The sequence below is a fragment of the Microbispora sp. H10885 genome, from assembly GCF_014161415.1.
GTDB lineage: Bacteria > Actinomycetota > Actinomycetes > Streptosporangiales > Streptosporangiaceae > Microbispora > Microbispora triticiradicis.
This window is the reverse complement of record NZ_JABBWY010000013.1, coordinates 143,899-201,569: the sequence shown is the minus strand read 5'-3', so window position 1 is coordinate 201,569 and position 57,671 is coordinate 143,899. Positions and strand designations below refer to the sequence as shown.

47 protein-coding genes and 1 pseudogene (1 of these 48 running past the window's edge) are annotated in these 57,671 nt (G+C 72.5%); 27 read left to right on the top strand and 21 right to left on the bottom strand.

From position 1 onward, the window contains the following. Positions 1–919, top strand: the end of a protein-coding gene (locus HHX37_RS38000) for a CHAT domain-containing protein (protein WP_182887697.1). The gene continues 1,934 nt to the left of window position 1, outside the view; only the last 919 of its 2,853 coding nucleotides appear in the window; its start codon lies off the left edge, out of view; the stop codon is at positions 917–919. 2 nt (positions 920–921) lie between these two features. Here the strand turns inward: HHX37_RS38000 and HHX37_RS30940 are convergent, their stop codons facing one another. Then, positions 922–1,785: a sulfurtransferase gene (locus HHX37_RS30940; RefSeq protein ID WP_138462556.1), complete on the bottom strand. Its 864-nt coding sequence runs from the start codon at positions 1,783–1,785 to the stop codon at positions 922–924. Positions 1,786–1,887: 102 nt separating this feature from the next. Here HHX37_RS30940 and HHX37_RS30935 point away from each other — a divergent pair, with 102 nt between their 5' ends. Next, positions 1,888–2,568, top strand: coding sequence for a polymer-forming cytoskeletal protein (locus HHX37_RS30935; protein WP_182887696.1), 681 nt, complete (start codon positions 1,888–1,890; stop codon positions 2,566–2,568). 31 nt (positions 2,569–2,599) lie between these two features. Here the strand turns inward: HHX37_RS30935 and HHX37_RS30930 are convergent, their stop codons facing one another. The 3 genes from HHX37_RS30930 to HHX37_RS30920 form a co-directional block, all read right to left on the bottom strand. Beyond that, positions 2,600–3,706: an alkaline phosphatase family protein gene (locus tag HHX37_RS30930; RefSeq protein WP_396777256.1), complete on the bottom strand. Its 1,107-nt coding sequence runs from the start codon at positions 3,704–3,706 to the stop codon at positions 2,600–2,602. A gap of 288 nt (positions 3,707–3,994) precedes the next feature. Next, positions 3,995–4,573: a DUF5998 family protein gene (locus HHX37_RS30925; protein ID WP_117410227.1), complete on the bottom strand. Its 579-nt coding sequence runs from the start codon at positions 4,571–4,573 to the stop codon at positions 3,995–3,997. 168 nt (positions 4,574–4,741) lie between these two features. Continuing rightward, a complete protein-coding gene (locus HHX37_RS30920; RefSeq protein ID WP_182887695.1) occupies positions 4,742–7,432 on the bottom strand; it encodes a bifunctional GNAT family N-acetyltransferase/acetate--CoA ligase family protein in 2,691 nt (896 codons plus the stop codon). A gap of 279 nt (positions 7,433–7,711) precedes the next feature. Between HHX37_RS30920 and HHX37_RS30915 the strand changes: the two genes are divergently transcribed. Next, a complete protein-coding gene (locus tag HHX37_RS30915) occupies positions 7,712–8,605 on the top strand; it encodes a carbohydrate kinase family protein (protein WP_117410100.1) in 894 nt (297 codons plus the stop codon). 195 nt (positions 8,606–8,800) lie between these two features. Here HHX37_RS30915 and HHX37_RS30910 read toward each other — a convergent pair whose 3' ends face one another. Beyond that, positions 8,801–10,912: a RecQ family ATP-dependent DNA helicase gene (locus tag HHX37_RS30910; protein ID WP_182887694.1), complete on the bottom strand. Its 2,112-nt coding sequence runs from the start codon at positions 10,910–10,912 to the stop codon at positions 8,801–8,803. A 64-nt stretch (positions 10,913–10,976) separates the two neighbouring features. Continuing rightward, positions 10,977–11,453 (bottom strand): ester cyclase, encoded by a 477-nt coding sequence (locus tag HHX37_RS30905; RefSeq protein WP_182887693.1) that lies wholly within the window; start codon positions 11,451–11,453, stop codon positions 10,977–10,979. 173 nt (positions 11,454–11,626) lie between these two features. On the opposite strand from HHX37_RS30905, the gene HHX37_RS30900 reads away from it, so the two are divergent. Both HHX37_RS30900 and HHX37_RS30895 read left to right on the top strand, forming a co-directional pair. Further along, positions 11,627–12,199, top strand: a complete 573-nt coding sequence (locus HHX37_RS30900) for a GNAT family N-acetyltransferase (RefSeq protein ID WP_182876514.1) — start codon at positions 11,627–11,629, stop codon at positions 12,197–12,199. A gap of 270 nt (positions 12,200–12,469) precedes the next feature. Then, the gene (locus HHX37_RS30895; RefSeq protein WP_138462562.1) at positions 12,470–14,998 is read left to right on the top strand and encodes a DNA gyrase/topoisomerase IV subunit A; all 2,529 of its coding nucleotides are present in this window, start codon (positions 12,470–12,472) and stop codon (positions 14,996–14,998) included. A gap of 36 nt (positions 14,999–15,034) precedes the next feature. Here the strand turns inward: HHX37_RS30895 and HHX37_RS30890 are convergent, their stop codons facing one another. After that, on the bottom strand, positions 15,035–15,991 hold the full coding sequence (locus tag HHX37_RS30890; RefSeq protein ID WP_310740611.1) for a GlxA family transcriptional regulator: 957 nt from the start codon (positions 15,989–15,991) through the stop codon (positions 15,035–15,037). A 253-nt stretch (positions 15,992–16,244) separates the two neighbouring features. Here HHX37_RS30890 and HHX37_RS30885 point away from each other — a divergent pair, with 253 nt between their 5' ends. Then, complete coding sequence (locus HHX37_RS30885) at positions 16,245–16,727, top strand: hypothetical protein (protein ID WP_182887691.1); 483 nt, start codon at positions 16,245–16,247, stop codon at positions 16,725–16,727. 2 nt (positions 16,728–16,729) lie between these two features. Next, positions 16,730–17,017 (top strand): DUF3817 domain-containing protein, encoded by a 288-nt coding sequence (locus tag HHX37_RS30880; protein WP_182882896.1) that lies wholly within the window; start codon positions 16,730–16,732, stop codon positions 17,015–17,017. A 4-nt stretch (positions 17,018–17,021) separates the two neighbouring features. Here the strand turns inward: HHX37_RS30880 and HHX37_RS30875 are convergent, their stop codons facing one another. Continuing rightward, the gene (locus HHX37_RS30875) at positions 17,022–17,399 is read right to left on the bottom strand and encodes a VOC family protein (RefSeq protein WP_182882897.1); all 378 of its coding nucleotides are present in this window, start codon (positions 17,397–17,399) and stop codon (positions 17,022–17,024) included. Between the two features lie 135 nt (positions 17,400–17,534). Here HHX37_RS30875 and HHX37_RS30870 point away from each other — a divergent pair, with 135 nt between their 5' ends. The 5 genes from HHX37_RS30870 to HHX37_RS30850 all read left to right on the top strand — a co-directional run bounded on the left by HHX37_RS30870 (position 17,535) and on the right by HHX37_RS30850 (position 20,578). Beyond that, positions 17,535–18,035, top strand: a complete 501-nt coding sequence (locus HHX37_RS30870) for a beta-class carbonic anhydrase (protein ID WP_182876520.1) — start codon at positions 17,535–17,537, stop codon at positions 18,033–18,035. Between the two features lie 120 nt (positions 18,036–18,155). Further along, a complete protein-coding gene (locus HHX37_RS30865) occupies positions 18,156–19,166 on the top strand; it encodes an SPFH domain-containing protein (RefSeq protein WP_182876521.1) in 1,011 nt (336 codons plus the stop codon). A gap of 31 nt (positions 19,167–19,197) precedes the next feature. Further along, positions 19,198–19,521: a hypothetical protein gene (locus HHX37_RS30860; protein WP_117410089.1), complete on the top strand. Its 324-nt coding sequence runs from the start codon at positions 19,198–19,200 to the stop codon at positions 19,519–19,521. A 149-nt stretch (positions 19,522–19,670) separates the two neighbouring features. Then, the gene (locus tag HHX37_RS30855) at positions 19,671–20,165 is read left to right on the top strand and encodes a beta-class carbonic anhydrase (protein ID WP_117410088.1); all 495 of its coding nucleotides are present in this window, start codon (positions 19,671–19,673) and stop codon (positions 20,163–20,165) included. Between the two features lie 131 nt (positions 20,166–20,296). Then, on the top strand, positions 20,297–20,578 hold the full coding sequence (locus HHX37_RS30850; protein ID WP_182887690.1) for a hypothetical protein: 282 nt from the start codon (positions 20,297–20,299) through the stop codon (positions 20,576–20,578). Between the two features lie 38 nt (positions 20,579–20,616). Here HHX37_RS30850 and HHX37_RS30845 read toward each other — a convergent pair whose 3' ends face one another. Then, complete coding sequence (locus HHX37_RS30845) at positions 20,617–22,689, bottom strand: DNA gyrase/topoisomerase IV subunit B (RefSeq protein WP_182876525.1); 2,073 nt, start codon at positions 22,687–22,689, stop codon at positions 20,617–20,619. Between the two features lie 246 nt (positions 22,690–22,935). On the opposite strand from HHX37_RS30845, the gene HHX37_RS30840 reads away from it, so the two are divergent. Beyond that, the gene (locus tag HHX37_RS30840) at positions 22,936–23,166 is read left to right on the top strand and encodes a hypothetical protein (RefSeq protein ID WP_117410085.1); all 231 of its coding nucleotides are present in this window, start codon (positions 22,936–22,938) and stop codon (positions 23,164–23,166) included. A gap of 119 nt (positions 23,167–23,285) precedes the next feature. Here the strand turns inward: HHX37_RS30840 and HHX37_RS30835 are convergent, their stop codons facing one another. Further along, complete coding sequence (locus HHX37_RS30835) at positions 23,286–24,056, bottom strand: GNAT family N-acetyltransferase (RefSeq protein WP_182887689.1); 771 nt, start codon at positions 24,054–24,056, stop codon at positions 23,286–23,288. A gap of 136 nt (positions 24,057–24,192) precedes the next feature. Here HHX37_RS30835 and HHX37_RS30830 point away from each other — a divergent pair, with 136 nt between their 5' ends. Genes HHX37_RS30830 through HHX37_RS30820 form a run of 3 tightly spaced genes read left to right on the top strand, consistent with a single transcriptional unit; the run spans position 24,193 to position 27,378 of the window. Further along, positions 24,193–25,524 (top strand): extracellular solute-binding protein, encoded by a 1,332-nt coding sequence (locus HHX37_RS30830; protein ID WP_182887688.1) that lies wholly within the window; start codon positions 24,193–24,195, stop codon positions 25,522–25,524. 4 nt (positions 25,525–25,528) lie between these two features. After that, positions 25,529–26,461, top strand: coding sequence for a carbohydrate ABC transporter permease (locus tag HHX37_RS30825; protein WP_182887687.1), 933 nt, complete (start codon positions 25,529–25,531; stop codon positions 26,459–26,461). Then, a complete protein-coding gene (locus tag HHX37_RS30820) occupies positions 26,458–27,378 on the top strand; it encodes a carbohydrate ABC transporter permease (RefSeq protein ID WP_182882901.1) in 921 nt (306 codons plus the stop codon). The genes HHX37_RS30825 and HHX37_RS30820 overlap by 4 nt, the downstream gene beginning before the upstream one ends. Here the strand turns inward: HHX37_RS30820 and HHX37_RS30815 are convergent. Continuing rightward, entirely contained in the window at positions 27,375–28,001 is a 627-nt protein-coding gene (locus HHX37_RS30815) for a GntR family transcriptional regulator (protein WP_310740610.1), read from the bottom strand. The two genes, HHX37_RS30820 and HHX37_RS30815, sit on opposite strands and share 4 nt — an antisense overlap. A gap of 64 nt (positions 28,002–28,065) precedes the next feature. On the opposite strand from HHX37_RS30815, the gene aceE reads away from it, so the two are divergent. Together aceE and HHX37_RS30805 are read left to right on the top strand one after the other, a co-directional pair. Further along, entirely contained in the window at positions 28,066–30,522 is a 2,457-nt protein-coding gene (gene aceE / locus HHX37_RS30810; protein ID WP_182887686.1) for a pyruvate dehydrogenase (acetyl-transferring), homodimeric type, read from the top strand. A gap of 72 nt (positions 30,523–30,594) precedes the next feature. Continuing rightward, positions 30,595–31,344: a YaaA family protein gene (locus HHX37_RS30805; RefSeq protein WP_182887685.1), complete on the top strand. Its 750-nt coding sequence runs from the start codon at positions 30,595–30,597 to the stop codon at positions 31,342–31,344. 1 nt (position 31,345) lies between these two features. Here the strand turns inward: HHX37_RS30805 and HHX37_RS30800 are convergent, their stop codons facing one another. The 3 genes and pseudogenes from HHX37_RS30800 to HHX37_RS30790 form a co-directional block, all read right to left on the bottom strand. Beyond that, positions 31,346–32,266 carry a hypothetical protein gene (locus tag HHX37_RS30800; RefSeq protein ID WP_259403979.1) on the bottom strand — a complete coding sequence of 307 codons (921 nt, stop codon included), beginning with the start codon at positions 32,264–32,266 and terminating at the stop codon, positions 31,346–31,348. A 156-nt stretch (positions 32,267–32,422) separates the two neighbouring features. Further along, on the bottom strand, positions 32,423–34,105 hold the full coding sequence (locus HHX37_RS30795; RefSeq protein WP_310740609.1) for an RNA polymerase sigma factor: 1,683 nt from the start codon (positions 34,103–34,105) through the stop codon (positions 32,423–32,425). A gap of 218 nt (positions 34,106–34,323) precedes the next feature. Next, positions 34,324–36,405, bottom strand: a pseudogene (locus tag HHX37_RS30790) (SpoIIE family protein phosphatase). A gap of 435 nt (positions 36,406–36,840) precedes the next feature. Between HHX37_RS30790 and HHX37_RS30785 the strand changes: the two are divergent. The 5 genes from HHX37_RS30785 (at position 36,841) to HHX37_RS30765 (ending at position 41,292) form a co-directional block, all read left to right on the top strand. Continuing rightward, positions 36,841–37,095, top strand: coding sequence for a hypothetical protein (locus HHX37_RS30785; protein ID WP_182876530.1), 255 nt, complete (start codon positions 36,841–36,843; stop codon positions 37,093–37,095). Positions 37,096–37,306: 211 nt separating this feature from the next. Next, positions 37,307–38,809 (top strand): hypothetical protein, encoded by a 1,503-nt coding sequence (locus HHX37_RS30780; protein ID WP_182882997.1) that lies wholly within the window; start codon positions 37,307–37,309, stop codon positions 38,807–38,809. Positions 38,810–38,978: 169 nt separating this feature from the next. Continuing rightward, positions 38,979–39,737 (top strand): LamB/YcsF family protein, encoded by a 759-nt coding sequence (locus tag HHX37_RS30775; RefSeq protein WP_182887683.1) that lies wholly within the window; start codon positions 38,979–38,981, stop codon positions 39,735–39,737. Continuing rightward, on the top strand, positions 39,734–40,357 hold the full coding sequence (locus tag HHX37_RS30770; RefSeq protein WP_182887682.1) for a 5-oxoprolinase subunit B family protein: 624 nt from the start codon (positions 39,734–39,736) through the stop codon (positions 40,355–40,357). Before HHX37_RS30775 ends, HHX37_RS30770 begins: the two co-directional genes overlap by 4 nt. Next, positions 40,354–41,292 carry a biotin-dependent carboxyltransferase family protein gene (locus HHX37_RS30765; RefSeq protein WP_182882908.1) on the top strand — a complete coding sequence of 313 codons (939 nt, stop codon included), beginning with the start codon at positions 40,354–40,356 and terminating at the stop codon, positions 41,290–41,292. The genes HHX37_RS30770 and HHX37_RS30765 overlap by 4 nt, the downstream gene beginning before the upstream one ends. Here the strand turns inward: HHX37_RS30765 and HHX37_RS30760 are convergent. Further along, the gene (locus HHX37_RS30760) at positions 41,280–42,980 is read right to left on the bottom strand and encodes an ABC transporter family substrate-binding protein (RefSeq protein ID WP_182887681.1); all 1,701 of its coding nucleotides are present in this window, start codon (positions 42,978–42,980) and stop codon (positions 41,280–41,282) included. The genes HHX37_RS30765 and HHX37_RS30760 overlap by 13 nt on opposite strands. A gap of 121 nt (positions 42,981–43,101) precedes the next feature. After that, positions 43,102–45,450 (bottom strand): AAA family ATPase, encoded by a 2,349-nt coding sequence (locus HHX37_RS30755; protein WP_182887680.1) that lies wholly within the window; start codon positions 45,448–45,450, stop codon positions 43,102–43,104. A 222-nt stretch (positions 45,451–45,672) separates the two neighbouring features. Between HHX37_RS30755 and HHX37_RS30750 the strand changes: the two genes are divergently transcribed. Next, positions 45,673–47,265, top strand: coding sequence for an MFS transporter (locus tag HHX37_RS30750; protein WP_220499647.1), 1,593 nt, complete (start codon positions 45,673–45,675; stop codon positions 47,263–47,265). 81 nt (positions 47,266–47,346) lie between these two features. Continuing rightward, positions 47,347–48,228 carry a DoxX family protein gene (locus HHX37_RS30745; RefSeq protein ID WP_182887679.1) on the top strand — a complete coding sequence of 294 codons (882 nt, stop codon included), beginning with the start codon at positions 47,347–47,349 and terminating at the stop codon, positions 48,226–48,228. Positions 48,229–48,248: 20 nt separating this feature from the next. Here HHX37_RS30745 and HHX37_RS30740 read toward each other — a convergent pair whose 3' ends face one another. Continuing rightward, the gene (locus HHX37_RS30740) at positions 48,249–49,637 is read right to left on the bottom strand and encodes a sensor histidine kinase (protein ID WP_182887678.1); all 1,389 of its coding nucleotides are present in this window, start codon (positions 49,635–49,637) and stop codon (positions 48,249–48,251) included. A 192-nt stretch (positions 49,638–49,829) separates the two neighbouring features. Between HHX37_RS30740 and HHX37_RS30735 the strand changes: the two genes are divergently transcribed. After that, positions 49,830–50,864, top strand: coding sequence for an isopenicillin N synthase family dioxygenase (locus HHX37_RS30735; RefSeq protein WP_220502131.1), 1,035 nt, complete (start codon positions 49,830–49,832; stop codon positions 50,862–50,864). Positions 50,865–50,957: 93 nt separating this feature from the next. On the opposite strand, the gene HHX37_RS30730 is transcribed toward HHX37_RS30735, so the two are convergent. Continuing rightward, positions 50,958–51,485: a MarR family winged helix-turn-helix transcriptional regulator gene (locus HHX37_RS30730; protein WP_279633916.1), complete on the bottom strand. Its 528-nt coding sequence runs from the start codon at positions 51,483–51,485 to the stop codon at positions 50,958–50,960. 86 nt (positions 51,486–51,571) lie between these two features. Between HHX37_RS30730 and HHX37_RS30725 the strand changes: the two genes are divergently transcribed. After that, positions 51,572–52,198, top strand: coding sequence for an FMN-dependent NADH-azoreductase (locus HHX37_RS30725; RefSeq protein ID WP_182887677.1), 627 nt, complete (start codon positions 51,572–51,574; stop codon positions 52,196–52,198). Positions 52,199–52,212: 14 nt separating this feature from the next. Here the strand turns inward: HHX37_RS30725 and HHX37_RS30720 are convergent, their stop codons facing one another. From HHX37_RS30720 to HHX37_RS30710, 3 genes are read right to left on the bottom strand one after another with little or no spacing between them, the layout of a single operon-like run. After that, positions 52,213–53,496, bottom strand: coding sequence for a GH1 family beta-glucosidase (locus HHX37_RS30720; protein WP_182887676.1), 1,284 nt, complete (start codon positions 53,494–53,496; stop codon positions 52,213–52,215). Next, the gene (locus HHX37_RS30715) at positions 53,493–54,494 is read right to left on the bottom strand and encodes a LacI family DNA-binding transcriptional regulator (RefSeq protein ID WP_117410064.1); all 1,002 of its coding nucleotides are present in this window, start codon (positions 54,492–54,494) and stop codon (positions 53,493–53,495) included. The genes HHX37_RS30720 and HHX37_RS30715 overlap by 4 nt, the downstream gene beginning before the upstream one ends. Further along, on the bottom strand, positions 54,491–57,337 hold the full coding sequence (locus HHX37_RS30710) for a glycoside hydrolase family 3 protein (RefSeq protein ID WP_182887675.1): 2,847 nt from the start codon (positions 57,335–57,337) through the stop codon (positions 54,491–54,493). Before HHX37_RS30710 ends, HHX37_RS30715 begins: the two co-directional genes overlap by 4 nt. Between the last annotated feature and the right edge of the window lie 334 nt (positions 57,338–57,671).

The following is a 57,671-nucleotide window of genomic DNA, read 5'->3' as shown; positions in this document are numbered from 1 at the left end:
CGCCGACGCCGGCGGGTGCGCCCTGCGCGCCCTGGGTTCCTATCAGGCCGCGGTGGAGGCGACCACGCGCGTCCGGTACGGCCTGCGCCGCCGCGTCCTGCGCGACGCCGGTCACCCGGCGGGCGCCGACGACGAGGCGGTGGCCCTCGAACTGTCCGCTCTCGACCGGCGGCTCCTGAGCGGTCCCGGCACGCTCGCCTCCCCCGGCTCTCCGGGACGCAGCTCTCCGGGACGGGGAGCGGCCGGGCCGGTGACGATCGTGCCCACCGGGGCGCTGGGCACGCTGCCCTGGCCGATGCTCCCCTCGTTGCGCGGACGGCCGGTGTCGGTCGCGGCGGACGCCGCCCGATGGTTCACCCCGGCTCCCGGTCCGCCCGGCGGCGATCCGCTGGTGCTGTCGGTGGCGGGCCCGGGGCTCGACCACGCCGCCGCCGAGGCCGCGATGGTCGTCGCCACGCACCCACGGGCGCGGCGGATCGGCGCCACCAGGGCCGAGGTGCTGCGTGCGCTGGAGCGGGCCGACGTGCTCCATGTCGCCGCCCACGGGCTCTTCAGCCCGCGCGGGCCCATGCTGTCGCACATCACGCTGGACGACGGACCGCTCATGGCGTACGACCTGCTGACCGCGCGCCGGATGCCCCGGCTCGTCGTCCTGTCGGCCTGCGACGCGGGGATGGCGCACGCGCCGGTGGACGGCGCGGCCCTGGGACTCGCCGGGACCTTCCTCGATCGGGGCGCGGCGTGCGTGGTCGCGGGCGTCGTGCCGGTCCGCGACGACGAGGCCCCGGCGGTCATGACGCTCTTCCACCGGCTGCTGGCCGAGGGCCGCTCCCCCGCCGAGGCGCTGGCCGCGGCGTCCGCGAAGTCGGCCGTGCCGGGGTTCGTCTGCTTCGGCGACGGCCGCCTCGCACCCGGATGAGGTCAGCCGGTCGCGACGGGCCTGCCGGGGTCGGCCACCCAGTTGGACCACGAGCCGGCGTACAGGGCGGCCGGCAGCCCGGCGATCTCCAGTGCCAGCACCTCGTGCGCGGCCGTCACCCCCGACCCGCAGTACGCCCCGACGGGCACGCCCTCGACGGCCCCCAGCGTGTTGAACCGCTCCCGGAGGAACGACCCGCTGTGGAAGCGCCCTCCGGGCTCGACGTTCTCGGAGGTGGGGGCGCTGACCGCGCCGGGAATGTGACCGGCGACCGGGTCGACGGGCTCCACCTCTCCCCGGTACCGCTCGGCCGCCCGCGCGTCCAGCAGCACGCCGTCGGCGGCGAGCGCGGCCGCCTGCCCGGCGTCGAGCACCGGCATCCCGCCGGGCCGGGCGGCGAAGTCTCCCGGCGGCACCGGCCCCTCCTCCTTGGACACCGGGAGCCCGGCCCGGGTCCAGGCCCGCAGGCCGCCGTCCAGCACGCGGACGTCGCCGTGGCCGAAGTACCGCAGGGTCCACCACGCCCGGGCGGCCGACGTCGAGTCGGCGTCGTCGTACACGACCACCGGGCGCGCGCCCGACACCCCGAGGCGGCGCATGGCGGCGCCGAAGTCCTCCGGAGCGGGCAGCGGATGCCGCCCGGCCGGGCCGGGCGGGGCGGCGAGATCGGCGTTCAGGTCGCAGAAGACCGCGCCGGGCACGTGACCCTCGCGGTACGACTCGATGCCGGGCGGCCCGCCGAGCCGCCAGCGGACGTCGAGGATCGTGACGCCGGCGAGCGCGGCGAGCTCCTCGGGAGTGATCAGCGGGCTGTGCTCCCCATCACGGTGCTTCCCATCACGATGCTCCCCGACTCGCTCGCTCATGAGACCCCTCCTGGCCGGTACGGTGCCACAGCCATTGTGCCAAGCCGTCGCCGCCGCCCGGCCGGGCCGGGCCGGGCGCCGTTCACTGCTATGGTCGCGCGAATGCGATCGAGTTACCTCGCCTGGGGCGACGCGGTGGACCTGTTCGAGCGGCGCGGGCTGCCGAAGGAAACGTACGAGAACCTGTACGAGGAGGAGTACATCCTGGTGCCGGGTCCCGCCACGGTGACCGGCGAACTCCCCCTCGACGAGCACGAGCGGACGCCGTGGCGGGAGCACACGCCCGAAGCGGCCACGGGGTACGTCGTGGACGGCGACCTGGTCGTCGACGGGAACATCACCGACGTGGACGACGGGGCCGCCGCGCTGATCGTCCTCGGGAACCTGCGGGCGAGGAACGTCTACCTGGCCGGTGACGCGAAGCTGGTCGTGCACGGCCACGTGACGGCCGAGACCTTCGTCGGCGACATGACCGAGAAGCTGGTGATGATCCACGGGGACCTGCGCGCCACCGTCTCGATCTTCTGGAACGAGTTCTGCCCCGACCTGGTCGCCGGCACCCTCCATGGCAGGACCCTCGCCCCCGCCTACCTCGACCTTTCCACCGCCCCCATCGGCGGTCTGGCCGACCCGGCGCCCGAGGCCCCGCTGAGCCGCCTCCTCGTGCCCGAACTGCTGGTCACCGGCGCCCCCGGCCCCGACGACCTCCCCGAGATCGGCATCCGCGGCGACGCCCTGCGTGACCGCCTGCTGGCCGGCCTCCCCCTCACCACGACCCGCTGACACCCGGCGCGGTTCACCGATCGGTGACCGGTCAGCGGCGGATCTCCAGGAGCGGGACGTTCTGCTCGGCCGGGGTCAGTGATCCGTGGTAGCCGGTCAGGGACGACTCCACCGGTTCGGCGGCCGACGCCACGATCACGCACTCGCCGTACGGCACGGCCAGCACGTCGCCGATGCGGCCGAGCCACTCGCGGCGGACGCGGCGGCCGAACCAGCCGGTGTCGGCGGCCTCCTCGCGGGTCACCACCCAGGCCCGCCCGCGCAGCGCCTCGCGCCAGGTCTCCAGGACCCCTTCCGCCGCGCCCGGCCTCGTGTAGACGTGGCGGGCACGGGCCTCGCCGCCGAGCATGAGCACGCCCTCCCGCAGGTCGGGGCGGTGGTCCACGTCGACCTTGTCAGTGGCGTTGATCATGCCGTGGTCGGCCGTGACGTACAGGACGGCGCCCGGCGGCAGGGACTCCGCGATGCGCTCGGCCATGCGGTCGACGACGGCGAGCTGTTCGAGCCACGTGCCGCTGCCCCAGCCGCCGAAGTGGCCCGCCCGGTCGACGTCGCCGTAGTACACGGTGACGTAGGACGTCTCCCGCAGCGCGTGCCGCACCGCGTCCACGCGCTCGTCGGCGGTCTCCGCCGCCCGGTGACGCATGCCCCGGTAGACGGCGCGGGTGAGCCCGGTGCCGTCGAAGGAGGCGGGCGCGACGTAGACGGGCTCCACCCCCGCCGCGGCCATGCGCTGGTAGACCGTCTCGGCGGGCTGCCAGACGTCGGGGTCGACGGGCAGGCCGGGCGCGGTCCAGCGCAGGCAGTTGAACAGCCTGCCCTCCCCCGGCACCGCCATCTGCACCCCCACCATGCCGTGCTCCCCGGGGGGCGCGCCGGTGCCGAGCGTGGCCAGGCTCGTCGGGGTGGAGGACGGGAAGCCCGCCGTGAGCGTGCCGCGCAGGTGGGCCGACAGGAACGGCGCCGTGCCGGGGTGGGCGGCCAGCATCTCGGCCCCGAGCCCGTCCACGAGGAACAGGCACACCCGCGCGGCCGGCTCCAGCGCCAGCGTGTTGTCCGCCGACAGGCCGAGGGAGGCGAGCATCGACCCCGGCAGGTCGGCGAGCGAGGCCGTGCCGTACGCGGGCACGTACGGCACGGCCGGCGGCCCCCCGGCCGCGGCCCCGAGGGCCTCGGGAGCGGCAGGGGCGGCCGGAGACGCGGGAGACGCGGGGGCCGTCCGAGCCGCCGGGGACGCTGACGCCCCGCCGGACGCCGCCGCGGACGTCCCGCGAGACGCCGCTGGGAGCTGGGGGTCGATCACGTTGCCTCCCGGCGGGACGAAGAGGGGACGGTGTCAGGGAACGCCCGCCGCCTCCCTGACGGGACGCTCCTCAGTCGGTGCTCTCCAGACGGTGCTCTCAGTCGGTGCTCTCACACGGTGGCCTCAGACGGTGGCCTCGGACAGCGCCTTGGCGAAGGCCAGCACATGGGTGACGGCCTCCGGCCCGTCGGCGGCCTCGCTGACCCGCAGCGACAGGTCGTCGGCGGTGATCGCGCCGGTGTAGCCGTGGTCGGCCTCGCAGTTCTCGTCGCCGCAGGTCGCCGGTTCGAGGTCGACGTGGGAGATCGCCCCCCATCCGATCGTCAGCGTGACCTCCGTGGGGGAGGTGCCCGGCGCGTACGACGCGGGGTCGGGCACGACTCTGGTCACGGCGACCGACTGGATGCGGCTGAGCCGCACCGCCTCCGTGGTCGTGGAGGCGTGCGAGGCGGGCATGCCCTCGGCGGGCGGGTGCTCGTCGGTGTGGCAGACCAGCAGCCGGGTGGGCGACAGGACCAGCACCGTGACGTGCCTGCGCACCTCCATCGCCGGGTCGAACGTCGCCTCGTGATGCACGACGTACGCCGTCACCTGCTCGCTGCCGAGTGCGGAGTCGACGGCGTCGGCCACCAGATCCGGGTAGTAGCCGCTGCGATCTATGGCCTCGCGCAAGCCCGCGGCGGAGACTCGGGTTTCCCTCATGGGTCCATCCTGCCCTGTAAGGGACACCTGTTTCACACCCCGGCGGGACGGGTTTTCCGCCCGCGCCGCGCCGAGCGCTCTCCGGGCCCCGCGTCCCCGGTACCCGCCGCGTGGGGGAGCGCCCGGCGCGCACGTCGGCGGCCCGCCGTACCCCTGAGCGCCCGCGGGTCACCGCAGGCGGCGGGGGCCGGCGTCGGGGCGCAGCGTGGTGACGGGCCGCAGGACGGCGCGGGCGCCCAGCACCACCGTGCCGTTCGCGCCCGCCAGAACCGGGTCGAGGTCCATCCGCACGACCTCCGGCAGCGCGTCGGCCAGCAGCCCCACCCGCACCAGCAGATCCTCCAGCGCCTCCACCGCCACCGGCTGGTAGCCGTACTCGCCGAACAGCAGCGGCGCGGCGCGCACCGACCGCACCAGCGCCGCCGCGTCCTCGGCGGAGAGGGGGGCGAGGCGGTGCGCCTGGTCGCCGAGCAGCCGGGCGGTGACCTCGCCGAGGCCGAACGTGACGACCGCCCCGAAGTACCGGTCCTGCGTCACCCCGACGACTGTCGGCACCGAGGGCTGCGGCGCCATGCGCTGCACCGCGAGCGGTGTGCCGGGCCCGAGCAGCGCGGCCAGACCGGCGTACGCCTGCCGGACCCCGGCGGCGTCGGTGAGGCCGACGCGGACCGTGCCCGCGCGGCGGACGTGCTCCGGGTCGGCCGACCTGACCACCACGGGCGGGCCGACGCGCTCGGCGAGGGCGACGGCCTCCTCCGCGTCGGCCGCGACGTGCGCCGACCACACCTCGACGCCGTAACAGGCCAGCAGCGCGGTCGCGTCGATCTCCCGCTCGGCCCCGCCGTCCCCGGCCCAGTCCACGGCGGCGTCTCCGGCGGCGTCTACGGCCGTGTCCCCGGTGCCGTCCCCGGCGAGCGCGGCGGCGACGATCCGCCGCGCCGCGGCCGGGTCGATCCCGTCCACCTGCGGCACCAGGCCCAGGGGCTCCCGGCGCCAGCGGGCGTACCGCACCACGTGCGCCAGCGCGCGGACCGCCTCCTCCGGGGCCTGGTACGACGGGATCGACCCCCGCCCGGGGGACTCGCCGCCGGGAGCGCCCGGAACGCGCAGCTCGTCCGGCATGCCCAACCGGCCCTGGAAGGTGGCGAGCACCGGTTTGCCGGACTCCCGGGCGGCGTCGAGCAGCGCTCCGGCGACCTCCCGGCAGTCGCCCGGGATCGGCGGCATGTAGATCGCGACGGCGGCGTCCACCTCGGGCAGCACGCTCCTCAGCGCCTCGGCGAACTCCGCGGCGCCGGCCCGGGCGCCGAGGTTCACCGGCGGGCGGGGCTCCAGGCCCGCGCCCGCGCACGCCTCCTCGGCCAGCAGCGTGAGCGCGTCGGAGTTGCCGACGACGCCCACCCGCGGCCCGGCGGGCAGCGGCTGGTGCGCCAGCAGCTGGGCGACGTCGAAGAGCTGGACGAGGTCGTCCACCCGGATGACCCCGGCCTGCGCGAACAGCGAGCTCAGCGCGGTGTCGGGCATGGCGAGCACCGGCGCGGCGTGGCCTCCCGGCACCCCGCGCGACCTGACCACCACGATCGGCTTGGACCGGGAGATCCGCCGGGCCAGCCGGGTGAACTTGCGCGGGTTCCCGATGGACTCCAGGTAGAGGAGGATCACGTCGGTCGCCGGGTCCTCCTCCCAGTACTGCAGGAGGTCGTTGCCGGACACGTCGGCCCGGTTGCCGGCCGAGACGAACGTCGAGATGCCCATGCCGCGCTGCGCCACCCGCTGCAGCAGCGCGGTGCCGAGCGCGCCCGACTGGCTGAAGAAGCCGACCCTCCCCCGGCCCGGCAGGGTCGCCGCGAGCGTCGCGTTGAGCCGTACGGCGGGGTCGGTGTTGGCGATGCCCAGGCAGTTGGGCCCCACCACCCGCATGCCGTACGCGCGGGCGATGCGGACGAGCTCCTCCTGGCGGGCCAGGCCCTCCGGGCCGGTCTCGCCGAACCCGGAGGAGACGACGACCAGCCCCTTCACGCCCTTCCGCGCGCACTCCTCGACCAGTTCGAGCACGCCCTCGGCGGGCACCGCCAGCACGGCGAGGTCCACCTCGCCGTCGATCGCCGACACGCTGCGGTGCGCCGGTACGCCGGCCACGGCCCGCACCTGCCGGTGGACGGGGTAGACGGGCCCGGTGAAGTCGGCGGCGAGCAGGTTGCGCAGCACCGCCTGGCCGATGCCGCCGGGTTCGCGGCTCGCGCCGATCACCGCGACCGACTCCGGCGTGAGCAGGCGGGCGATCGAGCGGGCCTCGGCGCGGTGCTCGCGGGCGAGCCGCACCTCCAGGGCCGTCTCGGTGCTCGACAGGTCGAGCGTCATCCGTACGACACCGTCCTCGAACTGGCTCTGCGCCGTGTATCCCGCCTGGCGGAACAGGCCCATCATCCGGTGGTTGCCGGGCAGCACGTCGGCGATGAACGTCTTGATCCCGCGCTCGCGGGCGGCTGCCCTCAAGTGCTCCATCAGCACCGAGGCCACTCCCCTGCCCTGGTGGGCGTCCTCCACCAGGAAGGCCACCTCGGCGTGGTCGCGCGGCTCCACGCGGTCATAGCGCACGACCGCCACCATCTCCGTGCCGATCGTGGCAATCAGGGCGACCCGGTTGTCGTAGTCGACATTCGTGAAGAACGCGACGTCCTTGTCGGTCAGCCGGGGGCGCGGGCCGAAGTACCGGAAGTAGATGGACTCCGCGGACAGGCGTGAGTAGAAGGAGCGCAGCATGCCGGCGTCGTCCGGCCTGATCGGGCGGACATGGGCGGTGCCGCCGTCGGACAGCACGACGTCCGCCTCCCAGTGGGCGGGGTACTGAGGGTGCACGCAACCGAGATTATCCGTGCCCGGCTTGGTGGTAATTGGGGGATTTCTACTTACTTATGGAGATAGTCTCGCGAGAGCGCTTATAAGGGATCTACGAACCGAGGAGGGACGAGTTGGACAACGCTTGTGCATCGACTGTTCCCGTCTGTCCGCTCTCCACCCACGGCGCCCCTGGAAGCTGTTAGGTTTCTGGGCGTCAGCCTCTACAGCACGGAGCGGACGCCGCCCCTCCTTGGGCCTGGCTCGCCTCCATTAGCCAGTTGGCAAGGTGGTGACAGCATGACGCGGGTCGTCGTGGTGGGCGATCTCATGACGGACGCGGTCGCGCGCGCGAAGTTCCCTCTCGCGAGGGCGAGCGACACCCCGGCCGTCGTGACCATGCACGGCGGCGGATCCGGCGCCAACATCGCCTCCTGGCTGGCCGTGGAGGGCTCCGAGGTGGCCTTCATCGGCCGCCGCGGCGCCGACATCACCGGCCGCAACCGGGACATGGAGCTCATGGGGTACGGCGTGGACGCCCGCCTCGTCATGGATCCCGAACGGCCGACCGGCACCTGCGTCGTCCTCGTCACGCACAAGGGCGAGCGGACCATGCTCTCCGACCCCGGTGCCAACGCCGCGCTGTCCCCCGAGGACCTGCCGCGCGACCTCTTCTCCGCCGGCGGCCACCTGCACGTGTCCGGTTACACGCTGATCAACGAGGGATCGCGCGACGCCGGCCTCGCCGCTCTCGACATGGCCCGCCGGGCGGGCATGTCGATCTCGATCGACTGCGCCTCCTCCGCACCGCTGGAGCGCACCGGCGCCGAGCCGTTCCTGGAGTGGACCGACGGCGCGAAGCTGCTGTTCGCCAACGCCGACCAGGCCAAGGTGCTCACCGGCAGGGACGACCCCGCCTCGGCGGCGAAGGTGCTGACCGCCTGGTTCCCCCAGGTCGTGATCAAGATCAACGCCGAGGGCTCGCTCTGGTACTCCAACAGCCGCCCCGAACCGGTCAGGGCGCCCGCCGAGGTCGTCGACCGGGTGGTGGACGGAACCGGCGCCGGGGACGCGTTCGCCGCCGGTTTCCTGCCGGTCTGGCTGGACGGCAAGCCGCCCGCGGAGGCCCTGGCCGCGGGCAACGCCCTCGCGGCCCGGTGCATCTCCAACCTCGGCGCCCGCCCCCGCCTCTAGCGCAAGCGGCCACCTCTGGCAAAGCCGCCGCCTCTCGCGCAAGCGGCCGTCTCTGGCACAAGCGGGTCGGCGCCCTGCCGCGCGCCCTGTGCCTACCCACATGCCTACCCACGTGCTTGCCGCGGGTTCGCCCTGTGCTTTTCCCCTGGACGCGCCCCGGCGGCCGCGCCCCGGCCGACGACGGCCGTCCCGGAACTAGTTCGTGACGGCGAGGGCGAGGGGAAGCACGGCGGGGGCTCCCGCGTGGCGGATCTGGGCGGCGGCGAGCGCCATCGTCCAGCCCGTGTCGACGCGGTCGTCCACCACCAGCACCGGTCCGTCCAGGGCGGCGATCCGCGCGGCGAGCTCACGCGGCATCGCGAGCGTCCCCCGGATGGCCGCCACCCGCTGGGCGCTGTTGTGCCTGGCCGCCGGTGATCCGTCGCGGTAGCCGAGCGTGCCGAGGTGCTCCAGGCGGCCCACCTGGGCCAGTCGTTCGGCGAGCGTCCCGACCAGCACCGGCCGCGAACCCGAGGGCACCGCGACCACGCCGACCGGGCGCCGCGCCCACTCCCACGACTTCAGCACCTCGACGACCGCGGCGAACACGTCGTCGGGGACCGGCCCGTCGCCCGCTGAGAACAGTTCCCGCAGCCGGGTGCCCCAGCCGATGTCGGTGAGGCGGCCGAGCGCGCGGCCCGGCTCCGCGCACAGCTCGGGCTTGATCCGCCCCTTCAGATCGGGCAGGCCGGTGGGCCACTGGCGGCGCGGCTCGATCTCCACACCGGGCCGGGCCAGCCGCTGCCGGGCGGCCTGCACGGCCTCCTCCGGCACCTCGGCGGACCGGTGGCCGCCGGTGCAGTTGTCACACCGGCCGCACGGCGCGGCCGTCTCGTCGTCGAGATGGCGGCGCAGGTACCGCTCCCGGCACTCGGTGGTCGTGATGTAGCCGAGCATCGCCTCCTGCTCGGCCCGGCGTTCGGCGGCCACCCTGGCGTAGCGCTCGGTGTCGTAGCTCCACGGCTCGCCGGTGGCCTCCCAGCCGCCCTTGACCCGGCGGACGGCCCCGTCGACGTCGAGCACCTTGAGCATCATCTCCAGCCGGCTCCGGCTGAGGTCGACCCTCGTCTCCAGGGCGGGGGTGGACAGCACGCCCTCCTGCGACAGCGCCTCCAGCGTCGCCTTGACCACCCCCTCCGGGGGGAAGGCCAGCGAGGCGAAGTAGGCCCAGATCTCCCTGTCCTCCGGGCCGGGCAGCAGGATGACCTCGGCCCGCTCGACGCCGCGGCCGGCGCGGCCCACCTGCTGGTAGTACGCCACGGGCGAGGCCGGAGCGCCCACGTGAACGACGAAGCCGAGATCGGGCTTGTCGAAGCCCATCCCCAGCGCCGAGGTCGCCACCAGGGCCTTGACCCGGTTGCCGAGCAGGTCGGCCTCGGCCGCCAGCCGGTCCGCCGCCTCGGTCTGCCCCGTGTACGCGGTGACCGTGTGGCCCTGCTCGCGCAGGTACGCGGCGATCTCCTGCGCCGCGGCGACGGTCAGCGTGTAGACGATGCCGGAGCCCGGCAGCTCGTGGAGGGTCCTGGCCAGCCACGCGAGCCGCTGGCCTGCCCCGCCCAGCCGTACGACGCTCAGGTGGAGGCTCTCGCGCTCCAGTGGTCCGCGCAGGACGAACACCTCGCCGCCGGGCAGCTCGTCCCACTCCTGGGTGACGGCGAGCTGCTCGGCGACGTCGCGGGTGACCCGGGCGTTCGCGGTGGCGGTCGTGGCGAGCACGGGGATGCCCGGCGGCAGCTCGGCCAGCAGGGTGCGGAGCCTGCGGTAGTCGGGCCGGAAGTCGTGCCCCCAGTCGGAGATGCAGTGGGCCTCGTCGATCACCAGGAGCCCGGCGCTCGCGGCCAGCTCGGGCAGCACCTGGTCGCGGAAGTCGGGGTTGTTCAGCCTCTCGGGGCTGACCAGCAGCACGTCGACCATGCCCTCGGCGACCTGGCCGTAGACCTTCTCCCAGTCCTCGGGGTTGGCCGAGTTGATCGTCTCCGCGTGGATGCCGGCCCGCTCCGCGGCGGCGATCTGGTTGCGCATCAGCGCGAGCAGCGGGGAGACGATGACCGTGGGCCCCTCGCCCAGCTCGCGCAGCAGCGCGGTGGCGATGAAGTAGACGGCCGACTTCCCCCAGCCGGTGCGCTGCACGACCAGCGCGCGCCTGCGGTCCATTACCAGGGCCTTGATGGCGGCCCACTGGTCGTCACGCAGCCGCGCGTGCTCCCCGGCGAGCGCCCGCAGCCGGGCCTCGGCCTCTTCCCGCAGGGACTCCTCTTCCTCGCTCACCCCGTCATTCGTATCAGGTCCCGCCGACCGTTTCCGCCGGGACGGCGGGAGGCGGGGCGGGGAACTAGAGGTCGTGTCCCTGGCCGCGGTCTCCGGACGTGCCGCTTCCCGCGTCGTCGTCTTCGAAGGACAGGGGCAGCAGCAGGCCGAGCTGCGAGTAGATCTGGAGCTGGTCGTAGTAGAAGCGCTGGCTCAGGATGCGGCCGTCCTTCAGATGCCAGAACCAGGAGACGCGCACGTTGATGCCCCGGCCGGTCGGGGCGAGGAGGTCGCCCCCGGCGACCAGGTAGGGCCCGGTGTGCGTCCCCACCGCCGTCATCTCTGTCGCGACCACGTCCGCGAAGCTGATCGTCTCCCAGACCGTGAAACGCAGATCGGGGAAGCCCCTCCACATCTGCATCACGTAGGAGCCGATCTCCCCGGGCTCCCCCGCCTCCATCTCCGGTCCGACCACCACCGCGCCCGGCGCGTAGCACCGCAACACCGCGTGCAGGTCGTGCGCGTTCATCGCGTCGAGCATCCGGTCCACGACGTCGTGCATCGCGGGAGCACCTCTCTCTCCTGGGGGAGAGTACCGAAAGACCAGTTATAACCAGACAAACAGTACATACACGAAGATTCGCCCCGCCTTCGGCACCGACGGAAGCGCCGGGGGACGGTGCCGGCCGGCGCAGGGGCGGGCCGCGTGGCCGGACGTGGTTGGATGAGTCCGTTATGGACGTGACCACCTGGTATCTCGAACAGACCAGCCCCTCCGACCTGCGCCCCGGCCGGACTCCCGCGCTCCCCGCCGAGATCGTCCGGGCGGAGGTGCCCAGCCCCGAGTTCGGCCGGTTCCTCTACACGGCGGTCGGCGGCGACTGGCAGTGGACCAACCGGCTGCCGTGGACCTGGAAGCAGTGGAAGGACTGGCTCGACCGGCCGGGAGTCGAGAACTGGGTGGCCTGGACGCGCGGTACCCCCGCCGGATACGCCGAACTCGTCGCGCGGGACGGCGCCGTCGAGATCGCCAGCTTCGGGCTCCTGCCGTACGCGATGGGGCAGGGGCTCGGCGGATGGCTGCTCGGCGAGGCGGCGGCGCGCGCCTGGGACATCGCGAGCCGGTGGCCCGGCCTGGAGCCCACGCGGCGGGTCTGGCTGCACACCTGCTCGCTGGACGGCCCGGCGGCGCTGGCCAACTACCGGGCCCGGGGCTTCCGCGTCTACGACGAGAAGCTGAACGAGCCGGGCGACGAGGACGAGGGCGAGACGCCCGGCCCCTGGCCCGGCGCCGGCCCCCGCACCTGATCCCGCGTTCCCGACACCGCCTCTCCGACACCGAGTCGCTGATCCCGCAAGCGCCCTTCTCACCGCCGTGATCAGGGAAACCGGCACGCTACGGCGGCCGCGAGCGCGGGCTCACCGGCGAAGCCGGAACGGAGGGCACGGGCCCGGCAGTAGGGTGGTGAGTCGCGAACAGGGCGAACTCTCGGCAGAATGTTCGATGTTCACGACCGACATTCGCCCCTCCCCGGTCCCGACGGCCGGGGCCCGGCTCCTCGACACGCAGGAATCCACATGGCCCGACGCACGACGACACCTCCGCCGGACGAGGACTTCGAGGAGCGGATCGTCGACATCGACGTCTCCGCCGAGATGCGGACGAGCTTCCTTGAGTACGCCTACTCGGTGATCTACCAGCGCGCGCTGCCCGACGCGCGCGACGGACTCAAGCCCGTCCAGCGGCGCATCCTCTACTCGATGAGCGAGATGGGCCTGCGCCCCGACCGCGGGCACGTCAAGTCCTCCCGGGTCGTGGGCGAGGTGATGGGCAAGCTCCACCCGCACGGCGACGGCGCCATCTACGACGCGCTCGTACGGCTGGCGCAGCCGTTCTCGATGCGGCTGGGCCTGGTGGACGGGCACGGCAACTTCGGCTCCCCCGACGACGCCCCGGCGGCGATGCGGTACACGGAGGCGCGGCTCGCCCCGGCGGCGATGCTGATGGTGCAGTCGATCGACGAGGAGACGGTCGACTTCAAGCCCAACTACGACGGGCAGGAGACCGAGCCGTCGGTCGTGCCGTCGGCGTTCCCCAACCTGCTCGTGAACGGCGCCTCCGGCATCGCGGTCGGCATGGCCACCAACATGGCCCCGCACAACCTCGGGGAGGTCGTCGCGGCGGCCCGGCATCTCATCAGGAAGCCGGCCGCGACGCTCGACGAGCTCATGCGCTTCGTGCCCGGCCCCGACCTGCCGACCGGCGGCATGATCATCGGCCTGAACGGCGTCAGGGACGCGTACGAGACCGGGCGCGGCACGTTCAAGATGCGGGCGAAGGCGGCGGTCGAGCAGGTCACCCCGAGGCGCAAGGGCATCGTCGTCACCGAACTGCCGTTCAACGTCGGCCCCGAGCGGGTGGTGACGAAGATCAAGGAGCTGGTGACCTCCAAGAGGCTCACCGGCATCTCCGACCTCAAGGACCTGACCGACCGGCACAAGGGCCTGCGCCTGGTCATCGAGGTCAAGAACGGCTTCAACCCCGAGGCCGTGCTGGAGGAGCTCTACCGGCTCACGCCGATGGAGGAGACCTTCGGCATCAACAACGTCGCGCTGGTCGACGGACAGCCGCGCACATTGGGCCTGCGCGAGCTGCTCTCGGTCTACGTGGACCACCGGCTCGACGTGGTGCGCAGGCGCTCGGCGTACCGGCTGCGCAGGCGTGAGGAGCGGCTCCACCTGGTCGACGGCCTCATCGTCGCGCTGCTCAACATCGACCAGGTCATCCAGGTGATCCGCGGGTCGGACGACTCCGCGCAGGCCCGCGCCCGGCTCATGGAGACCTTCGCGCTGAGCGAGATCCAGGCCAACTACATCCTCGACACCCCGCTGCGCCGCCTCACCCGCTACGACAAGCTGGAGCTGGACCGGGAGAAGGAGCAGCTCCAGGCCGACATCGCCGAGCTGAACGAGATCCTCGGCTCGGAGGAGCGGCTGCGCCGGGTGGTGTCGGCCGAACTGGCCGAGGTCGCCAAGACGTACGGCACGCCGCGCCGCACCGTCCTGCTGGAGTCGTCGGACGCCGCCAGGGCCGCCGTCGTGCCGCTGGAGGTGCCCGACGACCCCTGCCTGGTCATGCTGTCGTCCACCGGCCTGCTCGCCCGTACGACCGACGCGTCGCCGATCTCCGGCGAGGGCGAGCGGGCGGCGCACGACGTGCTGGTGTCGGTGGTCCGCTCGACCGTGCGCGGCGAGGTGGGCGTGGTCACCTCCAAGGGCCGCGTCATCCGTGTCTCGGTGCTCGACCTGCCCGCCCTGCCGCCCTCGGCGAACCCGCCGTCCCTGGCCGGGGGGCATCCGGTGTCGGAGTACGTCTCCCTGGAACCGGACGAGAAGGTCGTCGGGCTCGGCTCGCTCGACCCCGACGGGCCGGGCCTCGCGCTCGGCACCAGCCAGGGCGTGGTCAAGCGGGTGGTGCCCGAATACCCGGTCAACCGCGACGAGTTCGAGGTCATCGGGCTGCGGGACGGCGACGTGGTGGTGGGCGCGGTGGAGCTCACCTCGGCCGATCACGACCTGGTCTTCATCACCTCGGACGCGCAGCTGCTGCGCTTCCCCGCCTCCGTCGTACGGCCCCAGGGCCGTCCGGCCGGCGGCATGGCCGGTGTGCGCCTGGAGGGCGACGCCCGGGTGGTCTTCTTCGGCGCCGTCGATCCCGCCCTGGAGGCCCGCGTCGTGACGATCGCCGGCTCCTCGACCGCCCTGCCCGGCACCCAGATGGGCGCGGGCAAGGTCTCCGACTACGCCGACTTCCCCCCGAAGGGCCGGGCGACCGGCGGGGTCCGCGCCCAGCGCTTCCTCAAGGGCGAGGACGTGCTGCTGCTCGCGTACGCCGGTCCCATGCCGGTCAAGGCGGTTTCCTCGACCGGCAAGCCGGTGCCGCTGCCGGACGAACTGGGCCGCCGCGACGGCTCGGGCGTACGGCTCGTGCACGCCATCGCAGCCATCGGCGGCGCGCTCGGCGCGGACGGCGACGGCGAGGAGGCCGCCACCGACGGCGGAATGGCCACGACCGGCGACACCGGAGGCGAAGAGCCGCTCGCATAGACACGGGCGGCGAAGAGCCGCCGGGGCCTCCGCCGTTCAGGTGACGGCGGGGCCGCCGTGGAAGGCGGAGCGGTACGCCTGCGGCGTGGTTCCCACGACCCGCTTGAACCGCTCCCGGAACGCGGTGGGCGACCCGAACCCGGCCTGCGCGGCGATGCGCTCGATGCTGTGGCCGCTGTTCTCCAGCAGGTACTGCGCCCGCCGGACCCGGGCCCGCAGCAGCCACTGCAGCGGGGTGGTGCCGGTCTGCTGCCGGAAGCGTCTGCTGAACGTCCGCTCGCTCATCCCGCCGCGGACCGCCATCTCCCGGAGGGTGAGGTCGCGGCCGAGGTTGTCCTCGATCCACGCCAGCACGGGCTCCAGCAGCGAACCGCCGGGCACCGGCGGATACTCGTGCACGATGAACTGGGCCTGACCGCCCTCCCGCTCCAGCGGCATCACCGACAGGCGGGCGGCGTCGGCCGCGACGGCCGACCCGTGGTCGCGCCGGATCATGTGCAGGCACAGGTCGAGTCCGGCCGCCGCGCCGGCGGAGGTGAGCACCTGCCCGTTGTCGACGTACAGGACGTCCGGCCGCACGTCCACCAGGGGGAACCGCCGGGCGAGTTCGGGCGCCGCGGTCCAGTGGGTGGTCGCCCGCAGGCCGTCCAGCAGCCCGGCCGCCGCGAGCGTGAACGCGCCCACGCAGATCGAGGCGAGGCGGGTGCCGCGCGCGGCCGCGTCGCGCAGCGCGTCCAGCGCCTCGGGCGGGGGCGGACCGGCCCGCTCCGAGCAGCCGGGGACGATCACGGTGTCGGCCCCGGCCAGCGCGTCCAGCCCGTACGGCACGCGCAGGGCGAACGCCTCTGTCTCCACTTCCCGGGCGGGCCCGCACACCCGCACGCGGTAGGGGCGCCGGCCGTCCGGCAGACGGGTGCGCCCGAACACCTCGATGGGGGTCGCCAGGTCGAACGGCACGACGCGGTCCAGCGCCAGGATCGCCACGGTGTGCACGATCGCCACCATAGCCGGATTCCCGCCGGCGACGTGGTCAGCGACCGCTCGTTCACGACCAGGTGACAGCGGTTGGCGGGAATCCGTTGGTCTTTGTCGTTCTCGCCTCTGGGGCGGAGGCGGCCGTGCTCCTACGGTTGGTGACCGCACGCCGACGACAAGGAGCGATGCCGATGCCGGCCCAGTTCGTGCTGTCCGACGGGTTCGATCCCCCGGACGTCCCCGCGCCGTCCGCCGACGGGGGCCGGGCACGATGACCGCGTTCTTCCTGGCCGTCCACGTCCTCGCCGCGATCCTCGCGATCGGCCCGGTAGCGGTGGCCGCGAGCATGTTCCCCGCCGCCGCGCGGCGCGTGACGGACGCATCGGTGCCGGGTGGGCAGGCCGACGGCCTGGCCGCGCTCCGCGTGCTGCACCGCGTCTGCCGCGTCTACGCCCTCGTGGGCCTGGCCGTCCCGGTCTTCGGGTTCGCCACCGCGAGCGGCCTCGGCGTGCTGCGTGACGCGTGGGTGATCGCGTCCATCCTGCTCACCGGCGCGGCGGCCGCGATCCTCGCCCTGTGGGTCCTGCCGCGCCAGGACGCCGTCCTCGCCCTGCTCACCGCCGGGGAGCCCACGGCCGCGGGCATCGGCCGCCAGGTGGCGAGGCTCGCCATGCTGACCGGCGTCTTCAACCTGCTGTGGGCGGCCGTGACGGTTCTGATGATCGTCCGTCCCGGCTCGACCACGGGAGTCTGACCATGTCGCGCCCTCGTTCCGCCCTGCGAGCGGCCGCCGCCGTCGAGCTGGGATCTCTGGCCGTCCTCCTGGCCAACCTCGCCACCGTGCACCTGCCGCCCGTCTCCTCGCTCGTCGGCCCCCTGCACGGCTGCGCGTACCTGTTCGTGATCGTGGCCGCCGCCCGCGACGCCGGATGCGACCTGACCGGCAGGGTCCTGGCCTGGCTGCCGGCCGTCGGCGGCCTGCTCGTCCTGCGGCGCCTCGCGCGTGCGCCGCGGGAGGAGGCCGCCTCCGGCACTCCGGGCTGAGGCGTCAGTCCGACGAGGGGATCAGGCAGAACGGGTGCCCGGCCGGGTCGAGGTAGACCGTCCAGTTCTCCTCCTCGCCCGGCTGGTGCTCGTGCCTGACCGCTCCGAGGGCGAGCACGCGCTTCTCCGCCTCGGCCATGTCGTCCACGGTCAGATCCAGGTGGAACTGCTGGGGGTGCTCGGAGCCGGGCCACTGCGGGGGCCGGTAGTCCGGGACGCGCTGGAAGGCGACGCGAACCTGGTCGTCACCGGCGAGCGTGACCCATTCCTCCCCCTCCTCGTACGCCACCTTCCAGCCCAGCACCTCCGCGTAGAAGGCGGCCAGGGCCTTCGGCTCCGGACAGTCGAGCACGACCGTGCGCATTCGCGCGACACCGCTCATGAGGGATGTTTCTCCTTCCGTGCAACACCAGTGAAAACCCTATACCGGTGTCGTGAGCAAAGACCAGCCGATATGGAGAGGGAATCTGCTACCCCCGCGCCGACCGCTAAAAGGGGATCGGGCAACATCTGTCACATGACCGGTGCTTTCGATGATCTTCTGGCCGCCAACGAGAAGTACGCGAGCACGTTCTCGCACTCCGGCCTCACGGGCCGGGCCGCACGCGGCCTCGCCGTGGTGACGTGCATGGACTCCCGCATCGATCCGCTCGGACTGCTCGGCCTCACGGCCGGCGACGCGAAGATCCTGCGCAACGCGGGCGCCCGGGTGACCGACGACGTCCTGCGGACCCTCGTCCTCGCCGTCTACCTGCTCGGCGTGGACCGGGTCCTGGTGATGCCCCACACCGACTGCCGGATGTCCAAGTCGACCGACGAGGACGTCCACAACCTCATCGCCGACCAGCACGGCGTCGACACCCGCAGTCTGGAGTTCCAGACCGTTCCCGACCAGCCGGCGGCGCTGCGGCACGACATCACCCGCATCAAGTCCAGCCCGTACCTGCCCGCCGATCTCGTCGTCGGCGGCGCGCTGTACGACGTGCACACGGGGAGGCTCCAGCCCATCGAGATCTGATCCCGCCTCACGGAGGGGGTGCGGCCGGCGCGAGGACGGAACCCAGGATGGCGGTTATGACGTTCTCCTGGCGACGAACGAGAATATGACCTCTCCGCCACTCCACCCCCAGGAGCCCATATGCGCAGCCGCACCCCCTCCGCCCCGTCCGGCGGCGCCTCCCGCCGGTCGTACCGCGGGCTCGCCACCGTCCTGATCCTCGCGCTCATCGTGATCGGAGTGCCGGCCCTGTACGGCGCCTTCCAGGGGTTCGAGCGCACCAGCGGCGGCGAGGTGGCGGTCGTCCGCGACGGCGGCCCGCTGGACGACAACAAGGTCCGCCAGATCATCGACCCCGGCTCCGGGGTCACCTGGATCGGCTGGTGGTCGCAGATGCACCGCTACCCCGCCCAGCAGCGGTTCTACACGATCACCTCCGACAAGGGCCACGGCGAGAGGTCCGGCGTCGACGTGGTGAACGTGCCGAGCGGCGACGGCGTCAACATGGGCATCGAGGGCACGCTCTACTTCGGCCTGAACCTCGACCACGAGACGCTGAAGTCGTTCGACGACAAGTTCGGCACCCGGAAGTTCCGCAGCACCAACGGCGGGACCTACTACCCCTGGCAGGATGACGAGGGCTGGTCGGCGTTCCTCGACCAGATCATCCGGCCGGTGATCGACAACGACCTGCGCACGCAGATCAACAACTTCCGCTGCGCCGAACTCGTCTCCTCCTGCGCCCTCGTGCAGAACAACAGCAGCCAGCAGGGCGGGGGCACGCCGCAGCAGGGCAACAACGCGAACATCGCCAAGATCCAGAACGCGGTCAACACGAGCCTGGCCGAGGACCTCAAGGCGACGCTCGGCGCCGACTACCTCACCGGCATCCACTTCAACCTCTCCCGGGTGACCCTGCCCACAGAGGTCCAGGAGGCGGTGAACCAGGCGCAGGCGGCGTTCGCGAAGGTCACCGAGGCGCAGGCGAAGGTCGCCCAGGCCCGCGCCGAGGCGGACGCCAACAAAGCCCGGCAGGACGGCTACAACAAGTGCCCCACCTGCGCGGAGATCGAGAAGCTCAAGGCCCTGCCCCAGGGCATCACGGTCTACGCGCCGGGCAATACTGGTGGCGTCGCTCTGCCCACCAAGTAGTCTGCCCACCAAGTGACAGGGTCGTGATCCGATGCGCCTGCTGACCCTTCCGGTGACGCTCATCGTGCTCGCCGTGCTCCTCTACCTGCTCTTCGCGGTCGTACGCCGGTCGGGGCCGGCGTCCCGGCGGAGCGTGGGCGGCCCTCCCCGCTGGGAGGCCGACACGGTCATGGAGAACGGCTGGACCCTGATCGTGGTGCGCAAGGTCGCCCCCGGCAGGAACGGCCCGGTGGAACTGACCAGGCAGACGGTCCGCGCCATCGCCGACGACGATCCCGACTGGGACGAGCGCTACCGGGAGGGCATGCTGGAGGCCCGCAACCGCGTCAGCACCCTGGAGATCGAGTCCGGCTGAGGCCCCGCCTCCCGCTCGACGGCCCGAGGCTCCCGCGCGTCACCTTGAGGCGCTGGAGCCTCACCCTCCGTCATATTACCTATTGACTTGGTAGGAATCATCGGCAAAGGTGGGGGTCGACGACGACAGCGATCGAGAAGGGCACCCAGATGAGCGTCACCGACGAACTCCTCGCCAACGCCGAGCGGTACGCCGCCGGGTTCGACAAGGGACACCTGCCGCTGCCGCCCGCCCGGGGCGTGGCGGTCCTCGCCTGCATGGACGCCCGGCTCAACCCGTACGGCCTGCTCGGGCTGAGCGAAGGCGACGCGCACGTGATCCGCAACGCCGGCGGCGTGGTGACGGCCGACGAGCGGCGCAGCCTGGCGATCAGCCAGCGCCTGCTCGGCACCCGGGAGATCATCCTCATCCACCACACCGACTGCGGCATGCTGACCTTCACCGACGACGGCTTCCGGCGGGACATCGAGGCCGAGGTCGGGATCAAGCCCGACTGGGCCGCCGAGGCGTTCCCCGACCTGGACGCGGACGTCATCCAGTCGATCAACAGGATCACGGCCGACCCGTTCATCCCGCACAAGGACTCGGTGCGGGGATTCGTCTACGAGGTCGAGACCGGACGCCTGCGCGAGGTCAAGCCCTGACGCGACCGCCGGCGGTCATGGCCGCGTCCGGGGAGTGACCGCTTCCGGACAGCGCGTGGCCGATCGGTCCGGAGCCGGCCGGGTAGGGATGCAGGGGTCCGCACCTCCTCCCCCGGTAAAGGACGCCCCCCATGAACGCTCCGCTCAGACGCGCGCTCACGATCTGCGCCGCCGCCGTGCTGGTGACCGGCGTCACCGCGGCGCCCGCCGCGGCCCTGGACGCCAACTACACCTGCACGAGCGGCACCCGGTACCTGATGTCCGACCTGCTGGGCTACTACATCTTCGGCAGCGGCTGCACCGGGTCGGGCACCGGGCCCTGGGGAACCGTCACCATCCCGTCCGGGAGCTACTTCTGCCAGAACGTGGGCTACTTCCCGGAGGCCGACTTCCTCAGCGCCCAGCGCTGCTGACAGGGCGGGGCTGACCCGGCGCCCCCGGCGGGCGCCGGTCAGGCGTCGATGGCGTCGCGGTCCACCTCGGCGGCGCTGCCGATGATGAACTCGCGCCGCGGGCCCACGTCGCTGCCCATGAGGAGGCTGAAGATGCGCTCGGCCTCCTCCACGTCCTCGATCCGCACCCGGCGCAGGACGCGGTGGCGGGGGTCCATCGTCGTCTCGGCGAGCTGGTCGGCGTCCATCTCGCCGAGGCCCTTGTAGCGCTGCACCGGGTCCTTCCAGCGCTTGCCGCGCCGCTCCAGGTCGCGCAGGACCTTGTGCAGCTCCGCGTCGCTGTAGGTGTAGACGTACTTGTCCTGACCGCGCCCCGGGTTGGTGACCTCGATGCGGTGCAGCGGCGGCACCGCGGCGAACACCCGCCCGGCCTCGACCATCGGCTTCATGTACCGGTGGAAGAGCGTCAGCAGCAGGCACCGGATGTGCGCGCCGTCCACGTCCGCGTCGGCCATCAGGATGATCTTGCCGTACCGGGCCGACGCGATGTCGAACGAACGCCCGGAGCCCGCGCCCACCACCTGGATGATCGCGGCGCACTCGGCGTTCTTGAGCATGTCGGCGACCGACGCCTTCTGCACGTTGAGGATCTTGCCGCGGATCGGCAGCAGCGCCTGGAACTCCGAGTCGCGGGCCAGCTTCGCGGTGCCCAGCGCGGAGTCGCCCTCCACGATGAACAGCTCGCTGCGGTCCACGTCGTCACTGCGGCAGTCGACCAGCTTGGCGGGCAGCGCCGAGTTCTCCAGGGCCGACTTGCGCCGCTGGTTGTCCCGGTGCTCCCGGGCGGCGATGCGGGCCTTGGCGGCGGCGACGACCTTCTCCAGGACCGCGCGCAGCTGCTGCTTCTGCCCCCGCTTGGGGCTGGCGAACAGCGCCTTGAGCTCACGGGAGACGACGTGGGCGACGATCCGGCTGGCCGCCGAGGTGCCGAGCACCTCCTTGGTCTGGCCCTCGAACTGCGGCTCGGGCACCCGCACGGTGACGACCGCGGTCAGGCCTTCGAGGATGTCCTCCTTGGTGACCGGCTCGTCGCCGTTCTTCAGCAGCCGGGTCTCCCGGAGCTGCTCGTTGACCGTGCGCACCAGCGCCCGCTCGAACCCGGCGACGTGGGTGCCGCCCTTCGGCGTGGCGATCACGTTCACGAAGGAGCGGACGGTCGTGTCGTAGCCCTTGCCCCAGCGGATCGCGACGTCGGCCGTGAGCTCCCGCTCGACCTCCGTCGACGTCATGTGGCCCTGGTCGTCGAGCACGGGGACGGTCTCGTGGAAATGGCCCACGCCCTGCAGCCGCATCACCTCGCACACCGCCTCGTCCCGGGCGAGGAACTCGGTGAACTCGCTGATGCCGCCGTCGAAGCGGAAGGTCTCCTCGGCCGGCTCCTCGCCCCGGCTGTCCCGGACGACGAGGGTGAGCCCCGGCACCAGGAACGCCGTCTGGCGCAGCCGCACGTGGATCTCGTCGAGCGAGACCTCGGCCTCGGGCAGGAAGATCTGGCGGTCGGCCCAGAAGCGCACGCGGGTGCCGGTGAGCGCGCGGGGGGCGGCGCCGCCGTCGCGCAGGCCGGACTTCTTGCGGAACTTCGCCGTGGGGCCGTCGCCGTCGAACAGGCCGGGCACTCCCCGCCGGAAGCTGATCTGGTGGATCCGGCCGTCGCGGTCGACCTCGACGTCGAGGCGCGAGGACAGCGCGTTGACCACCGAGGCGCCCACGCCGTGCAGGCCGCCCGAGGCGCCGTAGGAGCCGCCGCCGAACTTGCCGCCCGCGTGGAGCTTGGTGTAGACCAGCTCGACTCCGGCCAGGCCGGTCTTGGGCTCGACGTCGACGGGGATGCCGCGCCCGTCGTCGCGCACCTCGATCGACCCGTCGCGGTGCAGTTCGACCTCGATCCGGGTGCAGAAGCCGCCCAGCGCCTCGTCGACCGCGTTGTCCACGATCTCCCACAGGCAGTGCATGAGGCCGCGTGTGTCGGTGGAGCCGATGTACATCCCCGGGCGCTTGCGGACGGCCTCGAGGCCTTCGAGCACAGAGAGATGACGGGCGGTGTACCCCGTCTCCGCGCGAACCGCAGTCACACCCAACTCCCACTTATCAATCGAACACGCGTACGCAGCTTAACGCCACTTCTGTTTGTACGCGTACAAGCTTGCCAGGCACAGCGGGTTGACCGGCACTTCGGCTGTGATCCCCGTCACTTCCAGGGGCATTCTGCTCTGGGCGTAGCCGCGCCATGATTGGGAACGCCCGCATCCGGTTAGATGTTGTCCCAAGTGACTGACGCCAACGACCCCGCATCCGTGGGGCGACCCGAAAGGCGATACGTGACTGGAGCTCTCGCCCCCGCCAAGCCGCTGACGGCCCTGGACCGGTGTGACCGGTGCGGTGCTCAGGCCTACATCCGCGCTACCCTGCCCGTGGGCGGGGAGCTGCTGTTCTGCGCCCACCACGGGCGTCAGCACGTGGCTGTACTGCGCGGCAAAGGTGCTGAGATCCAGGACGAGTCGGCCCGACTCTCCGCATCCCCCGCGACCGCCCCTGACGGCGAGCGCTGACCCCCATAGACGGCGTGCCGGAGCAGCACGACGACGACGTCGGCTCGGTGCGCCGTCACCATAGATTCCCAGATTCCCCGTCCGTCTCCATGCCGTACCTGACCTGACCGCGGTGCCCGTCAGGGCCGCACGCGGTAGTGGTAGCGGCCGGCCACGCCGAAGCCCTCCCGCTCGTAGAGCGCGCGGGCCGCGGCGTTGGCCTCCGTCACCACCAGGTAGGCGCTGTCCGCGCCTTGCCGCCGTCCCCAGGCGGCGAGGGCGCGCAGCACGGCTCCGCCCAGCCCGCGCCGCCTGGCGCGCGGCTGGACCGCCATGCAGTAGATCCCCAGCCAGCGGCCCTGCGGCACGCCCCGGCCCACCGCGTTCCTGTCCTCGTTCCCGTCGGCGTCCCCGTCCGAGTCGCCGCCGAGGAGGACGTAGCCGGCGGGCACCCCGGTGACGATCCGCTCGGCCCACACCCGCGCCGGGACGTCCCCGGCGGCGTTGTGCCGCCCGCCGTCCACGCTCCACCAGGTGCGCAGCCACCGCTCGGACGGCGCGCCCGCCACCTCCACCACGCCCTCGTCCGGCGTATCGGCGGACAGCGGCCCGGTCATCACCAGCGTGGGATCCACCAGCCGGTATCCCCGGCGGTCGAGTTCCTCGTCGAGTCCCGGCGTCGCGCCCATGCCCACGGAGAACACGCACGGCAGGCCGGCTCCCGCGTAGAAGCGCTCGGCCCGGTCCACCGCCTCCGGCAGGTCCGCCCGCTCCCCCAGCGGCAGCACCGAGTTGGCCCGCTTCGTCACCCCGCCGGCGTGGCGGTAGACCCAGCTTCCCTCCGCGGCCCGTCCCGGCGCCGGCCACGCCTCGTCCACCAGCAGGTCGAACTGCGCCAGATCCCGACTCACCCGCCGCAGCCTAGCGGCCTCCCTGACCTGCGCTGCTCGCGTTTAGGTCCGACCTGGCGGGCAGAGGGAGCCGGCCTCTGTCCTTCGGCCCCCCAAAGGAGCGGCAGTGTCCCCTTCACGCAGGAGCCGTACCGGCATGGTCGTCCTGCCAGGCGCCCTGGCCGCGGTGCTGGCGGTGGCCGCGTGCGGCGGCGTGGGCTCCGGGAACGGCGCGCCGCCTGGCGGCGGAGCCGCCCTGACGACCATGGGCTTCGGCTTCCCCGACGAGATCGCCACAACCAGGGCCGACGCCTTCAAGAAGGCGCACCCCGAGGTGAAGCTCACCGTCAACCAGGGCCAGTTCGACGAGCAGGCGTTCCTGTCGGCGGTGGCGAGCGGCAACCCGCCGGACGTCGTCTACCTCGACCGCCAGCTCATCGGCACGTACGCCGCCAGGGGCGCGATCCAGCCCTTGGACGACTGTGTGGCCAAGGAGGGCATTCCGATGTCCGACTTCTATCCCGCCGCGCAGCAGCAGGTGAAGCTGAACGGCAAGTGGTACGCCGTGCCGGAGTTCTACACCTCGATCATCCTGCTGGTGAACGACAAGGCCGCCAAGGAGGCGGGGGCCGACCCGGAGAGCATCGACACCTCTGACTGGGACGCCCTGGCCGCGCTGGCGAAGAGGATGAACAAGGTCTCCGGCGGCAAGATCCGGCGCTTCGGCTTCTACCCGAAGCTGCCGGAGTTCCTCCCCCTGTGGGCCAAGGCCAACGGCGCCGACCTGCTGTCGGCGGACGGGAGGACCTCCCGGCTGGACGACCCGAAGGTCGCCGAGGCGCTCGGCTACGCGCAGGGGCTGCTGAAGGACCAGGGCGGCTGGACCAGGCTCAAGGCGTTCACCGACACCTTCGACTACTTCGGCGAGAAGAACCCGATCGCCGAGGACCAGATCGGGATGATGCTCACCGAGCAGTTCCTGGTCACCTCCCTGGCGAGTACCTCCCCCGACGCGAAGATCACCGTGCTGCCGTTCAAGGACAGGCGGGGCAACCCCCTCACCATGGTCGGCGGCAACGGGTGGGTCATTCCCAGGGGGGCGAAGCACCCGGACGTGGCCTGCCAGTGGATCAAGACGATGACCTCGGCCGACACCTGGATCGCGGCGGCGAAGGCGCGGGCGGCCAAGCGGGCGCAGGAGGGCAGGCCCTACCCGGGCACCTTCACCGCCAACGCCAAGGCCGACCAGGCGATCTTCTCGCAGATCGTGAAGCCCAGCGGGCACAAGCCGTACGACGACGCGACCAAGACGATCCTGGACGTGCAGGAAAAGGGGTTCGTCGTCCCGCAGTCACCCGCCGCGGCGGAGTTCCGCACCGCCTGGATCGACGCGGCGACCCGGGTGATGCAGGGTCGCCAGGACGCGAAGGCCGCCCTCTCCCAGGCGCATCAGGAGGCCGTCAAGGCCCTCCAGGCCGCGGCGGGCTGAGCGCATGGCACGCCCGCTGTCCGGACTGGCGCGTCGGGAGGCGCGCTGGGCCTATGTGTTCCTGCTGCCGTGGCTGCTCGGCTTGGTGATCTTCCAGGCCGGACCCATGGTCGCCAGTCTGGTGCTGTCCCTGACCGACTACGACCTGATCTCCAGCCCGCGTTTCGTCGGCCTCGGCAACTACGCCGAGATGCTGGAGGACCCGAAGGTCGCCACGGCCATCGGCAACACGGCCTTCTACACCGTCCTGCACGTGCCGCTGGCCCTGGTGGTCTCTCTCGCGCTCGCGCTGATGCTCAACCGCGTCACCGGCCGGGCCGCCGGGTTCTTCCGCACCGCCTTCTACCTGCCGTCGATGACGCCGTACGTCGCGGTGGGCGTGCTGTTCCTGTTCCTGCTGAACGGCCAGGCGGGACTGGTCAACCAGTTCCTCGGGCTGTTCGGCGTGGACGGACCGCAGTGGACGACCGATCCCGCGTGGGTCAAGCCCGGCGTCGTGCTGATGTCGCTGTGGAACCTCGGCTCGACGACGATCATCCTGTTCGCCGCCCTGCGCAACGTGCCGCGCGACCTGTACGAGGCCGCGATGATCGACGGCGCGGGTCCCTGGCAGCGGTTCCGCTCGGTCACCCTCCCGATGATCAGCTCCGCGCTGTTCTTCGTGGTGATCATCAACACCATCGCGGCACTGCAGATGTTCGACCAGGTCTACACGATGTTCTTCGGCAACCAGACCGCTCAGAACTCCTACGGCGACGCGGCCCTGTTCTACGTCGTCTACCTGTTCCAGCAGGGGTTCCAGTTCCTGCACATGGGCTACGCCGCGGCGCTCGCCTGGCTGCTGTTCGCGATCATCGCGGTCATCACGGTCGTGCAGGTGAAGGTCGGCAACCGGCTCGTCTACTACGAGGCCGAACCCCCGGGAGGGACGCGATGACCACGACGGCGGGCCGTACGCGGGCGGGACGCGCCGGGATCGCGGAACGGGCACGGGAGACGGCCCGCGACGACCGCCCGGGCACCGCCGGCACCCGCGGGGCGTTCTTCCTCGTCATGCTCTCGGCCGCCGCGGCGGTGTTCCTCTACCCGTTCGTGTGGCTGGTCGTGGCATCGCTGAAGCCGCGCGACCGCACGTTCTCCGATCCGTTCGTCCCCTGGCCGAACCCCTTCGCCCCGGAGAACTACGCGAACGTGTGGGACGCCGCGCCCATGCTGGCCTGGCTGTTCAACACCGTGTTCGTGGGAGTCGCGGCGGCCCTCGCCGTGACGGTCTCCAGTGCGTTCGTCGCCTTCGGCTTCGCCTACTTCCGCTTCCCCGGGAGGGGCGTGCTGTTCGGCAGCGTGCTCGCCACGATGATGCTCCCGGGCGCCGTCACGCTCGTGCCGACGTACCTGATCTGGAACACCGTCGGCCTGACCGGCACGCAGGTGCCACTGTGGGCGGGCAACCTGTTCGGCTCGGCGTTCTACATCTTCCTGCTGCGCCAGTTCTTCCTCGGCATCCCGCGCTACGTGTTCGAGGCGGCCAGGGTGGACGGAGCGTCCTACCTCGACCTGTTCCGGCGGATCGCGCTGCCCCTCGGCCGTCCGGCCCTGATCATCGCGTTCATCTTCGAGCTCAAGGCGAGCTGGTTCGATCTGATGAAGCCGCTGATCTACCTCCAGGACCCCGCGCTGTTCACGCTGCCGCGCGGGCTCAAGGCCGTGGTCGACCAGTTCTACCAGGGCGGCGACCCCAAGTGGGAGATCGTCCTGGCCGCCAGTGTGATCACCACTCTGCCGCTGGTCGTCATCTTCTTCGCCGGGCAGCGGTACTTCGTGCAGGGCATCGCCACGACCGGCCAGAAAGGCTAGGTCGTTTCCCCGGGCTCGGCCGGGGCGTAGCCGAGCACGTGCTCGCGGAGCAGGACACCCACCTCGGGGTCGCCCCGCTCGAACGCCTCCACGAGAGGTTCGTGGTCGGCGGCGTTCTCGTGCGGGCGCATCCGGAAGAGGCGGATCGACAGGTGGGTCCACACCTCGATGCCGAGCGACTCCCACACCGACAGCAGCACCGCGTTGCCCGAGGCTTTCACGATCTCCCGGTGGAAGGCGACGCCGTGCCGCACCTGGTCGTGCAGGGAACCGGTGTCCGCCGCGTCGTGCAGGCGGCGCAGATGCGTACGCAGCGACTCCACGCGGGGCGTGCCCAGCCGGACGGCGGTCTCCTCCAGGCCCGCCCGCACCTGGTACACCTCGCGCAGATCGCTCCGGGTGAGCCTGCGGACCCACGCGCCCTTGTTGGGCGCCGACTCGATGAGCCTGAGGGCCTCCAGTTCGCGCAACGCCTCGCGCACCGGCGCCTGGCTGACGCTCAACTCGGCGGCCATGCGCCGCTCGACGAGGCGGTCGCCTGGCTTCCATCGGCCGTTGATCAGGCCGTCGAGCACGGCTTGCCGGATCTGGTCGCGAAGCGGCGACCGCACGACGGGTTCCACGAGACCGATGATAGGCGGCCGGGGGATACATCCTATGATCGATCATAGGGTGTTTAATGGATTCATGGACGCAGACCTGAATCCCCAGGAGACCGCCGAATGGCTCGAATCCCTTGAGGCGGTGCGCCGTGTGGCCGGTCCCGAACGGGCCGACTACCTGCTGAGGCGGCTGGCCACGACCACCCGCTACCTCAACACCGTGCCGACCTCCGAGGAGCCCGTCTACCCGGGCGACCTGGAGCTGGAGGCACGCATCGCCGCGTACGACCGGTGGAACGCCGCAGCGATGATCACCAGGGGAAGCCGGCTGGGGCTCGGCGGCCACCTGGCGACCTACGCCTCGGCCGCCTGGCTGTACGAGGTGGGCTTCAACCACTTCTTCCACGCCGGCCACGACCAGGTCTACTTCCAGGGCCACGCCTCCCCGGGCGTCTACGCCCGGGCCTTCCTGGAGGGCAGGCTGAGCGAGTCCCAGCTCGACCTGTTCAGGCGCGAGCCCGAGGGCGGGCTGCCGTCGTACCCGCATCCCCGGTCCATGCCGGACTTCTGGCAGTTCCCCACCGTCTCCATGGGGCTCGGGCCGCTCAACGCGATCTACCAGGCCAGGTTCAACCGCTATCTGCACAACCGCGGCGTCAAGGACACCTCACGCAGCCACGTGTGGGCCTTCCTGGGCGACGGCGAGATGGACGAGCCGGAGTCCACGGCCGCCCTCACCCTGGCCGCCCGCGAAGGGCTCGACAACCTCACGTTCGTGATCAACTGCAACCTCCAGCGGCTCGACGGGCCGGTGCGGGGCAACACGCGCATAGTGCAGGAGCTGGAGAGCGTCTTCAGGGGCGCGGGCTGGCACGTCGTCAAGGCGCTGTGGGGCCGGGAATGGGACGGGCTGCTGGGCTCGGACGAGCTGGTGGCCCGGCTGGGCGAGGTGCCGGACGGGCAGTTCCAGACGTTCGCCGCCTCGACGGGCTCCTACATCAGGGAGCGGCTGTTCCAGGGACTGGACGTGCCCTACTCGGACGAGGACCTGCGGCGCGTCGTCGGCGGCTCGCGGGCGGGCCACGAGCCTCGCAAGGTGTACGCGGCCTACCGCAGGGCCCTGGACAACCGGGGCGCGCCCACGGTGATCCTCGTGCAGACGGTGAAGGGCTGGACCCTCGGCACGGGGATCGAGGCGCGCAACGCCAACCACCAGATGAAGAAGCTGACCCAGGACGAGTTCCGCGCCCTGCGCGACCGGCTCGGGCTGCCGGTGCCGGACGAGGCCCTCGACGGCGACCTGCCGCCGTACCTGCATCCCGGGCCGGACTCGCCGGAGGCGAGGTACGCCGCCGAGCGGCGCCGCGACCTGGGCGGGCCCGTCCCACGCCGCACGGTCTCCCACGCCCCGCTGCCGGCGCCGGGCGAGACGGCGTTCCGGGCCCTGGAGAAGGGCTCGAAACAGCCGGTGGCGACGACGATGGCCTTCGTCCGCCTCGTCAAGGACCTGATGAAGGAGCCGGAGACGGGACGCCGCTGGGTGCCGATCGTGCCGGACGAGGCCAGGACGTTCGGCATGGAGTCGCTGTTCCCCACGGCCAAGATCTACTCGCCCCTGGGCCAGCGCTACGAGCCCGTGGACCGGGACCTGCTGCTGTCGTACAAGGAGGCGGCCGACGGGCAGATCCTGCTGGAAGGCATCACCGAGGCCGGGTCGATGGCGTCGTTCACGGCCGCGGCCTCCAGCTACGCCACCCACGGCGAGGTCATGATCCCCTTCTACATCTTCTACTCGATGTTCGGCTGGCAGCGCACCGGCGACCAGATGTGGGCGCTGGCCGACCAGCTCGGCCGTGGGTTCCTCGTCGGCGCGACCGCCGGCCGGACCACGATGACCGGGGAGGGCCTGCAGCACGCCGACGGCCACTCGCAGCTCCTCGCCTCCGCCAACCCCGCGTGCCTGGCCTACGATCCCGCCTTCGCGTACGAGGTGGGGACGATCGTGCGTGAGGGGCTCCGGCGCATGTACGGCCCCGACGGCGAGGACGTGTTCTACTACCTGACCGTCTACAACGAGCCGCAGCCCCAGCCTCCGATGCCCGAGGGATCCGAGGAGGGCATCCTCCGGGGCATCTACCGGTACGCCGCCGGCGGCGGTGACGCTCACCTGCTGGCCAGCGGCACCGCGGTCCACTGGGCCATGGACGCACAGCGCCTGCTCCGGGAGGAGTACGGCGTGGGCGTGGACGTGTGGTCCGTCACCTCCTGGAGCGAGCTTCGCCGCGACGCCATGACCACGACGGGTGTGCCCTACATCCGGCAGGCCCTGGCCGGGACCTCGGGGCCGGTGATCGCGGTCAGCGACTGGATGCGCGCGGTGCCGGACCAGATCAGCCCCTGGATCGACCGGCCGTGGACCTCGCTCGGCACCGACGGGTTCGGGCTGTCGGGCACCCGCGAGGCGGTCCGCAGGCATTTCGGGGTGGATCCGCGCTCGATCGCGGAGGCCGTGCTCAAGGCGGTGGAGACCGGGCGGGAGTGAGGGGACCCATCCCTCCGAGACAGTGCCCCGAGCGGGAACCTCTCCGGTGGGGGCGCAGTAAGCTGCGGAATCGTGCTCATCCTGCTGCCTCCGTCGGAGGGGAAGGCCGAGCGGGGGACCTCCCGCGTCCGCCGGCTGAGCTTCCCCGAACTCGCCGGCCCGCGCGAGAAGGTCCTCGACGCCCTCGTGTCGCTCTGCCACACGCCCGAGGCGCGCGACGTGCTGGGCCTGTCGGACGGGCAGGCCGGTGAGATCGAGCGCAACCGGGGGCTCCCCGCGGCGCGCACGCTGCCCGTCGCCGACCTCTACACGGGCGTGCTGTACGACAACCTCGGTCTCGGCACCCTCTCCCCCGAGGCGCGGCGGCGGGCCGACCGGAGGATCGTCGTCTTCTCCGGCCTGTGGGGCCTGCTGCGCCCCTCCGACCGCGTGCCGCCGTACCGGCTGTCCATGGGCGTACGGCTGCCGCCGATGGGCGGTCTGGCCGCGTTCTGGCGGCCGTCGATCAGTGCGGTGCTCGACGCGACGAAGGGCCTGGTGGTGGACATGCGGTCGGCGACGTACGCCGCCGCCTGGCAGCCCGGCGATCGCGGCGTGGCCGTGCGGGTGCTCAGGGAGGCGGCCGGGAAGCGGACGGTCGTCAGCCACATGGCGAAGGCCACACGCGGCGTGGTCGCCCGCTCGCTGGTGGAGACCCCGGACCGGCCGCGTACGGCCGGCGACCTTGCCGACCTGCTGGCGAGTCTGGGGCACCGGGTCGAGCTGGCCGCGCCCGCCGGAGGGAACCGGCCGCGGACCCTCGACGTGATCGTGGACGAGTGAGTCAGAGGTTGAGCCGGGCGCAGGCCCGGCGGTACTGCTGACCGGGATCGCCGAGATGTGACCAGGGCAGGCGGCTGAAGCGGCCGCCGGTCCTGCTGAGGTGCGCGCGTGCCGGACGGCGCAGGTCCGCCAGGAAGAAGGCGGCGCCGAAGGCGTTGTGCGCCTCGATCGACCGGGGATGCGCGCCGCCGAGCCGCCGCTCCGACCAGTGCCCGGCGGCCGAGACGATCTCGCGCTGCGCCTCGAAGGGGAACCATCCTCCCCGGGACATCGGCGTCCGGCCCGCGGCGATGATCTCGAAGTGGGCCAGCGGCACCAGAGCCGGGAGCGGGCTGCCCTCGGGGGCGTGCGCGGCTGCCGAGCGGGCGAAGGCGAGCGTCTCCTGGGCGGAGCCGCCCCAGCCCGGCGACAGGGTGATCAGGCGGGCCACCGCCGCCGAGTAGAGCGACGGCCACCGCCTGGAGCACTCGTGCCAGACCGCGTCCTTGTCGGTCCGCGGCCGGTCCAGCCCGACGGCCAGCCACATCAGGCACTCCCACGGCACCGGGTCACCGGGAGCGAGGGCCGCCGCGGCCAGCAGCGGCTGTCTCGCGCCCTCCATCGCCGACTGGTAGGCGTGCAGCCGGTCCGCCTGCACGGCTCTGGCCCGCACGTCGGGCCGCAGTTCCCAGGCTTCCTCCAGCCGGGTCCGCCCCAGCCACAGCCAGAGGTCGGGGTTGCCCTGGTCGTAGGCGAGCGGCGCCTCGACGGACCGGCTCGCGCCGACGAGGGCGCGCGACAGCGCCTCCACCCGAAGTGACCGTACCTCCGGGTCGCCTCTGCTCGTGGCGAGAGCGGCGATCGCCGGTCCGATGTCTCCCCGCCGGGCGGATTCGACCGCCTCGTCGAGGATGGTGTCCGCCCACGGGCGGTCCGGGATCATTCGTGGCCCCCGAGCACGCGCCCGATCCACTTCGATCACTCCCATGAGGCGCGAGCCTAGGAGCGACAGCGTGCCCGTGGTGCTACCAGGATGTTACGGAAAAGTTAATCGTCCCCCGGCCTTCCCCGCGGGGCCGAAGGACGATCGACTCGTGTCTCAGTCGAGGTAGTCGCGCAGCACCTGGGACCGGGACGGGTGGCGCAGCTTGGACATCGTCTTCGACTCGATCTGGCGGATCCGCTCGCGGGTCACGCCGTAGACCTTCCCGATCTCGTCGAGGGTTTTCGGCTGCCCGTCGGTGAGGCCGAACCGCATCGACACCACGCCCGCCTCCCGCTCCGACAGCGTGTCGAGAACGGAGTGCAGCTGCTCCTGCAGCAGCGTGAAGCTGACCGCGTCGGCCGGGACGATGGCCTCGGAGTCCTCGATGAGGTCGCCGAACTCGCTGTCACCCTCCTCGCCCAGCGGCGTGTGCAGGGAGATCGGCTCGCGGCCGTACTTCTGCACCTCGATGACCTTCTCAGGGGTCATGTCGAGCTCGCGGGCCAGCTCCTCGGGCGTGGGCTCGCGGCCGAGGTCCTGCAGCATCTGCCGCTGGACCCGGGCCAGCTTGTTGATCACCTCGACCATGTGGACCGGGATGCGGATGGTCCGCGCCTGGTCGGCCATGGCCCTGGTGATCGCCTGCCGGATCCACCACGTGGCGTACGTGGAGAACTTGTAGCCCTTGGTGTAGTCGAACTTCTCGACCGCGCGGATCAGGCCCAGGTTGCCCTCCTGGATCAGGTCCAGGAACAGCATGCCGCGCCCGGTGTACCGCTTGGCCAGCGACACGACCAGGCGGAGGTTGGCCTCCAGCAGGTGGTTCTTGGCGCGGTGGCCGTCCTCGGCGATCCACTCCAGCTCGGCGCGGACGTCGACCGGGAGGTTGTCGGCCTCCTGGGCGAGCTGCTCCTCCGCGAACAGGCCGGCCTCGATCCGCTTGGCGAGCTCGACCTCCTGCTCGGCGTTGAGCAGGGGCACCTTGCCGATCTGCTTGAGGTAGTCCTTCACCGGGTCGGCGGTGGCGCCGGCCGCCGCGACCTGCGCGACCGGCGCGTCGTCATCGTCGTCGGTGAGGATCAGCACCTCGTCCTCGGACTGCACGAGCGCCTCGGCCTTGGGCTCCTCGCCCTCGGTCTCGGCCTCGGTCTCGGCCTCGGTCTCCTCGGTCTCCGCCTCGGACTCGATCTCGACGTCCTCGACGTCCAGCTCGAAGTCCTCGATGTCGACGTCACCTTCGAGGTCGATGTCCTCCTCGTCCTCGGCGACGTCGGCGGACTTGGGCTTGGAATCGGCCTTGGGCGCCTTGCCCTCGGGACCGGCGGCGGGGGCCGCCGGGGTTGCCGTGGGCGCGGCCTTCTTGGGCGGGGCGGGCTTGGCTGCCGCCGCGGCGGGCTTGGCCGGGGCGGCCTTCTTCGCCGCCGGCTTGGCGGGGGCGGGCTTGGCGGCCGGCGCGGAGTCGGTCACCACGGCGGTGACGGTCTCCGGCTGCGACTCCTTGGCCGCCGCGGACTTGGTGGTCTTCTTGACGGGCGCGGTGGTGCGGCGCTTGGCTTGACCTCGAGAACGCTTGGGAGCCGCGGAGTCGGCGGCCGTCACCACGACGGTCACGCCCTCCTTGCTGAGGCTTCGCAGGAATCCAGCGGCTTGCGACATCGGGATGTCCGCTTCCTCGAAGGCCTTGCGGACATCCTCGGACTCGAGGAAACCCTGCGAGCGCCCACGCTCGAGGAGCTGCTGAATCACTGGCTCGTTCAGCTCCGACGGCTTCGAGCGAGTCGAACTTGCAGGCGACACGAACACCTCTCGAACGAACGCATGGCGAGAATGGACCCAGGTTCTTCTTCTTTTCCGGTGGTGTGGTCGCGCGAACCGCGACATGCCATTGTGGCACGCCAAGGTCCGTGATACGGCCGCGTCCCGCCGGTTGCCCCTCCACCCTAGGCCGACCGAGAGACTACTGCGTACGGACGGAGGTCACTGATACCCGAAAGCAACCGTTATGACTGTTTCATTCAGTCACTCTTCGTGGCCGGTGGGACGTGGACCGCGAGTACCGTTACGTCGTCATCCTGTTCATACCCGGACAGCATGCGCTCCACCAGGAAATCGAGCAGCATATGTGGACTGGCCACGACTTCCGGCGGCGCTTCGGCCACGACGCTTGAGAGTTCCCTGAGCCCGGCGTCCAGACCGCGCTTGCGGTTCTCCACGAGCCCGTCCGAGTACAGCACGGCCGTGTGCCCCGGAGGGACGCAGAACCGGTACTGCTTGCGGCTGGTGGCCCAGCCGAGCGGCGTGCCCGGCTCGGTCTCGTGCAGCAGGCCGACGCCCTGCGGCGAGACCAGCAGCGGCGGCGGGTGACCGGCCAGGGCCAGCGTGCCCTCCCCGGTTCCAGGCTCGACGACCATGTACGCCAGCGTCGTGACCTGCTCTTCCTCCTCGGTGGCCTCGAAGACCCGGTCCAGCCCGGTGAGCACCGCCGCGGGCGGCGGGTTGGTCAGGGCGAGGGCCCGCATGGCGTTGCGGATCCGGCCCATTCCCGCGGCGGCCTTGACGCCCTTGCCCATGACGTCGCCGACGACGGCCGCGACCCGCCCGTCCTGCAGGACGAACGCGTCGTACCAGTCGCCGCCGACCTGCACGTGGCGGGAGCCGGAGCGGAAGCGCTGGGCCAGCTTCAGGCCGCTCACCACCGGCAGCCGGTCGGGCAGCAGGCTCCGCTGCAACGTTTCAGCAGTCCGGTGCTCACGCTCGAACAGCGTGGCCCGCTCGACCGCGAGCGCGCACTGACCGGCGAGCGCCTCCAGGAAGACGCCGTCCTCCTGCGAGATCTTCTGCGACCGGTTGAACGAGAACCGCAGCGCGCCGAGCGCACGACCGGCCGCGAGCAGCGGCAGGCCCACCCAGGCCCGCTCCTCGGTCTGCTCCAGGAACTTGGCGATCTGCGTCTCGTCGGCGCCGGCGTCGACCAGCTGGGTGCGCAGGCTGTCCAGGGACTCGGCGAAGACGGGCCTGCGGCTGTTCACCGCCATCGTCATGACGCTGGGGTGGGCGAGGTCGATGTCCTCGCCCGGTGCGTCGGGGGTGCCACCGCTGTTGATCACCTTCAGGGTGGCCCTGTTGTCGTCGAGCAGGGCCACGGCCTAGTGGTCGGCGGCCAGCGCCGTCCGCCCGACGTCGATGATCACCTGCACCACCTGCTCGACCGTCAGCGCCTCGGCGAGCTGGGCCGTCGCGCCCTGGAGCCGGGCCGTGCGCAGGGCGGCCGCGCCGAGCTGGTCGGTCAGGCGTCCCCGCATGTCCTCGGCCTCGCGCTGCGGCGTGACGTCGGTGTTCGCGCCGACCCACTCCACCACGCGGCCGAGCCGCATGATCGGGACGGCCCGCACCTCGAAGTGCCGGTAGCCGCTGGCCCGGGTGCGCACCCGGTAGCTCCACTCGAACATCGTCCGGCCGCGCAGCGCCTCGCGCCACGCCTCGTCGGTGCCGGGGCGGTCGTCCGGGTGCACCGCCTCCAGCCAGCCGTGCGCGAGGTACTCCTCCAGGCCCTGGCCGGTGACGGCCCGCCACTGGGGTGCGTCCTCGATCACCCCGCCGTTCGGCGAGGTGATCCAGACGAGCTGCTGCTGCGACTCCACGAGAGAGCGGTAGCGTTCCTCGCTGCGCTCCAGCACTTCCTTGTTCATCTGCCGTTCGGTCAGGTCCACCCCGAACAGGGCGGTCCCGAGGACGCCGTCGTCACCGCGGAGCGGGAAGAACGACACGGTCCAGTGCCGCGCGTCGCCGTTCTCCGCCCTGGTCGGGTACGGCTGGTCGGTGACCGGCAGGCCCTCGTCGGCGATCCGGCGCAGCGCCGACTCGATCAGCGCGGTCAGATCGGCCGGCAGCAGCTCGGCCGGGAGGCGGTCGAGATGCAGCTCGACAGGATGACCGGTCAACTCGGTGAAGGTCGAGTTGACTCGGACGAACCGCCCTGAAGGGTCGAAAAACGCGAAGGCGAAGGGCGCCTCCGACATCAGGCCTCTGAAGAGGTCGGAGTCTGAGATGTCCAAACCGGACTCCCGGGGCCGGGGCACGGAGGTTTCGGCGCTCATGGTCGGCACCTCCGTCGCGTGCCAGCGTCTCCCACGAGGCACATCTCCATAACTGTGTTTGGTAGCGCGATCTGCCCTACATCATCGGCGATCGGCATGCGCGGACGGAAGCCCCGCCAGCCATGCGGTCAACGCATCCTGTCAAAAGACCGGCACCTCGCGCAGGAAGATCCGGCCTACTTCTTGGCCGCCCGCTTCGCCTCCTGCTTGGTCGTGGGGACCGGTCGCAGGCTCTCGGCGTCGGCCGGGCCATCGTAGTGCTCGGAGAGGTGGGCCGCGAGTGCCCGGACGCGGGCCGTCGCCGCCCCTGGACACCGGTGGACGGCGAGCAGGGCGGCGAACTGGCAGGGAGCATGACGAACGGAGGGTTGACACAGCCGCGGAAAGAGGTGGAATTGGGGGCGGCAGGTCCCCATTCAGCGAGGAATGCAGTCGATGCCCGTACTCGCAGCACGAATCGATGGCGGCCCATCGCCGGAGCCGAGGCTCCGGGAGCTGGTGGAACCGGTGGTCAACCGGCTCGCCGCGGAGTTCCTGACCGTTCCCCTGTCCACCGTCGCCCGCTGCGTCGCCGACGCCTGGGCCTGCGGTGAGCACCTGGGGGTGGCGGTCACACCGGAGATCGCCGGAAGGGTGGCCCGTGAGCGCCTCCTGGGACTGGTGAACTCGGCGCCGCCTTCCCGGCGCTGAGGCGCCGTACGGCGCGCCGGCGGCGGCCGTACGGCACGGCAGGGGCGGGAGCGGCAGATAACGGGGAAGTCACCGGGCCGCGTTCATGGTGCCCTTCCCGGCGGGAATGCGAGAGGGTGGTGACCGTGAGCGAGCGGAGCGAGATCTCGTGAGTCACCGGCGCCGACGTGACCCCCGGGGGACCCGGCCGCCGGACGACGTGTTCGCGGAGATGCTGCTGGCGGCCAGGGAGCTGCTGGCCGTGCGCAGCCCGCTCGACGCGGAGCTCATGGTCTCCGACATGCTCGGCGCGTGGTGGGGCAGGCGGCTGCGCGGCGGCGACGTCGAGCAGATCCTCGGCGAGGGCCTGGTCGACTACGCGGCCAAGGCGGGCACCCCCGCGGCCCTGTCCCTGCTCGTCTCCGTCGCCTACCTCGGCACCGCCCGGCAGGCGGCCAAGGCGGAGGGCGCGGCGCTCGCGCTGATGGAGTCCGGCGTCGCCCGGCCCGGCTGGGCGGACCGCGTCGGCGCGGTCAAGCCGGCCGGCTGCTACGTCTCCAGGGACGTGTACGGCGACCAGGACACCGTGGTCTGCACCTTCGCCTACAACGGCGAGGACAGGCACGCGCTGGTCGTGGTCGTCGACTACAACATGGGCGGCATGGCCCGGGACGCCTGGGTGTCCTCCCAGGTCGACAAGCTGCTCGACCAGGCCAGGCTGGAGGCGTCCGGCAACGAGCTGCTCCGGTTCGAGGAGCTGGAGCCGCAGCAGGCGCGGGCGCTGCTGGAGTTCGCGATGAAGGCCGCCAGGGCCGCCGCGCACAACCGCAAGGGACCGAAGCTGGTCAGCGACAGCTACAGCGCCTACCACGCCTTCGCCCGGGCCCGGATCAAGGCGCTGCCGCCCGGGCGCCTGCGGCCCGCCCCGGCGCACACCGAGGCCCCCTACAGCCGCGACCGCCGCGCGATGCTGGCCGCCGAGTTCCTCGCCTCCGACGCGGCGGAGAACCTGTCGGACCCGTCGGCCGCCTCGCGGTGCGCCGACCACATCATCGAGTACGGCTGCGACCAGGACTTCGGCCGGCCGACGCGGGTCAGCCCGACCAAGTGCGAGACGTTCCTGCTGGACTGGCTGCCGCGCAAGGTCCTGCTCACCCCGGCCGAGCAGGACGCGATGCCGCACGTGCTGTCGGCGTGGGTCCGCTTCGCGGGGCCCCGGATCGGGCTGCCGGAGCAGGGCGTGCGGGCGACGCTCGACGCGGTCTGGGAGGCCATGGGCCGGTTCACCGAGGCCTACCGGGACCCGGCCACCTTCGGGCTGGACCGCTCCCTCGTGGAACGGCTCCTGCCCGACGGCGACCTGTCGGCGCTGGCCCGGCGGGCCTTCGCGTTCCCCCTCCTCCAGGGCATGCGCGGCGCGACCAACCTCGACCTGCTCAACCCGGCGGACGAGGCGGACCGGCGGATCCTGCTGGAGATCGACCACACCGGCGAGCTGGGCCGCGCCGACCTGGAGGAGCACCTGGCCTGGCACGAGGAGATCGCGAGCCGCCTGTGGGTCGGCGACCCGCCCCAGCTGTGGGAGGCCGCCCAGCGCCTGCTCGACCTCGGGCACGACCGGCACGACGTGCTGCACGTCCTGATCGAGATCGCCGAGCGCATCGGCGACCACCCGGACGAACTCGCCGCCGCCCTCGACGACATCGCCGACATCCCCGACGAACCTCCCCTCTGACCCCTGCGGCAGGATGGACATGGCCGACCGGGAGACCACCGAGCGAGCCGGAGGGGCGCGCCGGTGTCTGGACCGAGGAGCGCGCGGGAGCGAAGCGACCAGAGCGCGACGAGGGAAGACATCGGGCGTGAGCGCCCCGATGAGCGAAGCGGGAAACACAGTGGTAGTGATGGATTTGAACGCCGATCTCGGGGAGGGCTACGGGATCTGGCGGCTGGGCGACGACCTGGCCCTGCTCGACCTGGTGACGAGCGCGAACGTGGCGTGTGGCTTCCATGCGGGCGACCCGCTGATCATCCGCCGGACCTGCGCGGCGGCGGTGGACCGCGGCGTGGCGATCGGCGCCCAGGTCTCCTATCGCGACCTGGCGGGCTTCGGCCGCCGGGAGATGGAGGTGGACCCGGAGGAGCTGTGCTCCGACGTGCTCTACCAGCTCGCCGCGCTCGACGGGATGGCGAGGTCGATGGGCGGGCGGGTGTCGTACGTGAAGCCGCACGGCGCCCTGTACAACCGCGCCTGCCGTGACGAGGAGCAGGCGGAGGCCGTGGTGGCGGCCGTCACGGCCTTCACTCCCGCCGCCGCGGCGCTGCCGATCCTCACGTTGCCAGGGTCGGCCCTGGCGCGGGTGGCCGGCCGGCACGGCGTGCCCACGGTGGCCGAGTGTTTCGCCGACCGCGCCTACACGCCGGAGGGGACGCTGGTGCCGCGGCGGCGGCCGGGCGCGGTGCTGCACGACCCGGACGAGGTCGCGGCCCGTGCCGTGCGGATGGCCGTCGAGGGCGTGGTGACGACGATCGAGGGCGGCGAGGTGCGGGTCGGCGCCCGGTCCGTCTGCGTGCACGGGGACACTCCCGGCTCGGTGCGGATCGCCAGGGCCGTCCGGCAGGCCCTGTTGGACGCGGGTGTCGTGGTGGGGCCGTTCGCATGACCATCCGGGCGGCGGGCGAGCACGCGCTGCTGGTGGAGACCGGCTCGCTGGAGGCGGCCCACCGGCTGGACGCGCTGCTGCGGGCCGATCCCCCGCCGGGGGTGGAGGACGTGGTGCCCGGCTCGCGGACCGTGCTCGTCGTGGCCCCCGCCGCCGATCTGCCGCGCCTGGAGGCGCTGCTCGCCTCGCTCCTGCGTACGGCGCTCGCCCCGGCGGGCGCGGGCGGGCCGGGGCGGCTCGTGGAGATCCCGGTGGTCTACGACGGGGCGGACCTGGCGGAGGTCGCGGCGCTCAGCGGCCTGCCGGCCGAGGAGGTGGCCGCCAGGCACGCCGCCTCGGAGTTCACGGTGGGCTGGCTCGGGTTCGCCCCCGGCTTCGCCTACCTGATCGGCCTGGATCCGGCGCTGCACGTGCCCCGGCTGGCGGTGCCCCGCACCAGCGTGCCGCCCGGCTCGGTGGCGATCGCCGGGTCGTACTCCGCCGTCTACCCGGCGGCCTCTCCTGGCGGCTGGCGGCTGCTCGGGCGTACGGACGTGCGGGTGTGGGACGCGGCGGCCGACCCGCCGGCGATGCTGCCGCCCGGCACGCGGGTGCGGTTCCGGCCGGAGGCGGGGCGGTGACCGCCGTCGTCGAGGTGCTGGCGCCGGGGCCGTACGCGACCGTGCAGGACCTGGGGCGGCCCGGCTACGCCCATCTGGGGGTGCCGAGGTCGGGGGCGGCCGACCGGCCGAGCCTGCGGCTGGCGAACCGGCTGGTCGGCAACGCGGAGACCGCGGCGGGCATCGAGCTGACCCTTGGCGGGGCGGCGCTGCGCTTCACCGCCGGGACGTGGGTCGCGGTCACCGGGGCGCCGTGCCCGGTGGAGGCGGCCGGGCGGCCGGCCGGGACGGACGCGCCGGTGTGGGTGCCGCCCGGCGGCGTGCTGCGGTTGGGCGTGCCTCGCCGGGGCCTGCGGACCTACGTGGCGGTGCGCGACGGGATCGGCGTGGAGCGGGTGCTGGGCAGCCGCTCGACCGACTCGCTGTCGGGGATCGGGCCGCCTCCGCTGCGGGCGGGTGCGACGCTGCCGGTCGGCGCCGGGGCCGTGGCCGCCGCGATCGTCGCGGACTTCGCCGCCCCGCCGCCGCTGCCCCGCCACCCGGTCGTCCGGGTGCTGCCGGGGCCGCGCGACGACTGGTTCGTCCCGGAGGCGCTCGCGGCCCTGTGCGCGGCGGCGTACGAGGTCACGGCGGACAGCAACCGGGTCGGGGCGCGGCTGCGCGGCGTCCCGCTGGAGCGGGCCAGGTCCGGTGAGCTGGCCAGTGAGGGCATGCCGCTCGGCGCCGTCCAGGTGCCGCCGGGCGGGCAGCCGATCGTGTTCCTGGCGGATCACCCGCCGACCGGGGGTTATCCCGTCGTCGGCGTGGTCGCCGCCGCCGACGTGCCACTGGTCGCCCAGGCGCGGCCGGGCGACCTGCTGCGGTTCCGGCTGGTACGGCGGGCCGCCCGCCACCATGAGGCGGCACACCACCGGGGGACGGCGGACCGTCCCGGCGGCGCCCGTCAGGAGGCGTAGCCGATGTCCTCGTACCTGAGGTCGTAGAAGCCGCCGGCTCCGATGTTGGCCAGCGCGGACCGCACCACCACGCCCTGCGGGCACTGGTAGAGCGGCAGCACGTTGACCTCCTTCCAGACCAGCCGGTCGGCGTCGTTGAGCAGGCCGGGCACCTTGGCGGGGTCGAGCACGCTGCCGGCGCGGTACATGGCCTGGTCGATCTGCCTGCTGCCGCTGCGCCCCAGGTTGGAGTACCACTCGACGTCGTCGCCCTTGCCGCGCTCGCCGTCGGCGTAGACGTCGAAGGCGCCGGACACCGGGTAGGGCGTGCTCGGGTAGGCGAAGGCGGTGAGGTCGAAGTCGCCGGGGATGAGGTACTTGCCGAAGAAGTCGTTGAAGGGCACCTTGCGCACCTCGGTCCGCACGCCGACGCGCTGCAGCATCCGCCCGGCGGCCTGGGCCTCGGCGAGGCTCGGCGGGATTCCGTCGGGGACGACGAAGCGCAGCGTGAGCGGCTTGCCGTTCTTCGTCCGCGCCTTGCCGGACATCTTCCAGCCCGCCTGGTCGAGCAGCCGGCCGGCCAGGGCCGGGTCGTAGCCGCCGGTCTCCGCCGCGTTGGCGTGGTAGCCGTACTGGCTGTTCATGAGGAAGTGGTTGTCCAGGGTCACCGTCGGCCAGCCGAGGCCCTTGAGGTCGGCCTGCATGAGGGCGCGCCGGTCGAGCGCCGCGGCGACGGCCTGGCGCACCCGGACGTCGGACAGGACGGGGCTCTCGCCGTTCATGGTGAACTGGCGGTACTGCGTGCCGGCGGCCTGGCGGACCACCGCGTCCCACGCCTCCCTGACCCGCGCGTAGTCGTCGGGGGACGGGCCCACCTCGAACACGTCGACGTCTCCCTTGGTGAACGCGCGCACCATCTGGTCGGGCCGCACCGTCCGGAACACCATGTGGTCGAGCTTGGGCCGGTTCCCCCACCAGCCGGGGTCGCGGGCGAGGGTGACCGTCCTGCCCTTGGCGTCGAGCCGCTCCACCCGGAACGGCCCGGCGGTCACCGGGATCCGGTTGATCCAGTCGGAGTTGAACGCGGCCGGCGTCGCGTTGGTCACGCTGGGGTACAGCGGCGTGAACAGCGACTGCCACTCGTTGAACGGCTGGGCGAGGGTGACCACCACCTCCCGGTCGCTCGACCCCCGGGCCACGCTCTGGATGTTCTCGTAGGCGATGGCCGCGTCGACCCGGTAGTCGTGGTCGCGCCCGCTCATCGCCTTCCACTGGGCGGCGAAGTCGTTCCAGGTGATCGGTTTGCCGTCCGACCATCGCGCCTTGGGGTTGATCGAGTAGGTGACGACCTGCCGGGGAGAGGTGGCGGTGATGCGGGCGTTGGTCACGTAGTCGGTGTCGAGGGACGGCCGTCCCCGCTCGTCGGACCGGAACGTGCGCGGCATGAGCGCGTCGGTCACGGCCTCGACCGCGTTGCCGTCGCCGTCGACGTGGTTGCGGTTCCACTGGGTGGGGAAGTCGACGAGCCCCCACCGCAGGGTGCCGCCGTCCTTGACCTTGTCCCGGGGCAGGGGGTTGATGTCGTACGCCTTGACCGGGGAGGGGGCGAGCGCGCCGTCCTGTTCACCGGGCCCCCGCTGCGCACCACACGCGCTCGCGGCCCACACCGCCGCGAGCAGGGCCAGGGCGACCGGCCATCGTGGTCTCACGTGTCTCTCCGCTCCTCCGGCTACCCTACGAAGTAGATTAGTAGCAGAAAGTGACGATCGCCGTCAGCGGGACACGCATCGCCGCGACGCGGCTCTCCCCCGGATCAGGGCGGCTCGCGGATCAGGACAGCTCGTCCACCGCGCTGCGGACGTCCTCGCTGGTTATCGTGGTCAGCTCGGCGGCGTTCGCCGTGCCCTGCGCGGCCAGGCGCACGTCGCGCCGCAGCGCCGCGCGCTCGTACAGCGAGCGGGCGAAGCGGCCGTTGCCCAGCCCGTCGATCAGCCCCTCACGGCAGACCCAGTCGAAGACGTCGGCCAGATCGCGCCCCGCGGAGGCGTCGAACCTGTCACCGGCCGCGGCGGCCTGCAGATTGGCGATCTCGGCCAGCTCGGACGGCGAGTAGGACGGGAACGCCACCCGCTGGTTGAACCGCGAGGCCAGGCCGGGATTGGTGGCGAGGAAGGCGTCCATCTCGCGCTCGTAACCGGCCAAGATGATCACCACGCGGTCGCGGTCGTCCTCGGCCCGCTTCAGCAGGGTCTGCACGGCCTCGGCCCCGAAGGCGTCTCCCCCCGAATAGCCGGAGTTGACCAGGCCGTACGCCTCGTCGACGAACAGCACGCCGCCGAGCGCCCGGTCGACCAGCTCGTTGGTCTTGATCGCGGTGGCGCCCAAGTGCTGGCCGACGAGGTCGGCCCTGGACGCCTCCACGACGTCGGGCCTGGCGAGCAGGCCGAGCGCCGAGAAGATCCGGCCGAGGATCCTCGCGACGGTCGTCTTGCCGGTGCCGGGCGGGCCGGCGAACACGAAGTGCCGCATCTGCGACTGGACCGGAAGGCCCTGCTCCTGCCGCATCCTGGCCACCTTGAGCTGGGCCGTGATCGCGTGGACCTGCCGCTTGACCGGCTCCAGCCCGGCCATCCGGTCGAGGTCCGCGAGCGCCTCGTCCAGCGTCGGCGTGGCCTGGTAGCCGCGGTAGCGCGCGGTGATCTCGTCGAACGCCTTGGTCACGTCGCCGGCCGTGATCGTCACCAGGTCCTCGCCGCGCGGCGCCCCGCCCGCGCTCACCACCCGCACGTCGCGCGCCTGCGCGGCCGCCTCGGCGAGGCTGCGGGCGAAGCGGGCGTTGCCGAGGTCGTCCACGAGCCCCCGGCGGTGGACGTCCTCGAAGAAGCGGCGCAGCACGGGACGGGCCTCGGGGGCGAGCCGGTCGCCCCGGCGCTCCTGCAACGCCTCGGTGATCTCCAGCAGCTCGCCGGGGTCGTAGCTGGGGAAGCGGACCCGGGTGGCGAACCGGCTGGACAGCCCGGGGTTGGACGACAGGAAGTCGTTCGTCTCGCGCTCGTATCCGGCGAGGATGACGATGAGCCGGTCACGGTCGTCCTCGGCCCGCTTGAGCAGCGTCTGCACGGCCTCCGCGCCGAACCGGTCGGGCTGGCCGTCGCCCGAGTTGATCAGGCCGTACGCCTCGTCTACGAACAGGACCCCGCCGAGCGCCCGGTCGATGAGCTCGTTGGTCTTGATCGCGGTGGCGCCGAGATACTCCCCCACGAGGTCGGCCCGCTGCGCCTCGACCACGAAGGGCGTCTCCAGCAGACCGAAGGCGTAGAAGATCTTGGCGAGGGTGCGGGCCACGCTGGTCTTGCCCGTCCCCGGCGGGCCGACGAACACGAAGTGGCGCATGGGCCGCTCGTTCGCGTAGCCCGCCTCCCTGCGCAGCCTGGCCGCCTCGATGGACGCGGCGATGGCCCGCACCTGCTCCTTGACCGGTTCGAGGCCGATCATGGACTCCAGTTCGGCGAGAGCCTGCTCGACGGTGATCGGCGGCGGGTCGCCGGTCTCGGCCGCGGCCGGCCGGTGACCGCCCGCCCTGACCTGCTGCCTCTCGTGGGCCTCTCCGCCGATCGGCTCACGCTCCGCGGCGGCGCGCACCCTGCGGGCCAGGATCAGCCGGTAGAGGAGCACCGCGGCGGCCGCGCCGTACGCGCCCCACAGGGCGGCGGAGGAGGACAGCGGCGACAGCGACAGCGCGGCCAGCCCGGCGGCCGCCAGGGACATGAGCGTCGTCAGCCAGGGCGGCACCCAGCGGATCAGGTGGGCCGAGATCGCGACCAGCACGCCGAGCAGCATCAGCAGGCCGGGCACGGGCGACTGCCCGCCGTACACCACCATGAACAGCGGCAGCAGCAGGCCCCACGCGGCGAGCACCAGCACGGTCGCGGCGGCGCGGGGATAGCTGAGCGCCAGCGCGACGAAGGCCAGCGCCGTCACGGTGCCGATGAAGGTGGGCATCAGCGACCAGTTGAGGGCGGCGGCCACGCCCATCACGGCGACGAGCAGCACCACGAACAGCACGCGCCGCGCGAACGGCGGAAGGTGGAAATAGCGGAAACGCACCTGTTCGAACAGATCACGTGCCGCAGTCCGACTTAAGAGGCTCGCCGCCCGTGCTCTGTCGGAGTCCCGCATCGACGCCTCCCCGCTTCGACCCCGGTTATACCGCACGAGGGAAGGGAATGGGTGGACCCCGCGCGGCACGGTGGACGAGGCACCCGCCGGTCCCTGTGATCACCTGGAACGATACGGAACCGGCGCTGTGTTCCCGACATCACCGGAAGGGCTGAGAGATCCCCTTCCCATGGCTTAAGCTGCCACGCATGTTCCAGCGGGGCCGCGAGCACTGAGCGGTTTATGATCATGGTTTCGGTCGGGTCCGTCACCGTCCGCGCGGCGGGCGCCCTGCGCGAGCCCCGGGTCAGCCGGTGGTCGGTCCTCGTGCTGCTGTGTTTCAGCCTGCTCCTGATCGCGGTCGACGCGACCGTGCTGCACATCGCGGTCCCCGCGCTCACCGCCGCCCTGGAGCCGTCGTCCGTCCAGCTCCTGTGGATCATCGACGTCTACTCGCTGGTGGTCGCGCCGCTGCTGGTGACGTTCGGCACGCTGGGCGACCGGTACGGCAGGCGGCCGTTCGTGCTCGGCGGCTACGTGGTGTTCGGCCTGGCCTCGCTGGCGGCGGCGTTCGCCGCGACGCCGCTCGCGCTGATCGTGGCGCGGGCCTTCCTCGGCGTCGGCGGCGCGATGATCATGCCGGCGACGCTGTCGATCATCCGGCAGGTGTTCACCGACCGGCGGGAGCGGGCCGTCGCGCTCGGCGTCTGGAGCGCCGTGGCCGCCGCGGGCGCGGCCGTCGGGCCGCTGATCGGCGGGGTGCTCGTGGAGCACCTGTGGTGGGGCGCGGTCTTCCTCATCAACGTGCCGCTGCTGCTGGTGGCCCTGCCGTTCGCCGTACGGATCCTGCCCGCCTCGCCGAGGCGGGCCGACCACCCGTGGGACGCGCTCAGCGCCGCGCTGTCGACGCTCGGCATCCTGTCGGTCGCGTTCGGGCTCAAGGAGGCGGGATCGGGGCACACGCTGGGCCGGGGCCCGGCGCTCGTCGTCCTCGTGGCCGGCGCCGCGATGCTCGCCTGGTTCGTCCTGCGCCAGCGGCGGCTGGCCTTCCCCCTGCTCGACATCGGGCTGTTCGGCCAGCGCGGCTTCGCGACCGGCGTCGGCTGCGTGGTGCTGGCCGTCTTCGCGCTGGTCGGCCTGGAGCTGATGCTGGCGCAGTATCTCCAGCTCGTGCTGGGGCTGTCCCCGCTGGAGGCCGCCGTGCGGATGCTGCCGCTGATGGTCGCGGCCGTCGCCGGGGGCCTCGCCGCCGCGCACGTGCTGGGGCGGATCGGGCTGCGCGCGACGGTCGGCGGCGGCCTCGCGCTCACCGCGCTGTCCCTCGCCCCGGTGCTGACCTGGGGGACCGAGCAGCACCCCGTGATGCTCATCGCGTGTTTCGCGGGGATCGGCTTCGGCGTCGAGGTCGCCCTGCTCGCGGCGTCGGACACGATCATGGCCTCGGCGCCGGAGTCGCGGGCCGGCGGCGCTGCCGCTATCGAGGAGACCGCCTACGAGCTCGGAGCCGGCCTCGGCATCGCCGTACTCGGGACGATCACCACGATCGTGTACGCCCCGTCCCTCGGAACCGTCCCCGGAGTCCCGTCCGGCCTCATGACGCAGGCACGGGAGTCGCTGGCCGCGGCCGCGCACGTGGCCGGGAAGGCCGGCGGCGTCACCGGGGACGCGCTCCTGGCCGCCGCCCGCGCGGCCTTCGTCACCGCCCTGCACAGCACCGTCGTCGTCAGCGTGGCGCTGCTCGCGCTCACCGCGCTGGCCGTGGCCCTGCTGCTCCCCCGTCACCCGGCCGGCGAACCCGGCACCGAGACCCCGGCGCCCGAGCGCGCGGACGCCTGACCTGGTCCGCGCATGACGGCGACCGGGCCGGGGAGAGTATCCGGGCAAGCCGCCGCCCCCCAGCCCCCAGGATGAGAAGCCGTGAAGAAAACCTTGCACGACCTGGCCTCGCTGGCCGCCCGCATGGGCGTCGGCGGGATCTTCTTCGCCAACGGCTGGCAGAAGCTCGAAGCCGGCCTCAACGCCACCCAGGCGCAGTTCACCGAACTCCACGCGCCCGTCCCCTACCTCTGGGCGGCCGTCACCATGCTGGTCGAGCTGGTGGGCGGCACGCTGCTGATCGCGGGTCTCGCCGTGCCGGCCGTCGGGCTGCTGCTGTTCGCCGAGGCCCTCGCCGTGTTCGTGGTCACCGCCGGTGACACCGGCCTGCCCCTCACAGGTGGCGCCATCGAGCTGATCGTGGCGCTCGGGGCGGCGTCCGTGCTGCTCGCCGTCACCGGCGGCGGCCGCGTCTCGGTGGACCACATGGTGGTCATCAAGCGCCGCGAGGCGGAGGCGGCCGGCGAGTTCGCCGCCGACGCCGAGGCCGACGCGGTGATCGCCGCACTGCGCCCGCAGTGGCCCGGCGAGGACCGGGAGACACGTGGCACCCGCGACGCCGGTGAGTCACGCGGCGAGGCCCGGCAGCCCCGCGAGTCCCGGGAGGACCAGGACGCGGGGGCGGGCACGCCGGACCCAGCGGCGCGGCCCTCCGGTTCACGGCCCGGCCCCCGAACCGGCCCCCGAACCGGCCCCCGAACCGGTACGGACACCCCGGCGGCCCCGGAGACACCGGCCGGTCCCGCTTCCTCCGCGGCCGCACCGGAGGACCGGACGGACCCCGCCGGCGATGCCCCCGGAACGCCCACGGGCGGGCAAGCTTCGACGACGACCCGCCGGGCCGCCGCGCCCCGTCCGCGCCGTACCCGGCGCGATGACGACACGACGACGGAGAGCCGCGCCGAGGCGCCGCCCGCCCGCTGAAGGGGGTCGCCGCGAGGGGGTCAGGGCTCCCGTGACAGCGGCAGGCGCAGCAGGAAGCGGGCGCCCCGCGGGCTGTCGATGATCGTCAGCGTGCCCCCGTGGCTCTCGGCGATCTGCCGGGCGATCGGCAGGCCCAGCCCGGCGCCCCCGGCGCCCCTGCTCCGGGCGGTGTCCAGGCGGGTGAACCGCTGGAAGACCCGCTCGCGCTGGTCTCCGGGGATCCCCGTGCCGTCGTCGAGCACCTCCAGCACCGCGGTGCCGGACAGGAAGCGGGGGTCGCCGTCGGGCGACTCGTCCCGCCGCACCTCCAGGCTCACCGAGGACGCGGCGTGCCTGTCGGCGTTGTCGAGCAGGTTGGTGATCAGGCGGCCCAGCCGGATGCGGTCGCCCCGGACGGTCACCCCGGGGGGCAGCCGCGGGACCATCGTGTGCACGGCCCGGCGGTGGCCCAGTTCGTCGGCCACGAGCCGGCCGAGGTCCAGCGGCTCGCGTTCGCACGGCGCGCCGGCGTCGAGGCGGGTCAGCGTCAGCAGGTCGGCGGCGATCGCCTGAAGGCGGTCGATGCTCCTCAGCACGGCCTCGCCGATCTCCCGTACGTCGGTCTCCTCGGGGGCCAGCAGCGCGTCCTCCACCTGCGCGCGGATCGCGGTGATCGGGCTGCGCAGCTCGTGGGAGGCGTCGGAGGTGAAGCGGCGCTGCTGGTCGAAGGTCTCCTCCAGCCGGTCGAGCGTGTAGTTGACGCTCCGGGCGAGGTCGTAGATCTCTCCCCTGCCCGCCGGGACCGGCACCCGCCGGCCGAGCTCGGACATGTTGATCTCGTCGAGCTCCGCGCTGATGGCCTTCACCGGCGTGAGTGCCCGCCTGACACTGCGCCGGGCGCCGTACGCGACCGTGGCGGTGACGAGCGCGGACCCGGCCACCAGCCCGGCCACCAGCCCGGGCGGGACGTCGAAGGTCCGCACCGGCGCGGCGCTGTAGACGGTCCAGTCCCGGCCGTCGTGGTAGACCCGCTGCGCGACCACGACGCGGCACCGCCCCGCGCCGAACACGCCCCCGCAGACCTCCTGGACGGTCCTGAGCTGCGGCGCCTCCGGGCGGAACCGCGCCATGGGCGGCTTGCCCCGCATGTCGGGCGTCGCGGCACGCACCTGGCCCCCCGGGCCCACCACCTGCACGGACCCTTCCAAAGCCGGGGACTCGGGCGGCAGCACGGCTCCATCCCGCGCGCGTTCCACCTGGTAGGCCGCCCGCTCACCCGCCGCAGTCACCTCACTGACGAGGTGCCGGGAGGCCGCCTGGTGCAGCGCCCACACCAGCACGACCGAGAACGCCACGCACAACAGGGCGACAGCCGTGCCGGTGAACAGCGCGACACGGCTCTTGATCGACCACTGATCCCCAAAACCCACGCGATCGCCTACTCCGGGAACGGCCTTCCATGGCCGCATCCCGAAATCTACGCCAAACACCTTAATTAGGATGCAATAGTACAAACTTGAAGATTCACCCCTAATTGCCGCAAATCATTCCCTACGCAACGCGAACGGCAAGCGTGTAAAGCCGCCTTCCGGGCGGCGGGCCGAATGGTGGAATCTGGGGGCATGAACAGTGCGGGACCGTTGCCGGTCATCGACGTGAGCCCTTTCACCGGCCCTTCCACGCCTGACGGCGGCAGGGAGCGCGCCGGCGTTGCGCGCCGGATCGAGGCGGCCTGCCTCGACAGCGGCTTCTTCTACGTCAGCGGTCACGGGGTGCCGGACGACCTGATCGCGCTGCTCCGGGAGGCGGCCGCGCGTTTCTTCCTGCTGCCGCCCGAGCACAAGATGCGGATCTCGATGGACCGGGGCGGACGGGCCTGGCGCGGATACTTCCCGGTGGGGGGCGAACTCACCTCAGGCCGCCCCGATCTCAAGGAGGGCCTCTACTTCGGCGCCGATCTCGGCCATGAGGATCCCCGGCCGCTGCACGGGCCCAATCTCTATCCCGAGGAGGTGCCGGAACTGCGCGCCGCCGTACGGGCGTACATCGACGCGCTCACCGGCGTGGGACAGGCCGTCATGCGGGGCGTGGCCCTGAGCCTGGGGCTGGAGGAGGACTACTTCGCCTCCGGCTACACCGCGACGCCCACGGTCCTGTTCCGGATCTTCCACTACCCGCCGCCCGCCGAGTCCGGACGGGGCGAGTGGGGGCCGGACGAATGGGGGGTCGGCGAGCACACCGACTACGGCCTGCTGACGCTGCTGCTGCAGGACGACAATCCCGGCCTGCAGGTGCACACGGCCCGCGGCTGGATCGAGGCGCCGCCGATCCCCGGGACGCTGGTCTGCAACATCGGCGACATGCTCGACCGGCTGACCGGCGGCCTCTACCGGTCCACTCCGCACCGGGTGCGCAACCACACCGGGCGGGGCAGGCTCTCCTTCCCCTTCTTCTTCGACCCGGGCTGGGACTGCGAGGTGCCGCCGCTTCCCTCCCGGCCCGCCCGCGAGGGTGGCCGTCCCCGCTGGGACGGCCTGGACCTGCGCGCCTTCACCGGGACGTACGGCGACTATCTGACCGCCAAGGTCGCGAAGGTCTTCCCCCACCTCGGCGGCCGGGTGCTGCCGCACCCGTCAGCCGGGCGCGAAACCGTGTGACCCGCGACACGGTCCGGTCGGCCACGGTCCTGGCCGGCACGGGCCGGTCGGCCACGGTCCGGGCTGCGACCGGCCGGGGTCCCGGCCGGTCGGCTACCGGTCGCGGCGCTCCGGCTGGAGCGCGTCCTGCAGGTTCCCCGCGACCTCGCACAGGCTGGGCAGTTCGCCGCCGTGCGCGATGTGCCCCGCCACCACGCGCCGCAGCAACTGCCTGAGCGTCTCCCGCTCCGGCTCCTCCAGCGGGGCCAGCAGGTGCGCCTCGGCGCGTTCCATCGCCTCGGAGACGTCCGCCAGGCGCGCACGGCCGAGATCGGTCGCCACGATGAGGCGGTTGCGCCGGTCACACGGATCGGGACGCCGCTCGACGAGCCCGGCCTTCACCAGGTCGTCGACCAGGTAGACCATCACGGTCCGGTCCAGCCCCAGCTGGCGGGCCATCTCGATCTGGTTGCGCGCGCTCTCGTGCACCGCCGCCGACAGCACCTGGTAGCCGCGGTGCCCGGACGGCAGCGCCTCGGCGGCGCGCTTGGTCACGGTGATGTGGGCATGCAGCGCCTGTCCCAGCAGCCATCCGAAGTCGATCTCCAGGCCCGCGGGCAGCTCACACGCCAGTTCACTCACGCCTCCCATGATATCCGGCGACTTGACAGATGCTCTTCTATGCAGACAGTCTGACTTACAGACGATCTGAACGGAAGGCGATTGCCATGTCTCATCTGCTGCACATCGACGCGTCCGCACGCGCCAAGGGGTCGGTCTCGCGTGAGATCGCCGCGACGTTCCGGGACGGCTGGACGGGAACGGTCAGCCACCGCGACCTGGGCGCCGAGCCGCTGCCGCACCTGAGCGGCTCCGCCATCAACTCGCGATGGAGCCCGGCGGACCAGCACAGCGCGGAGGAGCGCGCGGCCGCCGCGCTGCAGGACGCCCTCGTGGACGAGCTGCTGGCGGCCGACGCCTATCTGTTCGCCGTGCCCATGTACAACTACGGCGTCCCGTCGACTTTCAAGGCGTGGCTCGACCACGTCCTGATCGTCGGGCGCACCGTCGGCGTCGCGGAGACCCCGGTCGCCGGACGCCCCGCCACGCTCGTGCTCAGCAAGGGCGGCGGGTACCGCCCCGGCACGCCGCGAGAGGGCTGGGACTACGCCGAGCCGTACCTGCGCCGGATTCTCGGCGAGGTGCTCGGCCTCGATCTGCACGTGATCGCGGCCGAGCTCACGCTCGCCGACACCACGCCGGCCATGGCGGACCTGCGCGGCCTGGCCGCCGAGTCGCTCGCCGCCGCGCACGCGGCGGCCGGCGCCCGGGTCCGGTCCCTGGCGGCGGCGTAGGGAGGAGGGCGCCGTCAGTCCGGGAGGCCGCCGCGGGCGATGACGTCGCGGTACCAGCGGGCGCTGTCGCGGGGGGTGCGCTCCAGCGTGTCGTAGTCGACGCGGACGATGCCGAACCTCTTGTGGTAGCCGCGGGCCCACTCGAAGTTGTCCAGCAGCGACCACACGAAGTATCCGCGCAGGTCGGCGCCTCGGTCCATCGCCGACCGCGCGGCCCGGAAATGGGTGTCGAGATAGGTGATCCGCCCGGGGTCGGACACCCCGTCGGGGAACGCGGCCCCGTTCTCGGTGATCATCAGCGGGGTGCCGGGATACTCCCGGCACAGCCGTACGAGCAGGTCTTCCAGGCCGGACGGGTTGATCTCCCAGTCCATCTCGGTGACCGGCCCGTGCGGGTCCTCCCAGGCGATGCCCTCGCTGCCCGGATACTCGGGGTGCCCCTCCGCCGAGGCGTCGGCGACGACCCGGTTGACGGTGTAGTAGTTGACGCCCAGCACGTCGATCGGCTGCGCGATCGTCGGCAGGTCGTCCAGGTTCACCTTGGTGAATCGTTCCAGATGAGCGAGGACGTCGGCGGGGTACTCGCCGCGTAGCACCGGATCGAGGAACAGCCGGTTCGCCAGGCCGTCGATCAGGCGGGCGGGCTCGGGGTCGCCGAGGATCGGGGTGAGGTTCAGCGTCAGCGAGACCGACTCGGCGCCCCCCGCCCGCAGGGCCTGGGTGCCCAGGCCGTGCGCGAGCATCAGGTTGTGGGCCGCGGTGAACGCGGCGGCCGGGTCGGTCACGCCGGGCGCGTGCCGCCCCGAGCCGTGCCCGACGAAGGCCGACACCCAGGGCTCGTTGAGCGTCGTCCAGGTGGCGACGCGGTCGCCGAGACGCGCGTGGACGGCCGCGGCGTAGTCGGCGAACCGGAAGGCGGTCTCCCGGTTGGTCCAGCCGCCCATGTCCTGCAACGACTGCGGCAGGTCCCAGTGATAGAGGGTGGCCACCGGCGTGATGCCCCTGGCGAGCAGGGCGTCCACGAGCCGGTCGTAGAAGCCCAGGTCGGCCAGGCGCGGCCAGGCCACCGAGAACCGGTACGCCTTGAGCCCCAGCCAGGCCATGATCTCGACGTCTTCGAGGTAACGGTTGTAGTGGTCGCAGGCCACGTCGCCGGTGTGGCCGTCGCTGACCATGCCGGGCGTGTGGGAGAAGGTGTCCCAGATGGAGGGGACCCGGCCGTCGGCGTGGACCGCTCCTTCGATCTGGTACGACGCGGTCGCGGCCCCCCAGAGGAAGCCGTCGGGGAATGTGATCATCGTGAACTTTCGCGAATCGTCAGCCGTGGTTCGAGGAGCGTCGACTCCGGGACGGCCTGGCCCTCCAGCTTGGCCATGAGCAGCCGGACCGCCTGACGTCCGACGTCCTCGGCGGGAACGAGCACGGAGGTCAGCGCGGGGCTGGCCCGCTCGGCGATGTCGTCCGGGCAGATCGCCACCACCGAGACGTCCTCGGGCACCCGCCTGCCGAGGATCCGCAGAGCCCCCAGCACATGGCCGGCGGCCGCCTCATTGTGCACGACGAGCCCGGAAAGCTCCGGCCGTTCGTCGAGCAGCCGCTTCACCGCGGCGTGTACCTCGTCGAACGACTCCTCGCACGGCCAGGCCCCGGCCTTCAGTCCGTGCCGCGCCGCCGCCTCGGCGAACCCGGCCATCGTCCGCTCGGCGAAGCCGGTGCCGCGCTCGTAGACCACGGACGGCGCGCCGAGCAGGGCGATCTCGCGGTGCCCGAGATCGGCCAGGTGGTCGGCGCACAGCGCGCCGGCCCGGGCGAAGTCGAGGTCGACGCAGGTCAGCCCTTCCGGATCGGCCGGGAAACCGATCAGCACGGCCGGCTCGGCGAGCCGGCGCAGCAGCGGCACGCGGGGGTCGTGGATCTCCACGTCCATCAGCAGCAGCCCGTCCACCAGCGCGCTCGCCGCCACCCGGTGCAGCCCGTCCGGCCCCTCGTCGGCCGTCATCAGCAGCACGTCGTGGTCGTACTGGCGGGCCGTGGTGACGACCGAGGTCGCGAACTGCATGAGGACCGGCAGGTTCATGCCGGCCCGCAGCGGCAGCACCAGCGCGATGACCTTCGCGCGCTTGCTCGCCAGGGCGCGGGCGCCCGCGTTGGGGTGGTAGCCGAGCACCCGGACGCTGTCCAGGACCCGCTGCCGGGTCGTCGCCGAGATCGCCCGCTTGCCGCTCAGCACGTACGAGACCGTGCTGACGGCGACTCCCGCGTGCTTGGCGACGTCGGCGATCGTCACGGTCCTCACGGGCGGAGCCCTCCGAGGAAAGTCAGCGTGCTCACCGTGACCCCCTCGCTTTCGTACACCACATAAAGATCGCGCACTCCGGCCGCTCCCGCCAGGGGGGTGTTCACCTCGACGAAGTCGTGCCTGGTGGCCGTGGGCGGGACGGTGACCGCGCCGGCCACCTCGCCGGTCAGGGGGTCGTCGAGCCGCAGCGTGACCACCCCGCCCTCGTCGCTCGACACCCTGAGCGCGCACGTCCGCGGGCCCGCGTCGCCGGGAACCGGGCCCCCGCCCGGGTCCCCGCCGAAGTCGCAGTCGCGGAAGGCGATCCAGGCCCCGGGCGAGACGGAGCGGACGGCGTCCCCGGCGTCCGGCGCCGCGTCACACAGCACCACCCCGTCGTACTCGTCGTGGCCGGCCGCGTCCAGTGGCCGGCCGGTGAGAACCCGCGGCGGGATCCGCTCGCCCCGCACCCGCAACGGCGCGCACAGCCGGATGTCCCCCGACGACGCGCCCACCTGCACCGTGTGCGCGGCGTCCTCCACCACGAACCGGCCGCGCGTGACGTCCCAGAAGGCGAGGCCGGCGACCGGCACCTCCACCTCGACCGTACGGCTCTCGCCCGGCGCGAGCCGCACCTTGGCGAAGCCGCGAAGCTGGCGCAGCGGCTGCTTCACCCGGGAGCGCCGCTGGTGGGTGTAGACCTGCACGACCTCCTCCCCGGTGCGCCCGCCCTCGTTGGTCACGGTCACCCGGACCGTCACCGTGTCGCCCGGGGCGGCCTCCGCCGCGGACAGCTCCAGGCGGGAGTAGGCGAAGCGGGTGTAGCTCAGCCCGTGCCCGAAGGGGTACAACGGCCGGCCCCGGTAGTAGAGGTAGGTGGCGTCGGAGGCGATGACGTCGTAGTCGAGCAGGTCGGGCAGTTCGGCGGCCGAGCGGTACCAGGTCTGGGTGAGACGGCCGCCCGGATCCTCGTCGCCAAGCAGCACGTCGGCGAGCGCGTGACCGTACTCCTGACCGCCGTGCGACGACCAGACGATCGCGGGCACGTGCTCCTGCGCCCAGGTGACCGCGAACGGGTAGCCGCTGGAGATCACCAGCACGGTGGCCGGGTTGGCCGCGTGGACGGCCTTCAGCAGCGCCTCCTGCCGCTCGGGCAGCGCCAGCGTCGTCCGGTCCTCGGTCTCCCGGCCGTTCACCAGGGGGTGGTCGCCGAGCACGACGACCGCGACGTCGGCGCGGGCCGCCGCCTCCGCGGCGCGGGCCTGGCCGCTCTCGACCAGTTCGACGGACAGCACGGACGCGGCGTCGGGGTCGTCGGTCGTGCGCACGACGCCGCCGGCCACGGTGACGTACCGGCCGGAGGAGATGTTGCGCAGCACGACGCCCCTCGGCCGCTCCTCGATGCGGAAGGTCTGGCGCACCTCCCAGCCGCTCGGGCCGGGCTGGTCGTTGACGAGCACGCCGTCCTCGCCTGCCTGCACGTGCCGTCCGTTGGCGCACGCACGGAAGGCGAAGGCGCCGCCGCCCCAGTCGAACACGTCGAAGCAGGACCGCTCGCTCCCGACGTACAGCGGCCCGCCGTCGGGGTCCGGCGACGCTCCGACGTAACCGCCCTCGGCGCGCAGCGCCACCCGGTCCACGCCCTCGTGGTAGACCGTCTCGCACCGCTCCGTGAGCCCCGTCAGCGCCGTCACCTGGTACGGCAGGGTGCCGCTGTACCAGTCCTCGAACAGGGCGCCGGCCAGCGGGCCGACGACCGCGACGGTGCGCGGCGCCGACAGCGGCAGCAGCCCGTCGTTCTTGAGCAGCGTGATCGACTGGCGGGCCGCCTCCCGCGCGAGCCGCCGGTGCTCGGGGCTGTTGACCACCTCGTGGGTGATCTCGTCGTACGGCGTGGCCGGGTCGAACTCCCCCAGCCGCACCCGGATCGACAGGGTGTGCCGTACGGCGGCGTCGAGGTCGGCCTCGGTCAGCAGGCCGCGGTCGAGTGCCGTCCTGATGTGGGCCAGGGTCGCGGCTCCGTCGGCGTCGTCCTGGGTGAAGCTGTCGAGCCCGGCCCTGATCGCGTGCGCGTACGCCTCGGGGAGGTCCTTGTGGTAGCCCTGCGGCGCGGTGAGGTTTCCCGGGGCGTAGGCGTCGCTGACCACCAGGATGTCGTCGGGCGCCCACTCCCGCAGGTGGCTGCCGATCAGCGGCGACAGGTGGGCCGGGCGGCCGTTGACGAGGTTGTACGACGGCATGACCGCCACCGCGGCCCCCGCTTCGAGCGCGGGGCGGAACGCCTTCAGTTCGTACTCGTGCAGCACCCGGGGCGGCAGGCCGCTGGAGGTGACGCACCGGTCGGTCTCGTTGTTGTAGCCCAGGAAGTGCTTCAGCGTCGGCGCCGTCTTGAGCACCTCGTGGCTCCCGCGCAGGCCCTGCGCGTACGCCGTGCCCATCACGCCGGTGAGCCAGGGATCCTCCGAGTAGCCCTCCTCGTTGCGGCCCCAGCGGGGGTCGCGCAGCGGGTTGACGACCGGTGCCCAGACGTTGCGGCCCACGCTCTGCGGGTCCTTGTGGTGGAAGGCCATGACCTCGTCGCCCGCCGCCTCCCCCACCTGGCGGACCAGGTCGGGGTTCCAGGTGCAGGCCAGCCCGAGGGCCTGGGGGAACACGGTGGCCGGCCCGTGCCAGGCCAGGCCGTGCAGGGCCTCGGTGCCGGTGCGGAAGGGCCGCAGGCCGAGACGCTCGACGGGCGCCTGGTACTGGTGCAGCAGGCCTATCTTCTCGTCGAGCGTGAGCCTGGCGAGCAGGTCCGCCGCCCGGTCGGCGGGAGGAAGCGCGGGGTTCCTGAATGCCGGGTCCTGAGCCGGTTCGTTCATCTGGAGACTTCCCCTTCGCGTCGAAGCGCTTCGATGACCTGCCGAAAGAGGTGCCCACGAGGGCGTCGCGAGGATCCGCTGTTCGGTTGGGAAGCGCCGCCTGTCGAAGCGCTTCGAAAGGGCTACCGGACGTTTCCGGTGTGTAAATCCGGGCTTATCCGGAAGATTGCCCTTTCCCTCGTCTCAGGTCAAGACCCGCGTCTCGCCTGTTTCACCGCGATTTCAGTCCCGTACGCGGGCCCTGCGGCGAGCGTGCGCGGCGAGACGGATCACCGGAAGAAGGGCCGCACGGGGACGGGCGCGGACCCCGGCCGTACTTCCGGCCGGGGTCCGC

Coding starts and splice junctions, on each gene's coding strand:
- HHX37_RS30940 (WP_138462556.1), bottom strand. CDS start 1,785: ATGAGCGAGCGAGTCGGGGAGCATCGTGATGGGAAGCACCGTGATGGG.
- HHX37_RS30935 (WP_182887696.1), top strand. CDS start 1,888: ATGCGATCGAGTTACCTCGCCTGGGGCGACGCGGTGGACCTGTTCGAG.
- HHX37_RS30925 (WP_117410227.1), bottom strand. CDS start 4,573: ATGAGGGAAACCCGAGTCTCCGCCGCGGGCTTGCGCGAGGCCATAGAT.
- HHX37_RS30915 (WP_117410100.1), top strand. CDS start 7,712: ATGACGCGGGTCGTCGTGGTGGGCGATCTCATGACGGACGCGGTCGCG.
- HHX37_RS30905 (WP_182887693.1), bottom strand. CDS start 11,453: ATGCACGACGTCGTGGACCGGATGCTCGACGCGATGAACGCGCACGAC.
- HHX37_RS30900 (WP_182876514.1), top strand. CDS start 11,627: ATGGACGTGACCACCTGGTATCTCGAACAGACCAGCCCCTCCGACCTG.
- HHX37_RS30895 (WP_138462562.1), top strand. CDS start 12,470: ATGGCCCGACGCACGACGACACCTCCGCCGGACGAGGACTTCGAGGAG.
- HHX37_RS30885 (WP_182887691.1), top strand. CDS start 16,245: ATGACCGCGTTCTTCCTGGCCGTCCACGTCCTCGCCGCGATCCTCGCG.
- HHX37_RS30880 (WP_182882896.1), top strand. CDS start 16,730: ATGTCGCGCCCTCGTTCCGCCCTGCGAGCGGCCGCCGCCGTCGAGCTG.
- HHX37_RS30875 (WP_182882897.1), bottom strand. CDS start 17,399: ATGAGCGGTGTCGCGCGAATGCGCACGGTCGTGCTCGACTGTCCGGAG.
- HHX37_RS30870 (WP_182876520.1), top strand. CDS start 17,535: ATGACCGGTGCTTTCGATGATCTTCTGGCCGCCAACGAGAAGTACGCG.
- HHX37_RS30865 (WP_182876521.1), top strand. CDS start 18,156: ATGCGCAGCCGCACCCCCTCCGCCCCGTCCGGCGGCGCCTCCCGCCGG.
- HHX37_RS30860 (WP_117410089.1), top strand. CDS start 19,198: ATGCGCCTGCTGACCCTTCCGGTGACGCTCATCGTGCTCGCCGTGCTC.
- HHX37_RS30855 (WP_117410088.1), top strand. CDS start 19,671: ATGAGCGTCACCGACGAACTCCTCGCCAACGCCGAGCGGTACGCCGCC.
- HHX37_RS30850 (WP_182887690.1), top strand. CDS start 20,297: ATGAACGCTCCGCTCAGACGCGCGCTCACGATCTGCGCCGCCGCCGTG.
- HHX37_RS30830 (WP_182887688.1), top strand. CDS start 24,193: ATGGTCGTCCTGCCAGGCGCCCTGGCCGCGGTGCTGGCGGTGGCCGCG.
- HHX37_RS30825 (WP_182887687.1), top strand. CDS start 25,529: ATGGCACGCCCGCTGTCCGGACTGGCGCGTCGGGAGGCGCGCTGGGCC.
- HHX37_RS30820 (WP_182882901.1), top strand. CDS start 26,458: ATGACCACGACGGCGGGCCGTACGCGGGCGGGACGCGCCGGGATCGCG.
- aceE (WP_182887686.1), top strand. CDS start 28,066: ATGGACGCAGACCTGAATCCCCAGGAGACCGCCGAATGGCTCGAATCC.
- HHX37_RS30800 (WP_259403979.1), bottom strand. CDS start 32,266: ATGATCCCGGACCGCCCGTGGGCGGACACCATCCTCGACGAGGCGGTC.
- HHX37_RS30785 (WP_182876530.1), top strand. CDS start 36,841: ATGCCCGTACTCGCAGCACGAATCGATGGCGGCCCATCGCCGGAGCCG.
- HHX37_RS30780 (WP_182882997.1), top strand. CDS start 37,307: ATGCTGCTGGCGGCCAGGGAGCTGCTGGCCGTGCGCAGCCCGCTCGAC.
- HHX37_RS30775 (WP_182887683.1), top strand. CDS start 38,979: ATGGATTTGAACGCCGATCTCGGGGAGGGCTACGGGATCTGGCGGCTG.
- HHX37_RS30770 (WP_182887682.1), top strand. CDS start 39,734: ATGACCATCCGGGCGGCGGGCGAGCACGCGCTGCTGGTGGAGACCGGC.
- HHX37_RS30755 (WP_182887680.1), bottom strand. CDS start 45,450: ATGCGGGACTCCGACAGAGCACGGGCGGCGAGCCTCTTAAGTCGGACT.
- HHX37_RS30750 (WP_220499647.1), top strand. CDS start 45,673: ATGATCATGGTTTCGGTCGGGTCCGTCACCGTCCGCGCGGCGGGCGCC.
- HHX37_RS30735 (WP_220502131.1), top strand. CDS start 49,830: ATGAACAGTGCGGGACCGTTGCCGGTCATCGACGTGAGCCCTTTCACC.
- HHX37_RS30725 (WP_182887677.1), top strand. CDS start 51,572: ATGTCTCATCTGCTGCACATCGACGCGTCCGCACGCGCCAAGGGGTCG.
- HHX37_RS30720 (WP_182887676.1), bottom strand. CDS start 53,496: ATGATCACATTCCCCGACGGCTTCCTCTGGGGGGCCGCGACCGCGTCG.
- HHX37_RS30710 (WP_182887675.1), bottom strand. CDS start 57,337: ATGAACGAACCGGCTCAGGACCCGGCATTCAGGAACCCCGCGCTTCCT.